A 54087-nucleotide genomic window follows, 5' to 3' on the forward strand; every position below is an offset into this window, starting at 1 on the left:
AGGCGTCTCCGCCGTCGGCGAGGCGATGGGCGTCCCGCTCGTCACCGGCTCCACCCTCCGCATCGGCGGGGACATGGTGCTCGGCTCCCGGATGACCGGGTGCGTCGGCGCCGTCGGTGTCGCGAACCACCTCACCGCGAGGAAGCAGATCGCCCCCGGCGACGTCCTCCTCATGACCGAGGGGGCAGGCGGCGGGACGATCGCCACCGCCGCGATCTACTCCGGGTTCCCCGAGGTCGTCGAGGAGACGATCAACCTTCACTTCCTCAAGGCCTGCGAGGCGCTGCTTGCGAGCAGTGTCCTCAATAGCATCCACGCCATGACCGACGTCACGAACGGCGGGCTCCGGGGCGACGCCTACGAGATGGCCGAGACCGCCGGCTGCCGGATCGTCGTCGTCGAGGACGACCTCCGTACCCTTGTCCGGCCGAAGGTGCTTGAGATGCTCGACGCGCTCGAGATCGACTACCTCGGTGTCTCGCTCGATGCCCTCCTGGTCGTCGCGCCGCCGGAGGTTGCGCCGGAGATCCGGCGGGTCGTCGAGTCCGCGGGCGTCGCGATGAAAGAGGTCGGCTACGTCGAGGAAGGAGCGCCCGAGTCCGTCCTCTCGGTCGGCGGCGAGATCCGGGACTTCACCCCCCGGTTCCGGGAGTCGGCATACACCCCGGTGAAGAAGGTCGTGGACGAAGACAAACGGGACTTCGAGGAGATGAAGGTCGGGGTCGAGCGGGCGGCGGAGGCGGCGCTCGCGAAGAAGGAGCGGATCCTCTCCCGGCTCCGGTCTTCGTGAGGAGGTCGGGAGGTCATCTCAAAAAGATCTCTGAATCTTCGGTATACCTGAATCGGAGCCCTAAATTCTCAGGTGTCCACCATTCTGAACAAGAAGGGTGAACGGCTTTCCATTGGATATCGCCGTTCGGGGGAGGGTCCGGGAGGGGGTGTCCCCCTCCCGGTAACAGCGTTTTGGGACAACTTCCCCCACAACGTTACGCATCTGAACGTGACTCCCGGTCTGCCGAAGAAAAGAAGATCCAGGTTTTTCGAGGACTTCGATCGTCTTGAAACCACTAACAACCGGGTGCCGCGGCAATGATCTCGGCCTTGAATTCGAAATTTGACAGGATCGGGCTCTCCTGTTCGGGTGTCTCTGATGTATACCTGGTTACAATGGTGATCCGTTCTCCCGCTTCGAGCTCTTCCGCGTAATGGAGCGACGTTGCTTCCAGGATATTGTTGATGAGGTCTCCGACGCTCTTACCCCGGGCATAGATGGCAATTTCAGGTGCATGTGCGCTGGCGCTCCACCATCCTTCGGCATACGTTACTTCAAATGCGACCAGCACGACGTTGCACCTCTGTATGACCGTGATGTTGGTTTTTCCAGAGATAAGATTAATGGGATACGGTTGTCGCACAACGGCATGCAACCTTCCTGCTATCGTCCACGCTAAAGTACGGTCTCAACGTGCGGCCGGGTCGCTATGCCCCCACCTCCAGTTGGAACGGGGGGACACCCCGGCTGCGGCAACTGGCCTGTTCGGGGGCCGGTCTGCCGCAGGGTAAGGCGTAACCTAATCTTTTGGTTTCTTCCCCGCCGCACAGACGTTATACGCCAGGTACGGCAGTTTCTCCTCGATGATCGGCTCCACCTTCCGTGCAAGGTTGAAGACCGGGTCGGCGAGGTTCAAGTGTGCAAACGAGCATCGGCCGACCGAGACATCCTCGAACCCGGCCTCGCGGAAGAGCGAGGCGATCTCGGCGTTGGTGTAGTAGTGCTCGTCGAAGTCCCCGACGCCCACCTTCTTCAGACCGACCTTCTCCCCCATCTGGTAGACGACGGGAACGATGCTCGTAAAGACCGTCCGTGAGAGGGTGCAGACAGCGATCCGACCACCGGGCTTCAGGACCCGGTAGCACTCCCGGAGCATCCCCTCCGGGTCGGGAACGTAACTGAAGGCGAGCAGGCTTGCAAGGGCGTCGAACGTGCCGTCCCGGAACGGGAGGACGTCGGCCGTACCGACGCAGAACCCGCTCTCCGGGCACCGCTGCCGCCCGTGCCTGACCATTCCCGGGCTGATATCGAGCCCCACCGCCCGGCCGCCCTCCTCGACGTAGCGTTGCACGAAGAGTCCGGTTCCGCATCCGACGTCGAGAAGGAACCCATCTTTCGGGAGCTCCCGCATCACGTGGTCGGAGATGTGCCCGTGATAATATTTCCCGCGGCTGCCGTCGTAACGCTCGTCGTAGATATCCGCGACCTCGTCATAATGCTGTTGTACTTTCTTCACTGAACACCTCCCGGGCGATCCGGGCAAGCAGTGCATTGATCTGCACGAAATCGTTTGCGTTGTGGGTGAGCCGGAGATCCGCATCGGCGAGCGCGACGGCAAGGGCCGGATGGTTGTACTCGCGCCTGACCGCCTGCCGGAGTTCGCCGACGACCTCCCGCGCCGAGAGACCGTACTCGATCATCAGCGACTCGGCGATCCGGCGGGCGGCGCCGAAGTTGCCGTCCCGGAGGGCGACGAACGCCGACGTAGCGACGTTCGCGGTCTCGGAACGCGAGATCTCCGCGAGGTCGAAGTCCTTCTCCGCTCTCGCGGCGATCTGCAGGTACATGATCGCACGCCGCAGGTCTCCCTGCGCGGTATACACGATCAGGTCGATGTCGTCGGCCGGAACCGCAGCCCCTTCCGCGGCCAGGATCTCATCGAGCCGGGCCCGGACGAGCGCGCTCTCGATCGGGGCGAAGAAGAGCGGCAGGCAGCGCGACGCGATGGCCGGGATGATCGTCGAGGGGCGGACGGTGACGAAGATGAACCGGCAAGTGGCGCTGTATCGCTCCATCGTCCGACGGAGCGCCTGCTGCGCCTCGAACGTCAGGCCGTGCGCGTCCTCAAAGACCATCAATTTGAAGTCGGCGTCGAGCGGGCGCATCGAGGCGTACCACTTCACGATCTGTTTGAAGTTGACGATCAGGCTCCGGTCCTTGCGGTAGACCATGCTGAACCGCTCGTCCGACTCGAGCGCGCTCCTCCCTCTCCCGAGAAGGTCGGTCGCGCTGAAGACGGTCGTGTTCGCCTTCCAGTTCTCGCCGTAGAGCCTTCGCGCAAGGCACTCGACGGCCGCGGTCTTCCCGGTGCCGTGCGGGCCGGAGATGAGCATGTGGGGCACGCTCCCCGAATCCGCGAACGCCGTTATGTGGCGAACGACCTCGTCCTGTCCGATGATATCGTCGCACCGCTTCGGGCGGTAGACCTCACTCCAGAGCATGGGCCAGTCTCTCTCTCATCTCATCTATTGCCGCCCGAAGGAGATAGGTATTGTCCAGTGAGGCGATCAGTCGTTCGGCCTCGCCGGGCTCGAGGGAGGCGCACGCCGCGGTGATCGCGGGGAGGGCGCGGGTCACCTCGTCGACGATCGTCAGCGTCGCCGTGCGGGAGGTCCGGGAGAGCGGGTTCAAGTCGATCGTGATGACCGCCTTCCCCATCTCCCGGAGCGCGGCGCACCGGTCCCCGTCCTCGAGCGGCACGAGTACCACGTCGGCGTCCCCGATACCCTCCGGGAGCGAGAGCGCCCGGTCGTGGGAGAGCGGGACGATCCGCTCCGGCGTTCCCGTGAGGACACGGGCGCCGTGCTCCGTAAGGAGCCGATTGATCCGCTCGATCCGCTCCTCTGTCCGGTGGAAGAGGTTCACCTCGACGTCCGCGCCGCTCGCCCGCTGGAGCGCTGCGATCTCCGCCGCCGCAAGCGCCGCGGTGTTGCCGTTCACCGATATCACCGCGTGCCGGGCGGAGAGCAGCATCGCCGCAGCCGTCCGGGCGGCGAGGGCGGCGCTTTCGATCGTCTTCTCGCCGATCAGGTAGTCGAACGCTTCTCCGCGCCCGTGGGCGGCGAGCCCTTCCGGTGCGACGATACCCTCGCGGGCGCACCGGGCAATCCGTTCGCGGGCGACAAGAGAACGGTAGCGTGGATGGTCTTTCGGAATCATGGTTTCACCTCGATCAGGTATGCGCCGTTGCGGGCGACGCGGAGGGTGTAGACCTCCCCGAACGGAGAGAGCACCTGCTCCGCAGTCTCACCGCAGGCAAAGACGCCGTTCCCGAGCATTGTCATGCTCGCCGGGACCCTCTCGGCGTCGCAGGCGTCGAGCACCCGCCGGACCTCCGGCGCAATAAGCCCGCTCTTCTCGGCGAACCCCCGCGAGAGGTGGCAGAAGTCGGGGAGGTCACGGGGGCAGCGGTCCGGGTATGCGGCGGCTATCCGTGCCATCGCCCCGGGAGACGAGAGGACCGAAGCGGTCGGGAGCGGACCGAGGCTCACGGCATAGAGGGGCTCTTGTGGGTAGATGCGGGTGATCTCCGCGTGGATCCCCGGCCCCTTCCGGCAGACGACCCCGCCGGATCTGCTCGCGGCGACATCCCCGAGCCCGGTGCGGTGGAGAACCTCGGCCTCGTGCGCCCGTGCGGCCACCTCGTTCTCGGAGAGGTCGAGGTCGAAGAGATGGTTTACGGCCGTGAGCGTCGCAAGCAGCGCCGCCGCCGAGAGGCCGAACCCGGCGCCGATGGGGAGCCGGCACTCCGTCGTGACGCGGGCTGCGACCCCCAGCCGTTCGAGGGCGTACTCGACCGGCGGCGACCCGGCGCTCGCGTGACCCTGCCGGATGACCCGGACGCTTGTTTCGCGGGCGGGTTCGACCGTCGAGCGCACCCCTTCACTGATGACCACGCCGGCCCCGACGCTCCCGGTCTTCTCCGGGCCGGCCCCCTCGACGCGCTTGAAGTAGCCGGATATATGCCCGGGTGAGAACGCTATAGCAGTCCGGACCATATCGCCCTGGCGACCTCCTCTTTGCTCCCGGAGACGTCGGTGACGCTATCTGCCGTCACGATCCGGAACGATCCCTCCTCCGCGCCCATCGTCGGGGGAGCGTTCACGACGACCATCCGCACACCCCCTTCAAGCATCGCTCTCGCCCGCTCCTCCTCATCCCAGCCCAGTTTGAACGCCACCGTCACGGGGCTGCATGCCGCCATCACCTCGTCGATGACCTTCGGGAGGGGCTCGAGCCGGACGGTCAGGGGCGAACCGCTCGGGATCTTCCCTTCGTGCCGTTCAGGGGCGAAGTCCGATATCGCGGCCGCGCTGACGTAGATGTCGACTCCGGTGTCGCGGCAGACCGAGAGAACAGCACCCCGCATCTCCGCGGCGGTCGTCGCACGGATGTTTCGGACGCAGGGGATCGACCCCGCGTGCACCACCGTCACCTCCGCCCCGAGCCGGAAGGCCTCGAGTGCGAGCGCTCTTCCCATCCGCCCGGTCGAGCGGGTGGTGAGAACCCGGACGTCGTCGAGGGGCTCCGCGCACGCCCCGCTCGTGACGAGCACCCGTCTCCCCGCGAGCGGCCGGCCCGAGACCGCCCGTTCGGCGTGGAGAACGATCGTATCGGTATCGGCGATCTTCGCCTTCCCTTCCTCGATCCGGGGGTCGACGACGTCGATCTCCCAGGAGCGGAGTCGCTGGAGGTTCTCCGCAACCCCCGGGTGGCGGTACATGCTCTCGTGCATCGCCGGCACGACTACCACCGGCATCCCCCGACCGAGCGCCGTCGTCGCGAAGGTGGTCACCGGAGTATCGTCGATCCCGCAGGCGATCTTGCCGATGGTGTTCGCCGTAGCGGGCGCAATGAGAAGGAGATCCGCCTCTCCGCCCTCCCCGCAGTAGAGGACGTGCTCCACCATACCGGTGATCGCCGTGATCGCCGGCCGCCCCGTTGCGTAGGTCAGGGCGTCGGGGTGGACGATCCCGGCCGCCGCCCCCGTCATCACCGCCTGCACCGTCGCGCCCCGGCGGCGCAGGGCGTGGGCGAGTTTCACTGTCTCGACGGCTGCGATGCTCCCCGTCACGGCAAGCACCACCGTCTTTCCCGAAAGCGTCTTCACGATATCGTCACATCCTGCACCATATGCCACGCGTGCGGGCCGTACTTCTTCACCCGGCGAGAGGTCACCGCCGCCGAAAAGCCGGCTTCGTCCACCCGTTCCCGGATCGTCTCGCCCGCGTCCCCGATGCTGTGGACGTGGAGCACGCTTCCCGCCCGGACGTGGGCGAGGGCGTCGGCGAGCATCGAGGGGGCGTCGAAATGCCCCATCAGGACCCGGTCGTAGACCCCGGAGAGGAGTTCCCGGCAGTCGCCGAGTTCGCCCGAGGCTCTGTCCGCGACGTGGTTTGCCATAATGTTACGTTGCAGGTATTCAAAGGCTATTGGGTTGATCTCCATCGCGTGGACCCGTCCACCGCTCATGGCCGCCGGTATGGTGAAGTAGCCGATCCCGGCAAACATATCGGCGATCCGCTCGCCGGGCCGGACGAGAGCGGCGATCCTCGCCTTCTCGTCGCGGTTTCCCTGCGAAAACATCACCTTCGTCGGGTCGAGGAAGAACGTGCAGCCCTGCTCGCGGTGCCGCACCTCGCCTGCGCTCCCGTAGAGGATCTCAGTCTCCGGGACGCGCATCTCACTCAAAAATCCCTTCACCCGGACGACGCCCCGGGGACGGCAGTGCTCCACGATCGCCCTGAGTTCCTCCTCCGTCGGCGCGTCGCCGTGGAGCACCGCGACGTCGCCGATGAGGTGGTAGCCCCGGCCCCGGTAGGTCTCCCGCTCGGGAAGATCCGTATCGGCAGAATAGCCCTCCCTGACCGGAACCCAGGCGATGCCGCCCTCGACATACGGCCGGCGGGAGGTGTCCACCCACTCCGCGTCCGCGATATCGGCAAGGGCGGCCGCCGGCACCTTCCGTGCACGCATGGCAGGACTCACCCGACGATGACCAGCCGGTCCTGCTCCTCGTCGCGAAGCACCCGGATCGGCTGCCCCTCCACCGGGAACGTCCAGGGGACCGTATTGAGTTCCCGTGTCCGGTAGGTTCTCGGGTCCATCAGCCCCACGACGCCCGGCTGCGTGAAGACGACGAGCGCGGACTCGGCCTCGCGCACGTTCCCGATGAGGCGCTCGACCTCGGCCTCGGTGAGCGTCCGGGCAACGCCGGCCGCGAGATCGAAGACCCGGAGGCGCTGTCCGTCGATCTCGCGCACCTCGAAGTAGTTGCCGCGGGATACCACCACGTCGCCTTTCTGGTAGAACGGCAGCCGGATGGAGTAGGTGACCCGATAGAGCGCTTTTCCGTCCTTCTCGCCGACCAGTTTCGGGTGGGTCGTGAACCGCCCGCCGAGCGCCCCCGTGATCGCCCTCGCGATATCCTGGCCGAGGTGCTGCGTCCCGACGGTGATATCGACGCCGTCCTTTGCGTCCTCGAGATCCGATATGAACGAGAATCGGTCGCCCGACTGCTGGAGCGACTCTTCGGCCTGCTGTGCAAGGCTCGCGGCGACCTCGCGCTCGTAGGCGTTGATCTTCCTGCCCGTAGCCCGCACCTGGACGATCCCCTCGTAGTAGCCCCCGGAGATGCGGCTGCACCGGTCGCAGGACTCCTTCTGCCAGCGGATCTCGGTTTCGCAGGTCTCCCGGACCGGGACACCATAGAGAGCAGCCTCCACTTCGACGGTGCAGGCCGTCCTGTTCGACGCGATATCTTCGGACCGGACGGCGATCCGGATATCCTTCGCATCCTCGTGGATGCTGACCGCCGATACAGCCAGTTCGGTGACGAGGTCAACGTGGGGCATCTGCAGGTCGGACCAGGTCTTGCCGCGTTTCTGCGACTCGCAGACCGGACAGTAGACGGTGGTCACGTAAGGCTCGCAGGTCAGCAGCCGCACATCCGCCGCCCGGCACTCCGGGCAGACTCCTTCCTCGCTCGGCTTCCCGCAGCGGGGACAGATGCTCGTCTGGATGGTCATGGTTCAGATCCTGAATATCTGGGCGTGCGGCACGTCGCCGATCATGATGCAGTCTTCCTCGGCGATGAGGCCCATGGCGACGGCGAGGGCTACGACGCGCTTCCCGATGATATTAACGTTCTCTGCAGTCGCGAGAGCACCCCGGACGTCTTCTTCGCCGGTACGCTCTGTACCGTAAAATCCTCCGGTGATGCAGACCTCGACGTCGCCGTGCATCAGGGTGGCGTCCATGAGTTCAGCGTCACAGGCAGCCACCACCTCACCGGCGCCCGGTATGCGGTGCACTTTTAAGTACATCACATACCGTTTGACGCGAGCCGTCAAAAAGGTGCGCAGTTCCGTTAAGGAAGCGCGATATCCACGCCGTAGGTGCGCGACGGTGTCTCCACATGGATGCGCCAGGCGTCCTCTTCGGTGATGAGCCCTTCTTCCAGGTACCGGCGCGTGAACCGCGGCACCGACTTCGGCCCGATGACCGCGCCGGGCCGGGAGTTCTCGTCCATGTAGTCGCTCTCCATCGTGAACAGGCGGCCCGACCGGGCAAGCGCGGGGATCTCCTCGTGCCGCGCGATGAATGAGGGCGTGAGGGGTGTGTCGGGCGTCGCGAAGTGCTTCACGACCCGCTCGACCGGGATGCCCGCCCGCCGTGCCATATCGACGACGTCGGTACAGGGACCGCTCTCGGCGTGGAGCTGGACGGCGCAGCCGCAGTCGGCCCCGAGTTCGAGCGCGTGGTAGAGGACGGCGTTCGAGGCCGCGAACACCTCCGGCGCGACCTCGTAGTGGGGACGGCCGCTCTTGAGGGCGACGGCCCTGCCTTCTTTGACGTAGCAGGCGGCGAGGTCGAGCCCGGCCGTCATCACGCCGGCGGCCTCGTCCAGGGTCATCCGTGCGGTAAGACGGTTCATCTCCGCCGGGTGGACGCCGAGGACCGGGTAGACGACGAGCCCGGTCTCCCGGACCATCTCCGCCACATGGAGTGTTCTATCAAAGACCTCCCGGTAGTCTTCTCCAGCGGACGGCTCGACCCCGAACGACCAGGAGGGTTTCGCGACCAGGAAGATATGCGTCCCTCCGCTGCGGCGAAAGTCCTTCGCGGCCTCGATCCCCCGGCCGTTGTTCGGGTCGATGTGGATATGGTCGTCAGTGATCGGTATCGCGGGGAGCTTCATGGAACTCGACGATCTCCATCATGGGGTAGTCGTCCTCGAGGCGCAGCCGGGCGCGGCAGACGGCCGTCCCGACCTCGGTCGTGATCTCGGCGTCGAACATCTTCCCGGCAAGTTCCGAGTAGCCGAACCGGTTCGAGACCATCATGTCGCGGTTCAGCCGGACAGTGATCTCCGTCACGTAGGGCTGGAGGCCGACGGCCTGCTCGATGGCGGTCTCAACGGCGCCGGCGGTCTCGCGCGCGATGGGGGTCCCGACGAACTGGTGGTAGAGGGCGCCGAGTTTGATCCCGGCCTCAAACGCCGCTCTCTCGCGGTCGGTGATCATGGTTAGTAGGTTTGGGGGTATGGGAGTAAGAAGGTGCGCCCCCGGGGGAGGTGAGAAAGAAGAGGTTCTGTTTTACACGCGCTCATAAACACGCAGGAACTCTTCTCGAGAGATACCTGCCTGCGTGCAATGGTTCGGAGGGTCGGGCCTTTGAGTTTGGGGTGGTTCGGCATCGTGAGCGGCGTCGTTGTGCCGTCCGGATTGCTGCGGATAAGCGCGATATGGTTGCCCGTCCTGACGACCTGAAAACCGAGCGCTTCCAGCGTTTTCAGCACCTTCCGCTGGGGCGCGTCGTGCGGGAACTTCATCTATACGGCAACTTCGGCGACGATGGTCTCCATAATATCGTTGTTCTCGAACGCATCGTTCCCGAAGGTCTCTATGTGGAACTGTATGGCAGATTTCACCTCGGCAAGCGCCTCTTCGTAGGTATCCCCCTCTGCAACGACGACACCCTTCAGACCCAGGGGGTAGGCGACATAGCCGTCAGGATGTTTCTCGACGATGATTTTTAAGGTCTTCATGGGCTCATCTCTCCTCTATTCGATCAGAATGGGGGCGGTCAGTGGGGTATTCGACCTGTCCAGCGATATACTTTAGCAAACGATCGACCGCGCCACCCGGATCAACTCTTCGCGGTCGAGCGACCCGCGCACTTGATACGTAGCGTTCCCGGCCGCTGTCCAGACGATCAGGTGTTCCTCTTTGGTCTCGTAGATCCGTCCCGCATATCCCCTGATATCAACGGGTTTTGGTTCGCTGTTAACAATCTGATCTTTTGCATAGGGGTTGTACCCGTAGTTGCTCCAGGTGATTTCGAGCAGCGTCATATCGGTAGTCCACGATGCGTTCTGCATCGTATCGTTACGTGCGTAGCGCAGGGTCTCGCCGATCGTCGTGTAGTGGCCGTAGGACTCGTTCCAGGCGGTGGATATCAGGAGGCCGTAGAGGGTATACTCTCCGGGGATGTATGACGGCGGGGAGAAACTCGTGTATTCGGCGGGGTCCTCCCACGCCTCGATCCTGATGAAGGCTGAATCTCTGAGTGACGGTGCATTATCGGGGGGAAGTTCGGTTATGGGCGACGGCGTAACCTCTGCGGGATCGACAGTCACGGGCTCGATGCACCCCGCGGTGAGGAGAATAAACGAGAGTATGACCATGATATAATGGGGCTTCACGTGATTTTTCCTCCTACAACACCCCTCCCGAGGCAAACGAGGTTCAACCTTATGTACGTGGAATGCGAACCATGCTCTCGCCTTCGGACAGTGGGGGATTCATCCGGCCGTGGAGGGATGGATGAACCTTCGCCGTTCTGCGAGCGCGTTTTGGGCATCCGCACAAGGAGATAGACGCAGATCTATATAGCATTTCTCTCACAATCATCTACACGTCCGGGGGCTGTTCGTGAAAGTGAGCCGGCGGATCCCCCCTGGGGCGGAGAGTGGAGGAGACGGGCTGTTCTCACGGCGAGGCAGGCTATGCGGGTTATGATAGCCTTCGGCAGACAATCCGAATCGTCGGGACAGGTCATTAACATCCTGCCTGGAAGCCTATGACCTGCCACCCGCGATGTGCCCGTACGGGTTATCTGTAACCGACCGCCGAGCCCGTTCTCACGAACTCCGTATGCCGCATCCTGGTTACATAACATACTCAGTAGAGTACAATAAGTAATCAATAGATTACTTTTTATAATCAACCGGCGACACTCTTCCTGTATGCTCGAGGCTCTCATATCCTCAGAGACGAGAGTGAAGGTACTCACCCTGTTCCTCTTAAACCCCGATAAGGAGTATTACATCCGCCAGGTCGAGCGGCTGGTCGGGAAGAACTACGCTCTTGTCCGAAAGGAACTCGCGCACCTCGAAGAGTTCGGCCTGCTGAGATCGGAGACAAAGGGGAATCAGACATACTACACTGCCGACCAAAATTTTTTCCTCTACCCCGAGTTGCAGAGACTGGTTCTTAAGACAGAAGGCGTCGCCCGGGTTCTCAAAGAGCAACTTGACGAACTCGGCGATCTCGAGTGCATATTCATCTACGGTTCGTTCGCCTCCGGAACGGCAGGCGCAAAGAGCGACATTGATCTCTTCATCGTCGGGGAGGTCGATGAGAGCCGCCTGATCCCTCTGATAAACGAGAGCGAGAGAACCCTGCAAAGGGAGATCAATTATACGCTGGTGAAGAAAGAAGAATTACGGGAACGCATCGACAGGGCCGATCCGTTCGTCACCAATGTTCTGAGTAAACCAAAAGTCATGATCCTGGGTGAGGGTTGCTGTGGTCAAACGCCTGGAGATGGAAGGGAAGATTGAGAGGATACCCATCGATCAGAGCACCGTCAGGGAGGCGATCGATATTGCGGAACGGGATCTCCATGCCGCCGAGATGAACCTTGAGATCAGCAACGAATGGGCGTATAACATCTCCTACAACGCCGCCCTCTCGGCGGGAAGGGCACTGATCTTCTCCAGGGGTTATCGGCCGAAGGGCGGCGAAGGGCACGTTTCAGTAAAGGAGTTCCTGAAGTTCTACCTCACCCCGGATGAGGTTGCCGCCTTTGACCGGATGCGGAGGAAACGGCATGCGGCCACGTACGATCACAGTTCTGTCGTCACCCGTACCGATGCAGAAGGCGCCCTTGCCACGGCAAGATTTCTGGTGAGCAAGATAAAAAAGATCCTTACAGATGATGGTTTTGTCTCTTAACTCCAGAAAAATCCGGCGTATTCCCCTGAAGACAGGGTAGCCGCGACTTCCCGCCCCTCCCGCGTGGGGATACCTACTCGAAAGCCGTGCCGGGAATCTAACGCGAGAAACCCGGTCTGCCCTTCGCGAGAAAATGGGCAGCCCTCTCCCCTCACCCGATCAACTTCACCAGCCCGTGCCGGGGCTCGAGCACCTCGCCGCCGCGTTTCAGCTGCTCGAGGGTGTGCTCGATCTTGTCGCGGGAGAAACCCTGCTGCACCAGGATCTCGATCACCTCGTCGACCCTCGCCTGGCCGCCGGAGTCGCCGGAGACGTTGCGGATCGTCTCCTTCACCGACCGGATGATGTCGCGCTGCGACTTCGTGACCCCGGTCACGAGCTTGTCGATGTCGAAACTCCCGCTCTCTGCGTCGTAGGCCACCTGCCGGAGACAGGCATCCACGATCTTTAATATCCGGTCGGTGTCCTCCGTATCGACGGTGTTCGAGAGCCGCATCCTCGCGCTCGCCTCCGCAAGCCGGACCAGCGCCTCGAGCTGCCGGGCGGTGACCGGGACGGGCTTGTTTCCGCTCGCGAGGTTCCGCAGGCGCATGTAGTAGGCGATCAGCGCCTCCTTCGCCCCGTCGGAGAGGATGGGGAAGCACGTCCGTTTCGCGTAGGCGATATACTTCCGTAAGAGTGTCGGGTCGATGTCGGGGATGACCGGCGCAAGCGCCCGCTCGATGTACTCGTCGTCGACGTCGGGCAGCGGCTCGTACGCGTGCTGCTTGATGAGCTCGCCCACACTGTGAGTCTTGATGATGTGTTGCGCAATCGCCCCGTCGCGCTCGGCCTCCGGCTGATCGGTCATCACGAAGATGAGGTCGAACCGGGAGAGGAGCGATGGCGGCATGTTGATCTGCTCGCCGATCGGAACGAACTGGTCGAACCGCCCGAGTTTCGGGTTCGCCGCGCCGAGGAGGGCGCACCGGGACTTCAGGGTCGCGGTGATGCCGGCTTTTGCGACCGAGATCGAGTTGCCGCACCAGACCGGGATGCCGCTACGCCGGACATAGAGGATGTGGTTTGGGACTTCGAGACAGTAGATCGTGCCTTTATACGGCCGCTTCTCGATCTGCCGCTGCCCGTTGGAATTGACGTTCGGCTCGTTCTGGCCGTCGCGGATGCAGGTCACCTGGAAGATATCGTGAGTAATTACTGAAGTCCCTCCCCGCGGGTTGGGTATGACCTCCCCGGCCTCCCGCCTGAGGTGGACGTTCCCCGACCACCCTTTCTTCAGCAGGAGTTCGGTGACGTCGTCGGCCAGTCTCTTCGAGGAGGTCGTGTATATCGAGACCCCGGTCGTCTTGTTGACGTATCCGTCACCGAGCATGAGCGCATCGAGGAGTATCCCGATCTGCTCCGGGGGGAGGCTCTTCGCGTAGTCGGGGACGTACTTCTCGTAGCATTTCCCGAACGGCGCGAGGTGTTCGGCGAGCTGCTTTGCGTTGATCGAGAAGTTCTTGCCGTCGTAGGAGAACCGGAACGGCAGCCGTTCAAGACACTCCCGGATCTTCTCGGCCGACTCCGGGTTCGTCTGAGATATTATTGTGCGGTAGGGCACCCCGGTCTTAGAGTGCCGCTGGACGGACCCCTCGGAGAGGAAGTAGCCCAGGAACTCAAGCCAGTCGTCCATCCCGACGGTGACGGGATCGGTGAGTTTTCCTTCGGCGTTCTGGTTCGCGAACTTGACGACGGGCGGGATCTCGTAGGTCTCCTGCCGCTCTCCGGTCCATACGGCGTTCTTCTTGAACCGCATCCGCTTGTGGATGGGGATCTCGTCCATGCGGACGAGCCGGAACCCTTCCCACTCATCGGCGCGCCGGTTCAGGTTGACATACATCCGGTGGTTCGGCGTGACCGCGAGGTCGACCTGTCGGGATCTGACGTAGTACATCTCGGCGTCGTACTCCGATGCCACGAAGTTGGACGGGGTTGCGTACTCGAGCCTGCCGTCGGAAGAGAGGGTCGCGACGCGGTCTTCGGCGGTGACGTCGCAAAAGAACTTCCACCCACTCTCCGTGAGGACCTCGGTCTCGTCGTCGTAGCACTGCTGCTCCATCGCCTCATGGAGCGCGCTCCGGTCCTCCTTTGCCATCTTGTCCATCTCGTCGACCGCGGCGATCCCCATATCCGCGAGTACCAGCGCACCGGCCTCGAGCGTCCACCGCCCGTCGCCGAACTCGTCCTTGACCGCCGTCGCCGTCAACCCGGCGGAGGTCGACGACTTGCCGCTCGTGTAGATCCCGCGGGGCGAGAGTTTCACGACGTACCGCAGGATCTGACTCTTTGCGATACCCGGGTCGCCGACCAGGAGGACGTGGACGTCGCCGCGGAGGCGGGAGCCGTCCGGCATATCCTTCGCGATCCCGCCGAAGAGCTGGAGCGCGATTGCCTCCTTCACGTCGTCGGTGCCGTAGATCGTCGGCGCGATCGACCGGGCGATCTTCTTGTAGACCATCGGGTCGCGGGCGAGCGCCATGATCTTCGCCTCGTCCTCCTCGGTGATCGAGACCTCCTCGAACTCCTTCTCGGCAACCTCGATCGAGTTGCACTCGAGATAGATGTCAAAGAGCGTGCTCTTCTGGCCGTAGTTGATCCTCTGCACCGACCGCAGGATGCCGTTCACCACCACCCGGTCGCCCGGCGAGACCATCCCGGTCAGGTCGTCGGTGACGTCGATATCGAGCGTCTGGGGCTGTTCCCCGCCCCGGAGGCCTTCCGGAGACTCCTGGATCCGGAGTTTCTGGGCATCGACGAACCGGCACCGGTTCATGACGAGATCGAGACGGGTCTTCCTCTCGCAATTTGGGCAGAAGTCGGGCTCGTCGAACCGCCCGTAGCCCTGGGGTACCGGGTCGGTGTACTTGTCGCAGGAGCGGCACCGGAAGACCGCGGTGACGATCCGGGGGCGGACCTCCGTGGTCTTTCGGAGGATCCCCTCGATGGCGACGAAGGTGTTGATCTGGTCCGCCCGGATGTCGCGGACGTCGGTCTTCTGCGGCAGGTTCGTGAACCGGATGTTGACGAGATCCGGATCCTGGCCGTCCTTCAGCTTGAGGAGTTTGTTCTGGACGATCGCGTCCTTGATATCCCCGATGACCTTCCCCGGGCTCCTCAGGAGTTCAAATGCCAACCTGTTGTTCAGGATCTTGCGGTAGTCGATGATGAGTGAGTGGTTGTGCGGGTACTCGCGGGAGAGTTCGGCAAGCTCGCGCTTGTACTGTTTCTTCAGAAACTTCGTCCACTCGCCGACGTTATCGGTGACTTCGACGGTTATCTCTTCGGTCAAGACGGAGTCCTCAACGGTACTGCTCTGCGGCGAGGACGAACCGTGCGAGCAGCGCCTCCATCTGGATGTCGCTGCTCGCCCCTTCCGAGAGGCGGAAATCGGTCTCGCCGAGGGCGTCGATCAGTTTCACTTTGAGCGTCCGGTCAATATCGCGCTGGACCAGCGCCCGGTAGCACTGGTTGATCAGCTCGTTCGGGGCGATGCCGCGGCCGCGGGTCAGGTCGGAGAGCGCCTGCTCCGCCTCGTCGAACTTCCCCGCTATCGAGAGGTCGAGGAGTTCGTCGATCTCGTCCGGGCGGGCGGTCGCGGTGATCGCGTAGACCGTCTCCTCGTCGATATCCTTCCGGACGATCGCGGCACCCTGCAGGGCGTTGATCGCCTTCCTCATATCCCCCGAGGCGACGTAGACGATGGCGTCGAGCGCACCCTGTGTGACCGTAAGGCCTTCGACCGCGGCGATCCTCCTGGTCTCCTCGATGACCGCCTCCCGGTCAAGCGGCCTGAACCGGTAGATGGCGCACCGGCTCTGGATGGGGTCGATGATCTTCGAGGAGTAGTTGCACGAGAGGATGAACCGGCAGGTTCGGGCGTAGGTCTCCATCGTCCGCCGGAGAGCCGCCTGCGCGTCCGTGGTGAGCGCGTCCGCCTCATCCAGGAAGAGGATCTTGAACGTCGCGCCGGCAAGCGGCGACGTCCGGGCAAACTCCTTGATCTGGTTCCGGACGACGTCGATTCCCCGCTCGTCGGAGGCGTTCATCTCCCGGAAGTTCATCTGCCAGGAGTCGCCGAAGAACTCCCGGGCGAGCGCCACGGCGGCGGTGGTCTTGCCGATCCCTGCGCTGCCCGTAAAAAGGAGGTGCGGCAGGTTTCCGGTCTTCACGTAGGACTGGAGGCGTACCACGATCTCCTTCTGCCCGACCATCTCGTCGAGCCTTTTGGGCCGATACTTCTCTATCCAGATGGTGTGGTTGCCGTCCATTTGCATAGGTGTTGGTGCTCGTCCATCGTAAAAGGATCGTCATCCGTTCCGGTGATCCTTTTTAGAGGGTTGAGGGCGAACAGGTAGGTACCGAAACGCTATGGAACTGCCGGTGGTTCGTGTGGAGAGTCGCAAGGTTCTCCCGCACCGGCATATCCGCACCCCCTTCCTCGAACGGACGGATGTATGGAACCTGTAGAGCGGGTATTTGCGCAGGACTTCTCCGCCGCCCGGCACACGGCGGACTCCGGCGACGGCCGGGGCGGCTCGTACGTGGTGACGCCGGGTGCCGCCTGGTGCCGCCGCCTCTTCATCGTCGGCGCCCTTACCGAGAAGAGGGGAAGCGGCGACGTCATGCAGGCCCGGCTTGCCGATCCGACCGGCGCGTTCCAGGTCTCGGTCGACTGGCAGAGCCCCGACGCGGTCGAGACGCTCGGCTACATCGAACCGCCCGCGTTCGTCGCCGTCACCGGCCGGGCGACGTTGACCGGAACCGGTGAGCGAGCGTGCGCGACGGTGGAGGCCGAGGCGCTCTCGGTGGTGAACCGCACCGCCCGCGATCTCTGGATGCTATCGACCGCCGGAGCGACGCTTGACCGGCTCGAAGCGCTCCTCGACGGCAGGGACGAACGGGCCTCGGCCGCCCGCCGCCTCTACGGGACCACGGACGAGGATATCCGCGGGATGGCCGCGATGGTGCGCACGGCGCTTGCAACCGTCCGCCCGGATATCGCCGTCGGCGAGATCGCACCCCTCGCCGCCCGCGACCTCCTCCTCGATGCCCTCGAAGGGGAGGGCGGCGCTCGGGGCGTCGAATTTGAAGACGCCGTCGCCGCCGGGGTGCGGGCGGGACTCTCCGCCCGGGATGCCCGCGCCGCGCTCGAGGAACTCCTCGCCGCAGGGGAGTGTTACCAGCCCGCATCGGGCATGATAAAACTGATCTGACACGATAATGCACCTTCATTTCATCGAGAACGGCCCGGCCCTCCTGGTCGAGAGCGACCGGCGGGTGCTGGTCGTCGCCGACCTGCACATGGGCATTGAATCGGGCCTCGAACGTCACGGCGTGCACATCGCGAGCCGGAGCGCCGCCCGGGCCGACCGGGTGGTCGCCTGCATCGAGGAGGCAGAGCCCGACCTCCTCCTCCTCCTCGGGGACGTCAAACACAACGTCCCGGTGACGAGCAGGCAGGAGTACCGGGAACTTCCCGGCATCCTCCAGTCGTTTCGGGACCGGGTGCCGATAGCCGTCGCCCCGGGCAACCACGACGGAGGTATCGGGCGGTTCCTCGAGCCCGGCGAACTCCTGCCCGCCGAGGGCACGCTCATCGACGGCGTCGGTTACCTCCACGGTCACACCCGCCCAGCCCCCGAACTTCCCGGCCACCTCATCGTCCTCGGCCACCACCACCCGGTCGTCTCGCTCGTCGACGCCGTCGGGTGCGCCGCACGCGCCCGGCCGGCCTACCTCTACTCGATGTTTGAGGAGCCGTCCGGGGAGCGCACCCGGCTCCTCTTCGTCCCGGCCTTCAACGAGTTCGCGGGCGGGATCGACGTCGGACGGCTGCGCGAGAGCGGGCTCGGCCCCCTCTCCCGGTGCATCGACCCCAATTCCGCGGAGGTGTTCTTAGCAGATGGCACGTACGTCGGCTCCCCGGCCACGCTCTGCCCCGCAGACGACTGCTGACCTCCTCGACCCGCGGGTGCTGGAGGTCGTTCGGAAGCGCGGGTTCACCGAGTTCTCGGAGGCACAGGAGCAGGCCATCCCGCGGCTTCTTTCGGGGGAGAACCTGGTCCTGGTGGCGCCGACCGGGACGGGGAAGACCGAGAGCGCGATGCTCCCGGTCTTCGACCGGCTCCTCGAGACCACCGGCGCGGGGTTCAAGGCGCTCTACATCACCCCGCTCCGGTCCCTGAACCGGGATATCCTCAACCGGATGGAGTGGTGGTGCCGGGAGCTCGGCCTCTCGGTCGGTGTCCGGCACGGGGACACGCCGCAGAACGAGCGGCGGAAGCAGGCGCTGAACGCCCCCGACCTCCTCATCACCACCCCGGAGTCGCTCCAGGCGCTCTTCATGGGCAAACGCCTCAGGGAGCACTTGAAGAACGTCAGGTACGTCGTCATCGACGAGATCCACGAACTCGCCGACAGCAAGCGGGGAGCGCAGCTCGCGGTGGCGCTCGAACGCCTGGCCGAATACGCGGGGGAGTTCCAGCGGATCGGCCTCTCGGCGACCGTCGGGAACCCCGACGATATCGGCCGGTTCCTCTGCGGGGCAAGGCCGTTCTCGCTCGTCGAGGTGCCGGTCGCGAGCGGCCTTGAGATCGGCGTCCGGTTTGCCGGGGAGGACTTCGGCACTCAGGCGCGTGCCGTCGGGAAGTGCCTGGACGCGCCGGGCTCCACCCTCGTCTTCGTCAATACCCGGGTGACCGCCGAGGCGCTCGGCCACCACCTCTACTCCCGCGGCGACGTCGAGGTCCATCACGGCTCGCTCTCGCGGGACGTCAGGGTCGACGCCGAGGAGCGGTTCAGGAAGGGCGAGATCCGGACGCTGATCGCCACGTCCTCGATGGAACTCGGGATCGACATAGGGCACATCGAGCACGTCGTCCAGTTCGGCTCCCCTCGGCAGGTCTCGCGCCTGGTGCAGCGGGTCGGCCGGGCCGGTCACCGTCTCGACGCCGTCTCGCGCGGGACCGTCCTCGCGACGGGGTTTGACGACCTCTTAGAGTCGCTCGTGATCGCGCGGCGGGCGAAGGCGAACGAGTGCGAGCGGATCGTCCCGCCCGCCGGCGCCGCCGACGTCCTCGCGAACCAGGTTGCGGCGATCGCGGTCGAGTACGGCGAGATCGAGATCTCCCGCGTCCGGAAGATGATCGAACGGTCGAACATCTTTGCGGGGTCTGGATCGCTCCTCGACGACGTCTGCCGCCAGATGGCCGAGCACCGGCTGATCCGGCTTGACGGGACCCGGATCGTCCGGACGGGCCGGGCGCGGCGCTACCTCGTCGAGAACCTCTCGATGATCCACGACGAGCGGAAGATGGAGATCTTCGATATCGTCTCGCGCCGCACCGTCGGGACGCTCGACGAGTCGTTCGTCCTCGGGTGGATGCACACCGGCGCGGTCTTCATCACGAAGGGCCAGCTCTGGCGGGCGCTCGAGATCGAGGGGACCCGGATCACGGTCGAACCGGCCACCCGGGCGAAGGGCGAGGTCCCGTCGTGGGAGGGCGAGCAGATCCCGGTGCCGTTCCCGGTCGCCATGGAGGTCGGGGCGCTCCGGCGGACCCGGGCGTTCTCCCGCTACTCGGACATCCCCGGTGTGATCGCCTACGCGGAGCGGTTCATCGACCGGATGGACGAGGGGCGCTACCCGATTCCCTCGGACACCCTCATCACCCTCGAGAACGCGGACGAAGGCGTGGTCTGCAACGTCTGCGGCGGACACAAGGCGAACGAGGCGCTGGCCCGGGCGCTCTCGGTCCTCCTCTCCGCCCGATACGGGACGACCGTCGGGATCGAGGTCGGAGCCTACCGGTTCCTCCTGCGGCTGCCCTCCCATGTCCGGGCACTGGAGGTGCAGGAGACCCTTGCGGCGCTCGAGCCCGAACACCTCCCCGGGATCCTGAGGCTCGCCCTGAAACGGACGGCGCTCTTCAAGTGGAAACTCGTGCAGGTGGCGAAAAAGTTCGGCGCCATCGACGCGGACGCCGACTACGAGCGGTTCAGCATCCACCGGCTCATCGACCTCTTCGACGGCACGGTCATCGCGGCCGAGGCCTACCGCGAGCTCTTCAGCACCTCCATGGACACGGAGGCGGCGCAGGAGATCCTCACCGCCGTCCATGACGGCCGCATTGCCGTCGTCACAGGAAGGCTGAGCCCGCTCGGGAGCGACGTGCTCTCGTCGTCCCGGGACATGATCCCGCCGCCGATGATCGACCAGGCGGTGATCGGGACGCTGATGCGGCGCCTCGAGAAGGAGGACGTCGTCCTCTTCTGCATGAACTGCCGGAAGTGGAAGAGCCGGACGGTCATCGAGCGCGTCCCCGATAGGCCGCAGTGCCCCCTCTGCAGCGCCCGCCTCATCGCGGCGCTGAAACCCTGGGACGAGGACCTCATCCCGGCGGTGAAGAAGAAGACCAAGTCCGAGGAGGAGCGGGCGATCGAGATCAGGTTCCTCCGGAACGCTAACATCGTTCTATCGAGCGGAAAGAAGGCGGTGACCGCCCTCGCGGCCAGAGGCGTCGGGCCGGAGGCGGCCTCACGGATCCTCGCGACCCTCTCCGAAGGGGACGCCTTCTACCGGGAGATTTTGAAGGCCGAGCGGAACTATGTGAAGACGCATAGGTATTGGTGAGAGGGTTGGAGTTTGCCGGCACCTAGGGCCACCTGATAGTGGCTTTTGAGTATAGCCTGTGACTGGGGGTGGCGGCGGAAACTAGGAAAAAGCCCGGTATAGTGGACTGTGGGAGTATCGCCATGCACTGCCCCCGCCCCGCAGGAAGGGGGAGGAGGCCGGAGGCCGGGTGGGGTGGGGGTTATGGGTATCCCATTAATGGGGTAGAGACAGGGGAGGGGGGCACGCCCCCTCCCCGCGAGCCGCCACCCCCAATGGCGATATCCCTATGAAAGCCGTGCATGTGAACTGCGACGCAAGAACAGCACTCTTGAGTAAGATCGACGGCATACGCTTGATGCACGAGTCCCCTCAGATGCGGCCACCAAAATGACCTACTTCAGGCCCGGACACTCTCCCGTCACGTATCGGCAGAACGCCCGGAGTGACAGATCATACCCGGCCAAAAAAACAGGAGCCCCCTCTCCCAATCAGAAAAACGCAACCAAAAACCGTTTCACATGATATTTTCGAGCCGCTGCTCCAGGAAATCCAGTCCTCTCTTGATATCTTCAATATTCTTCCCGCCGGTCAAGATGATCTTGCCGGAACTGAAGAGAAGGGCGACGATCTTCGGGTCCTCGATGCGGTAGACAAGCCCCGGGAACTGCTCGGGCTCATACTCGATGTTCTCGAGGTTGAGGGTGATGACCACCTTGTTCAGGTTGATGTACCTCCCCATGTCATACGAGCAGACCATGTTCGTGATCGCGACCTGCGGCACATCGTAGGTATCCACCCCGGCGTCCCGTAGCGACTGCATGATGATCTCCAGGCCCGGCCGGAGGTCGGATTTCTTCCTGATTCCGGTAAGCACCACTTTTCCCGAGGAGAATATCAGGGATGCGATCTTGGGGTTCTCGATGCGGTAGACCGCCCCGGGGAACCTCTTCGTATTCAATTCGCAGTTTTTTATTTTTTCAGATACGTTTTCGAGGTCGATTGTGTCGGCAATCACCCCAGAGGCAACGATGTTCTCAATTTTCAGTGACTCGTATCCCTTCTCAGCCATCGATATGAGTATCATTTTTTGAACCATAATACTAATGGGTAATCTTTATGCCTATTCCGGATACGGAGCCCGTTTCAGCTTCGTGAATACTTTAAACCATAAACGCGCAACTTTTAAGGGACCGCGTTATGGGAGATGAAGAGCAAAAACCACCGTCCTACGAGGACCTGTGCGCCGAATTCAAGATAGACGTCCCTGAATACTATAACTTCGGCTTCGACGTGATCGACGCATGGGCAAAGAAGGACCGGAACAAACTGGCGATGATCTGGGTTGACCAGAAAGGAAACGAGAAGAAATACACCTTCTTCGACCTCATGCGCCTCTCGAATCAGGCCGTCAACATCTGCCTGAAGTACGGCATCAAGAAAGGCGACCGGGTGATGCTGATGCTCCCCCGGACGCCTGAATGGTGGGTCTTCGTCATCGCGCTCATCAAACTCGGCGCAGTCTACTGCCCCGCGACGACGATGCTGACCCCCAAGGACCTGAAGTACCGCATCCAGGCGGCCGATATCCGGATGATCATCACCATGGCCGAGCACGCGGACAAGGTCGAGGAGATCCGCGAAGAGTGCCCCACACTTGCCGTCCGGCTCATGATCGACGGCGTGCGGGACGGGTGGGTCAGCTACCCCGTCGAGCTCGACTACCCCGCGCCCTGCTCGCACAAACTGGTGAACCTCCCCGGCATGCACCGGACGAAAGCAATCGACCCGCTGCTGATCTTCTTCACCTCCGGCACCACCGGCGAGCCGAAGATGGTGGTCCACAACCACTCCTACCCGCTCGGGCACCTCGTCACCGCGCAGTTGTGGCACGACCTGCACTCGAACGACCTGCACCTCACCATCTCCGATACCGGCTGGGGAAAGAGCGCGTGGGGGAAACTCTTCGGTCAGTGGATCGTCGGCGCCTGCATCTTCGTCTACGATATCCGGGGCCGGTTCCACGCCACCGAGATCCTGCCGCTGCTGGAGAAGTACGGGGTCACGACGTTCTGCTGCCCTCCGACCATCTACCGGATGCTGATCCTCGCCGACCTCGACAAGTTCGATCTCGCCGACATGCGCCACTGCTGCAGTGCCGGCGAAGCACTCAACCCCGAGGTGATCCGGGCATGGGAAGAAGGGACCGGGAGGACAATCTACGAAGGTTACGGCCAGACCGAGACGGTGCTCTGCATCGGGACGCTTCCCGGCATGAAGCCCAAGCCCGGTTCGATGGGAAGGCCGATGCCGGGCTGGCATATCGAGCTCCACGACGACGACGGCAACCCGGTCGGCGTCGGGGAGGAAGGGCGGATCGCGATCAACGTCGAGCCCCGGCCGGTCGGGCTCTTCTCCGGTTACCTGAACAATAGCGAAGAGAACCGCAAGGTCTTCTCGGGCGGGTTCTACTACACCGGCGACAAGGCCTATATGGACGAGGACGGCTACTTCTGGTTCATCGGGCGCGACGACGACGTCATCAAGTCCTCCGGCTACCGGATCGGGCCGTTCGAGGTCGAGAGCGCCATCATGGAGCACCCGGCCGTCCAGGAGGCGGCGGTCGTCGGGTCGCCCGACGTGCTTCGCGGGCTGGTCGTCAAGGCCTTCATCGTCTTAAAGCCCGGGTACCGGCCCACGGAGTCGCTGGTCAAAGACATCCAGAAGCAGGTCAAGCGGGTGACGGCGCCGTACAAGTATCCCCGCCTGATCGAGTTCGTGGAGTCGCTCCCGAAGACCATCTCCGGTAAGATCAAGCGGCACGAACTGCGCGAACTGGAGATGCGGCGGTTTATGGACAACAACTCCCGGGACTCTCCCGGCATCGGAGAGGGCGGGGAGTGATTACCTTTATTTTGTTGGAGATGCTACAGTATTGGGCGCGAAGAACGCCGGGACACGCCAACGGCTGAGGTTCGCCAACATTCGCGCGAGAGTTGCCAAGCCAGGTCAAAGGCGCCAGGTTCAGGGCCTGGTCTCGTAGGAGTTCGCCGGTTCGAATCCGGCCTCTCGCATGCGCTTTTTCAGGATTACTCCGATCACGGGATACGTTTAGCGCCGTCGTCCGGGGAGTTTGAAAACGCCGGAGACGGGAGCGGTCGGCTGCGCCCGGCCGCTCAGTAAACGATCGTATTGTCCGGTTTCGGCTCGTCCTTTTCTTGCTTCCGCGTGATGATGAGATCGTCTGCACCCCAGCAGAACCTGTCCGCGGGGTTAGGCATCTTCTTCTCCGTCTCGTCTGCCATGTCGATTAATCCTCCTCTCGGGGTCTCCCCATTGGGGCATTAGGCGGTTCTTCTTTATATTCCCATGGAAAACCGCCTCATAACATCTCCGCTCCCGCTCCTGCAGCAGGGAGGGGAGGCGATTCGGGCGGTGCCGCAACCCTGCCACGGGGCAGACTCGAACCCCTTTTATCCTCCTGCTCCAACCCTGAACCAGGGAGAGGCATCGTTATGGATACGCGCACCTTCACCGTAAAACCGGTCGGCATCGTGCATGCCGACGATGAATCGTTCTCGATCGAGGTTGCCGGGCCGTTCCGGCCCGCGCTCCAGGAACTGGAGGGGTTCAGCCATATCGTCGTGCTCTGGTGGAGCGACCGGGTCGATACGCCGGAGTGCCGGAGCGAGACGGTCTGCAAAAAACCGTACACGAGGGGGCCGGAAACGGTCGGGATCTTCGCCACCCGGTCACCCGTCCGGCCGAACCCGATCGCGCTCTCGGTGGTTCCGGTCGTGGATATCGATACTGCATCGGGCATCATCAGGGTCGCGTATATCGATGCCGACGACGCGACGCCGGTGCTGGACATCAAGCCCTATCTCCCGGCCACCGAACGGGTTCGGGAAGTGGGTGTGCCTGCCTGGTCGTCTCACTGGCCGCAGTGGTACGAAGAGAACCCGGGGTTCGACTGGGCGGCGGAGTTCACCTTCGAGGAATAAGGGATACAAAGAATCGCGACTGACGCCGCGGTGCAAAAAATATGTGGGGTTATTTAACCCTGCCGAACTCCCGGCTCACGTCTGCTGCGGACTGGAAAGACTTGTCCTGGAACATCTCGAGGACCTGGATCACCGCGTCGGGTGCGTTGTTCTTCCGTGCGTGGCTGATCAGGTCCTGCTTACCGGCGGGGTAGTCCATACCGCTGAGGAACTTCTGGAATGCGGATGCACTCAGTTCCTGGACGGAGGAAGCCTGTGCTGCAGAGGCCATTCCGCCTTTAACTGAAGGTCTCTCTTCTGCCATAGTTCTCACCACCTCATTTACCTGCATCCCGCATCGCGAGACACAGGCCGCCACCATAGCTCCGATCAAATAAAAACGTTGCTGTCGCGTTTGGAGAAAATACCTGCAATACGACGAGAGGGAGTTTCGGGCTGGGGGTGGTGGCGGCTGCACCGGGCGGGCAGGTCACCCATCCTGCCGCACAATCGCACGGGAGATAGCCTCATGACGGGAGAGCCAGCATTCCGGATCCGTACCCGGTCACGTCGGAACGCCTGCAACGACAGGAACCGGGAACGGAACCGTCCATACCGGACAATCAGAGGTGAGGTTCGCATGAACCCCGACTCTTCAAAAATGTGAGATATTCGGAATACTGTTCTTCGGGGATATGCCTAGTACCGCCTGAAGTCGCTTCTCGGTCTCGGGGGCCGAGCTTCGTCGATCTTCATGGTACGGCCTTCGAATACGGTGTTGTTCAGGGCTTCCTTTGCTGCCTCAGCCTCTTCGGGGCTGGACATCTCGACAAACCCGAACCCTTTGCGCTCGATGACTCTGACGTCGTTCACCGTCCCGTACTGGCTGAACAGTTCTTTCAGTTGCTCTTCATTTACCGAGTAGGTGAGGTTACCGACGTACAGCTTGTTGCTTTCCATTCAAAGATCCTCTTCACACATGTACGCTCAAACCTTAATTATTCTTCGGAAGAAAAACCGGAGAGCGGTTTGGAGTCAACTCTCCCGGCAGGTGGCCGCACTCGCTGCCGGCATCATGCCTCTAAACCGGAAGGCCGTCCACTCTGTGGTCGCGGTTGTGCGGATCTTCCCCGGGACAGATACCTTAATGGTGGCCCGGGTCATTGATATACACTCCCAGGAAAATATTGGGCGGGCCGCACCGCCGCCTGTTAGGGAGTTGATTAACTGACAAATACACGAGGGACACAGAATAACGAAGGCAACGAGATCATTCGCGTACGGTTGCCGAAGAAACGGAATCGCGAGATCTTCGGCCGAGCCGACCTGATGCTCGGAGCAAACCACATCCGCGTCCGCTGCGAGGACGGCGTCACGCGCACGGGAAGAATAAAGGGCAAGATCAAGAAGCGGCTCTGGATACGCGAAGGCGACCTCCTGATTGTCGTCCCCTGGAGTTTCCAGGATGAGAAGTGCGATATCGTCTACCGGTACATCAGGCCCCAGGTAGACTGGCTCAAAAAGCACAACTATCTCAGTCAATAACCCCCGCATTTTGCGCGCCGGGGCTTGAGGCATCGTCGCCTGTCTCCGGCAGGGCTCCGTACCTGATCGGGGGCGAACTCAATCCGGGTTTTGTCCTTTTCGGGAATCGTTAGCGATAGCCCCCGAGATATCCGCCGCGATATCGGTATGCACCAGTACGAACGTTCTGCTCACCGACGCCGTTACGCTTGCCGCTATCTGCATGGTGAGCATGATGAGACGCAGGGCATCCTGGATCGTTCCCCCTTCCCACATCCCCCGGATGCACTGGTTGGCAACCTCTTTCGTGATATCGTTTCCCAGCACCACGAAGTTGCTCGCTCTCCCCCTCTGCGTCACCCGCAGCCGTGAATCGACGACATCGGCGATCGCGTACCTCCCCTTCGTAGCATAGAGCCTCCTTCTTGAGGTCTTCACCCCCTCCGTCTCGGTCACCTCGCCGACGAGCACCCCGTCCCGCTGCGAGACCTTGGCTTTGTCGTCCCGGACCCGGACCGTCACCCCGATCGCGTCCGCCCGCTCCGCGAGGTCTCTGTCGGAGGCGATCGAACCGCCGTAGAGTTCGCGCTCCAGCTCTTCGATGAGGGAATCGTCCCCTCCGAACGCGATCTCTCGCATATCTCCCGCCATCACGGCGCCCTGTTCTCCGATGAAAGCAATCACAAGCGTCATACCACGAACCCTCAACCCCCGCCACGGTGCGGGAGGCTGCGCTCATCCCAACTCCTCCGTACCCGTATCAATCTGTCGATGCCCCTCTGGACAGCCGTTTCACGCCGGGCGTTCTGCAGTCCGGAGAACGCCTCCCGGGCAAGATGCCCGGCAGGCCCGGGCGTGAAAAACATTCGCAGATTGCAGCGGGAGTAGAAACGATCTTCATACGTACGTATATACTGAAATTCAAGGACACTGTGATATCCGGGAATTCCGGATATTATGTTCAAAGGTACATAAAAATGCCTGAAATCGCTGACTGCCTATTTAGATCTATTAAAATCTGATATATTGACTCTACATCATTTTTTGGTAATGAATAAATTAATATACTAAAATGGGGAAATACTCTCTCATGGCTGATACCTTCTCGCAGGAGATCGGGGTGTTCCAGGACGGCCTCACTATCCAGATCCCGATCTTCTACAAACTTATGGCGAGCATGCTCACCGTTGCGGTCATCCCCATCTTCCTGCTGGGAATCGTCTCGGCGGGGGACACCGGGAGCGTCATCGCCACGCTCGGCCTGCAGAACAGCATCATCATCATGACCCTGCTCACGGTCTTCGTGGTCTTTATGTGGAGTTTCTTCCTTGCAAAGAGCATCACGAACCCCATCGAGCAGCTATCGAAGGCCGCGACCAGTGCAAGCCAGGGCGATCTCACAAACGTCGAGATCACGGTGACGAGCAACGATGAGATCGGCGAACTCGCAGTCGCGTTCAACCGCCTGATCAACTCCTACATGATCCTCGACACCCTTGCCAAGGACGACGCCGAGTAGGGGAAACGGGCGGTGAAGACGCTTGTTTTCGACAGATTGGATGCGGTCGGGCAGGGTTACGAATGACGGATAATTTGCCGGACGGAACGGCCATCGGAGAGATGCAGGCGCCGCTCCGATGGATCTTCTCCCACACGACCCGTTTTTCCGGAGTGGTACGGATCAGGATGCAGGACGGAGAGGGGTTTATGCTGGTGCGGAAGGGAGAACCTCTCGCCGCACAGTTCATGCACCCGCTGAAGTCCCTGAGCGGGCCGTCGGCGTTGAAGTACTTCGGCAGTCAGCCGATCCTCGACTTCGGCCTCTACCGGTACGAGCCCGGGGAGATGCAAGCGGCTCTCGCTGTATCGGCAGAGATGCAGGCCCTCCTGCAGCCCGGCAACGGCTCTCCCGTGACAGGCCAGTCCGCGGAGAACGACGGGCAAGAAGATGTCGTGGCCGAAACTGTGGAGAACGAGAGGCAGGAAGATACCGGGGCCGGGGCCGCGGAGCACGAAGTCGCTGCATCTTCCGGGGATGAACCCGATCCGTTCGGGGCGCTGCTCCGGCATCCCGGGGTGACCGCCGTTGCCTGTTTTGCCGACGGCCTCTGCACCTCATCGGTCGGGAAGATCGATGCCGACTATACCGTCGCCGTTGCCGAAGACCTGCTCCGGTGGGCGTTCCGCCTGGAATCGATTGCACCGTCACACGGGGAATTCGTACAGATGACAATCTTTTATCGCGACGGAAACATCATTGTCGCTCCCTACGGCAATGAATATCTCTGTATCATTACCCGGCCGGAGGTGCAGTTCGGTCGGATACGGCGGATGATCAGGGAGATGCAGGGCAGGGTCTGAACATCTCCCGCACTGAACCTCTGAAATACCCATCCGTTTCAGTGGACTGTCCTGTCCGAATCAGCAGTATTTTGCTGTTCCAGCAGCAGAATAACCATTTTATAATAGTTGTTCCATTCACCCGCCCCTCATGGCAAGACGGATGGCGGCAGGATGGAGCGGAGATACCCCTGCCCGGCAGCGGATGCACGGGGTGCCCGATGACCCGGACGACCCGGGGGGTTGGCTATGACCGGCAAGAAGCGACGGACAAAACGCGGTCTTGCATTGGCAGACGAAGCGACCCGGCAGCGGGTCGCGAAGATCGGCGGGATGGCGCCGCACACCGAACGGGGTCTTCGGGCGGCAAGCATTGAGACCCGGCAGCGGGTCGCGAGCGCCGGGGGCAGGGCACCGCACACCGAGCGGGGTCTTCAGGCCGCCGACGAAGAGACACGGAAGCGTGTTGCACGGGCCGGCGGCAGAACACCGCATGGGGAGCGGGGCACCGGGGAGGGGCGAAGGAGGGGGGCCCGTAAGGGCAACCGCTCCGGGATCGCCCCGGAGGTCTCCCTATAGGAGGGCCCGGCGTCTCACGTGCTCACGGGGAGAAGAGATCGTCAGCTTCCTTCCCCTGCACCTGCGGGTTCCAGACCGGCGATTGCCGGGGTTTCGCCGTCGCCGGGTTTGGGGCGTATGCCGTCCCCGCGGCCTTCAGGAGCGACGGGTAGTACCGGGCGACGTACTCCTTCACCATCCGGCGGGATGAGAACCGGGGGCCGTTGCTCTTGATCGCCTCTTTCATCATCGTTACCCAGCCGTGGGGGGTACCGTCGATGGAACGGTCGTAGTAGAGCGGGACGACCTCGTTCTCCAGGAGGTCGTAGATCGCCCCGGCGTCGACGGCGTCTCTCGCCTCGCAGTCGGCTGCCGCTTCCCCGAACGCCCATCCGTTTCTGCCGTTGTAGCCTTCGATCCACCACCCGTCCATGATGGAGAGGTTCAGCACCCCGTTGAGCGACGCCTTCATCCCGCTCGTGCCGCTTGCCTCCATCGGGGGCAGGGGGTTGTTCAGCCAGACGTCGACGCCGTGCACCAGGTACCGGGCCACCTGGTCGTTGTAGTCCTCGATGAACGCGACCCGCCCTCCAAACTCCGCGTCCTGCGTGTAGCGGTAGATCTGCCGGAGCACTTCCTTGCCCTCGTTGTCGGCCGGGTGGGCTTTACCGGCGAAGATGATCTGGACGGGGCGCCAGGGGTTGTTCAGGATGCGTTTCAACCGGTCGAGATCCTCGAAAATGAGGTATGCACGCTTGTAGGTCGAGAACCGCCGGGCAAACCCGATCGTCAGGACGGAGGGGTTGAGGAACCCGCCTCCCGCTGCCGGGTTCGGCGCCCCGCCGGAGCGCGCCGTCCATCGGAGCCGTTCGCGCTCCCGGAGCCGGTTGATGAGTTTCGTCTTCAGCCGGAGATGCAGTTCCCAGAGTTCGGCGTCCGGGATCTCGTCGACGAGTTCCCATATCGCCGGGTCGTCGTGCTCCGGGAGCCAGTCGGGAGACGTCGGCCCGATATACCGGTCGTAGAGCGCCTTCATCCGGGGGTTCAGCCAGGTCGGCACGTGGACGCCGTTCGTGACGTAGTCGATGGGCGCCGCCGATTCCGTTGTCCCGGGCCAGAGGCATTGCCACATATCGGAGGCGACGGCCCCGTTTGCGCGCGAGACCCCATTATGATGCGCCGACGCGCGCAGGGCGAACGCGGTCATGTTGAATCCCGAGGCGGGGCTCTCCGGGTGGACGCCGAGCTGCAGGAACCTCGTCCGGTCGATGCCGAGCGCCGCGTAGTAGGGCGCGAAGTAGCGGTCGATGAGGTCGACGGAGAAGACGTCGTGGCCTGCAGGAACGGGCGTATGCGTGGTGAAGACGGAGGTCGCCCGCACCTCGCGGAGCGCCCCCTCAAACTCCATCCCCCGCTCGACCCGCTCGCGGATCCGTTCGAGCAGCGCGAACGCCGGGTGGCCTTCGTTCAGGTGCACCGCCGCGTACTCGATGCCGAGGGCGTGGAGCACCTTCCTCCCGCCGATGCCGAGGACGATCTCCTGCCGGAGCCGCTGCTCCCGGTCGCCGGCATAAAGACGGGACGATATGCCCCGGTTCTCGGGGTCGTTACAGGGGATATCCGTATCGAGGAGGTAGAGCGGGATCCTGCCGACCTGCACCTTCCGGGCGGCGACGTAGATGGGCGGGTCGATGTGGGGAACCCGGACCACCAGGTCTTCGCCGTCGGCATCGAGCACGGGGGTGACGGGCGCCGCATCGCGGTCGAAGGGTTCGGTGACGTCCTCCTGCCAGCCGTCGGAGTTGACCTGCTGGTGCAGGTAGCCCTGCGAGTAGAGGAACCCGACGGCGACCATCGGGAATCCGAGGTCGCTTGCCTCCTTCAGGTGGTCTCCGGCGAGGAACCCGAGCCCCCCTGCGTAGATGGGAAGCGAGTGATGGAGCCCGTACTCCGCCGAGAAGTAGGCGACGGGAAGCGGGGATCGGTCGCCGTACTCTTCAGCAAACCAGGTTCCGGCGGCGCTCATGTACGTCCTGAACCGGTGCATGACGATCTCGTAGCGGTGGCAGTAGGCGGGGTCCGCCGCCGCCCGGTTCAGGAGCTCGACCGGGATCTCGCGCAGCATCCTGACCGGGTTGTGGGCGCTTGCTTTCCACGCCTGGTTGTTCAGTTACTTGAAGAGTGTCCGGGCTTCCGCGTTCCAGCTCCACCAGAGGTTGTATGCGAGGTCGACGAGTCCGGAGAGCCGCTCCGGGACGTGATCGAACTGATCGTGTATGGAGTATTCCATGAATCCTGTCCCCTTTTGGTTGGTGTACTGTCCCTGTTTATTATTATATATGTTTTCATATTTTCTCAAAATAGTGAGAAAATAAAAAATAGGTGTTAATATGGTGCTTGTTGAGAGGCGTCAGGATCTGAGCGGCGATCCTGGTGAATGGTGCGCCGGGCGTCTGCGGGATGGATGAAGGGAAGGGGCTGGGGGTGCAAGGGGTTGCTCGGCCACTTCCTGTTGTGATTCTCCCACGGGGCGATACGGTGACGATGTAGGGCGGGTTTAACTCCTCTGTTGGTTGCTTCGTTCTTACCTGTTGCATATGGTGTGCACGGATTCCCACTGGATATCGCCACTAGGGGTGGGGCTGACGGGGAGGGGGGAGCATCCCCCCTCCCCTGTCTCCACGTTGTAATGAATCTCTGTAACCCTCAACACCCCCCCTCACCCCCTCCCATAAATCCCCGTCGCCTCGGCAAACTCCCGCATCCCCTCTTCACCCATCTGGTCCGGCCGGAGCCGCCACTCCCAGTTCGCCTCCGTCGTGCCCGGCCGATTCATCCGCGCCTCCTCCCCGAGGCCGAGGATGTCCTGCATCGGGACGATGACGGTATCGGCAGGGGAGAGCATCGCGAGACGGATGAGGATCCGGTACACCTCATCGCCGCTCACCGATCCGCCGATGTAGCGGAAGAGGAGGTTCTTCTGCTCCTCGGAGGTCTCGTGTTCGAACCACCCCCGGACGGTGTTGTTGTCGTGCGTTCCGGTGTAGGCGACACAGCCCTTTGCGAAGTTGTGCGGCGCGTGCGGGTTTTGCGCGACGTCGCCGGAGAAGCCGAAGGTCATGATCTTCATCCCCGGGAACCCGAAGTAGGCCATCATCTCGTGGACGTCGGGGGTGATGTGGCCGAGGTCTTCGGCGATGATGGGAAGGCACGGCCTGCTCCGGGCAAGCAGGGTGAAGAGGTCCCGGCCGGGGGCATCGACCCAGCGCCCGTTCCGGGCGGTCTCATCGCCGGCAGGCACCTCCCAGTACTGCACGAACCCCCGGAAGTGGTCGAGGCGCAGCCGGTCGACGAGAGCGAGGGTGCGGTCGATCCGGCTCTCCCACCACGCGAACCCCTGCTCCCGGTGCGCATCCCAGTTGTAGACCGGGTTCCCCCAGAGTTGCCCGGTATCGCTGAACGCATCCGGGGGCACGCCCGATACGGCCGCCGGTTTCTTCTGCTCGTCAAGTTTGAAGAGCCCCGGGTTCGCCCAGAGATCGACGCTGTCGTAGGTGACGTATATGGGGACATCCCCGATGATCTGGAGGTGGCGTGCGCGGCAATGGACTTTCAGCGCCTGCCACTGCCGGTCGAAGACGTACTGGAGGAACTTCTCCCGCAAGATCCGGTCGGCAAGTTCGGTGCCGCGTTTTCGGAGCGCTTCCTCGCGCCGGTCCCGAATTCCGGTCGGCCAGTCGCTCCACACCTTTCCCGGGAACTCACCCTTGAGGGCAACGAAGATAGCGTAGTCGTTGAGCCATGACGTGTTTCCGGCCGCAAAATCCTCGTAGCGAAAATCGCAGCCTTGCTGCTTGAACCGCTCGAACGCCGTATCGAAGAGACCGTTCTTGTAGTCGAGAACCGCATGATAATCAATCCGGTCTCCGGAAAAACCGGGTGGGTCTGAGATATCCTCCGGGGCAAGGAAGCCGTCCGCGACCATCTGCTCGGGGCTGATGAGCCAGGTGTTCCCGGCGAACGCCGAGGTGCTCTGGTAGGGCGAGTTGGCGAACTCCGGGCACGTCGGGTTGAGCGGGAGGATCTGCCAGTAGCGCTGCCCGATACTGCTGAGGAGATCCACGAACCGGTATGCCGCGGGCCCGAGATCGCCGATCCCGTATGCCGACGGCAGCGACGTTATATGCAGGAGAACCCCGCTGCTCCGCCTGTTCATGTCCGATCCGCCCTCACGTCACCCGCACGCCGAGGCATGCCGCCGCTCTCCTGAAGGCTTCTGTCCATCGTTTTGCACCCCCGTCACCCCTGCCGGCACGCTCCCGCATCTCCGCGTAGTTCCCGCGCATCCCGACGCAGATCTTCCGGCTCGCCCATAGACTGAGCGGCAACGGAAATACCTTTGCACACCCGACGATGCGGGAGATCGCTTCGAGCGGGGCCGGATCATCCGGCCGGGCCGCCGCTTCCCGGAGAGCGAGCGTGATCCGCCTGCTCGCCGCCGCCCCGAGGGCCGCGAGATCGGGCTCGGTGATATCCTCCCGCACCTCCTCCACGAGCGCGAAGAATCGCCCGGGGTCGGGGCATCCCTCTCCGATCATCGCGAGCAGCCGCTCGGTGCGGGCATGCGCCAGAAGACGGGCGGCGGCTCCCGGTATGGGGATCCCGAGGTCTTCGAGCACCCTGATTGTCGCCGCCGAATCACGATAGACCTGGGAGACCGCTTCTCCGATAACCGGCGCGATCTCGCGGGCGATCGTCCACCGCTCCTCTTCGGAGAGGTCGGACGCGGTGTAGACGCGGGAGAAGGTTCCGGATATCGCTCCGGCCGGGTCGGAACTCTCCCACACCGTCCTGAGCGCCTCATCGCCCCCGGGTTCGCGCACGCCGATGACAACCCGGTCAAGCCCGCCGAAGAACGCGGCTGCATCGAAGAACGCCTCTTCCCCCGTCGCCCGCGACCGCACCCGGACGGTCCCGAGGATACGATCTCCGGCGGCCGGGCGGTACGGCCAGTCTCCATGAACGGCGTACATCCCCGATGCAGCCGCAGGGTGCTCGAGACCGAAGAGCGCGTAGAGAGCGGCCCCGGCTGCGATCCGGGGAAGATCGACCGCTGCCGGCCGGACAAGGGCATCGTAGACCTCCGCGCCGGTCGCGTACCCCGGATCGTTCACCGGAGCACGGCGGAGGATCTCGACGAACGCCGCTTCGATGTCGAGGTCGAGAACCTGCCGGGCAAGATCCATCGCCCGTTTCGCGTGCCGCATCACCTGGACGCTCCCCGGCTCCGTGATGTCGTCGAAGAACCAGCCGCAACTTGTCTGCATCAGCATCGCCTGCCGCTCAATTTCAAGGAGGAAGAGCACCCGCCGCCGGTCATCGGGAGAGAGGCCGCCGGACGCGTGCCGGGAGAAGAACGCCGAAACGCTCTCATCCGACCACCGGTCGAGGACGAGATCGACGGCGTCGTCGCGGACACCGGCCGCGATCGCCTCCTCCGTCCGGGGAGCGAGAGCGTCCCTGACCATGGCGATCGCCTCCCGGAGCGGGCACCGCCACGCCTGCGACCAACCGGGATGCGTCCCGCTATGGCACCCGCACGCCCCCCGCCACCGCTCGACACCGTGGGCGCAGCTCCACGACGTCCCTTCGCGGACGAGCGCCTCGTGCGTGGGCGGGTGGGCCTCGAGGTACTCGCCGTAGACCGTGAGGCGGACGTCGCGGTGCGCCTCGATGACGCGAAGGCAGCGGGCGAGCGCCATCTCCCCGAACGTGCGGTGATGGCCGTAGGTCTCGGCATCGGTTGCGATATGCACGAGTTCGGGGCGGTCCTGTTCCCGGGAGAAAGCATCCAGCAATCGCCCGGCGAACCGTCCCCCGTCGGAGAGCAGGTCGCCGAACGCGACATCGCGGGCTATTGCCCCGTTGTAGAAGAAGACCGCGATGCTCCGCCCGGAGGGGAGACGGCAGAGATAGGGCATCCTTGTCTCGACCCCTCCGCCGGAGACGTCCGTCCAGCCTTCCTCCCCGATCTCCCGCACGCCTGCGGCCTGGTGCGGGGCGAGGATGGTAAACCGGATCCCTGCTGCCGCCAGCAGATCCAGGGACTCGATATCGACCGCAGTCTCCGGAAGCCACATCCCTTCGGGCATTCGGCCGAACCGTGCCGTGAAATCGCGCACACCCCAGGCGACCTGGATCTGTTTATCCCTCCGGGTCGAGATGGGCATGATGGCGTGGTTGTAGCAGCAGGCGATCGCAGACCCGTGGCCGCCGTAGCGTTCCCGGCTCTCGCGGTCGGCGTCGAGGATCGCATCGTACACCTCTGGGTGGTGCCGCTCGAGCCAGGCAAAAAGCGTTGGTGCGGCCGTGAAACTGATCCGTGCGTAGTTGTTCACGAGATCCTCGATCAACCCGTCGGCGTCGAGGATGCGTGCGGCGGTGTTCGGGGCGTAGCACTCCGCGGTCACCCGCTCGTTCCAGTCGTGGTACGGCGCGGCGGAACGCTGCACTTCGACCTCTCCGAGCCAGGGGTTCTCACGCGCGGGCTGGTAGAAGTGACCGTGGATGCAGACGGCACGCATCGTTCGTCACGCCCCCTCGGGAAGGAAGACGACCGCCCCGAGCGGGGGCAGGGTGAGCGAAAGCGAGCACGGCCGGCCGTGTGCCGGAATCCGCTCCGCCTCCACCCCGCCGAGATTCCCGACGCTGCTCCCGCCGTACTCGATCGCATCGCTGTTGAGCACCTCCTTCCAGAACCCGCCGAACGGGACGCCGACCCGGTAGCCATAGCGCGGCACCGGCGTGAAGTTGCAGACGACCAGGGCGACGTCGTCGGCCGACCGCCCCCGCCGCAGGTAACTGACGACGCTCTTCTCGACGTCCGAGAAGTCGACCCACTCGAACCCCGCCGGATCGGCGTCCCGCTCGTGGAGGGCGGGCTCCCGCCGGTAGAGGCGGTTCAAGTCGGCGACCCAGCGGAGGATCCCCTGGTGCGGCGCGTACTCCAGGAGGTGCCACTCAAGCCCCGTCTCGTGGCCCCACTCCGACCACTGCCCGAACTCACCGCCCATGAAGAGGAGTTTCTTGCCCGGGTGCGTGAACATATACCCATATAGGAGACGGAGATTCGCCCGTTTCCGCCACTCGTCACCGGGCATCTTCCCGATCAACGAACTTTTTTCGTGAACGACCTCGTCGTGCGAGAGAGGGAGAACGTAGCGCTCGGAGAACGCATACCATATGCTGAACGTCAGGAGATCGGGGCGGTACTTCCGAAAGACCGGGTCGAGCGTGAAGTAGTCCAGGGTATCGTGCATCCAGCCCATGTTCCACTTCAGGTCGAACCCGAGCCCCCCGGTCGCGGTCGGGGCGGTCACCCCCGGCCAGGCGGTCGCCTCCTCGGCGATGACGAGCACGTCCGGGAAGTTCGCGTGGACGGTGTCGTTCACCTTCCGCAGAAACGTCATTGCCTCGAGGTTCTCCCGCCCGCCGTAGACGTTCGGCGTCCACTCCCCGACGCTCCGGGCGTAGTCGAGGTAGAGCATCGAGGAGACCGCGTCGACCCGGAGACCGTCCGCGTGGTAGCGTTCGAGCCAGAAGACGGCGCTGCTGATGAGAAACGACCTGACCTCGTTCCTCGCGAGGTTGAAGACGTAACTCTTCCATTCCGGGTGGTAGCGCCGGCCGGGGAGGGCGTGCTCGTAGAGGTAGGTGCCGTCGAAGTAGGAGAGGCCGTAGCCGTCGGAGGGGAAATGGGACGGCACCCAGTCAAGGATCACCCCGATCCCGCGCAGGTGAAGGTGCTCGACGAGGTGCATGAACTCCTGCGGGGTGCCGTACCTGCTCGTGGGGGCGAAGTAGCCGAGCGTCTGGTAGCCCCAGGAGGCGTAGAGCGGGTGCTCCATAACCGGGAGGAACTCGACGTGCGTGAACCCCGCCTCGAGCAGGTAGTCGGCGAGTTCGGTTGCAATCTTCTGGTAATTCGTGCATCGCCCCTCCTGCATCCGCCACGAACCGAGATGAACCTCATAGACGGATACCGGAGCGTCCGGGGTGTTCGCCTCCTCCCGGCAGCGCATCCACGCCCGGTCGCGCCAGGCGTAGGAGAGATCCCAGACGGCGGACGCGGTCTTCGGCGGAACCTCCCAGAAGCGGGCGAACGGATCCCCCTTCTCCACGCGGTAATCGCGGTACCTGCTCCGGATGTGGTACTTGTAGAGCGTCCCGTGGCCGAGTTCCGGGACGAACCCCTCCCAGATGCCTGAGTTGTCGCCCCGTGCCGCGAGCGGGTTTTCGCCTGCCTTCCACCCGTTGAAGTCCCCGATGACCGAGACCTCCGCGGCGTTCGGCGCCCAGACGGAGAAGAACGTCCCCTGCACACCGTCGGCGACGGCGAGATGCGCCCCCAGCTTCTCGTAGAGACGCGAGTGGTTCCCCTGCCGGAAGAGGTAGACGTCGTAGTCGGTGATGAGGCTCCCGGTCTTCGTGATCTCGGGCAACGCCTGCTGCACGCTCTCACCCGTCCCTGAGGTCTTCATCGCCGCCCGCCCGGGGGATGTCCCGGTAGACGCCGAGCATCCGTTCCGTGACGACGCTCCACCTGAACTTGTCCATCACCTTCCTCCTGCCGGCTTTCCCGAGCCTCTGCATGTAGGCTGGGTCGTCGATGAGGTGGCAGACCCCCCAGGCGATCGAGTCCGGCCGGACAGGCACCTTGATCCCGTTCCTGAAGTTATCGATGTTCTCGGCGAGCCCCCCGACCTCCGTCGCGACGACGCAACGCTCCGCGCTCCAGGCCTCCGTGAGGACGAGGCCGAACGGCTCGTTCCTGCTCGGGATGGCGACGAGATCGCAGGCGTTCAGGAGCCGGATGTGCTCCTCATCAGAGACGTAGCCGAGGAACTGCACGGGAAGACCGTTCGCCGTTCCCTCCAGGTAGCCGCGCATATCCCCGGTGCCGGCAAAGAGGAACTGCACGTCCCAGCGTTTGGTGAGGATCTCGGGTATGGCCTGCATCAGGAGGTCGGGCCCCTTCTGGTAGGTGAGACGGCCGACGAAGAGAACGACGGGCGCGAGCGGGTGGATGCCGTAGCGTTTCTTCACCTCGCCCGGGTCGACCGGGGTGCGGTAGGCGTCGGGATCGATCCCGTTCGGGATGACGGCGATCTTCCACTCGGGGATGTTGTAGAGCCACATCACCTCGGTCTTCGTCGAGTTGGAGACGGTCGTGACCGACTTCGCGATGTAGCCCCCGTACCACTCCTTGCCCGATATCTCCTGGAACTCCCACCAGCCGCCGAAGTTCCCCCCGTGCCGGCCGTACTCGGTTGAATGGAAGGAGAGGACGGTGTTCCGGTCGCGGAGAACGTGCAGCGCCTCCACGACGTGCCAGTCGTGGAAGTGGAGGATGTCGAACGGCGGCGTGTCGTGAGCGCGGAACGCGTCCACGAGCATGTTGCTCATCGTCCTGCAGTACTCGATGACGTTGTCGCCGTACGGCAGGCAATAGTGGTAGTGGACGCCGTTGATCGCCGCATCATTCCCTTCCCCCCGCGTGAAGAAGTGAACCTCGTGCCCTTTCAGGGCGAGGCGCTCGGCGAGGTGGGTCGCCGCCGGGGCAAGGCCGCCCACCTTGAAGGTGGAATGGAGTGACTCCCAGCAGAAGAAGGCTATTTTAAACGATTCCATAGTCTCTCAATCCTCTTTCGGACTGTCGACCGGAGTTCGGCACGGTCGGCGACGCCCGAGACCTTCTTCGCCAGGTTCTCGTCGCCGATGACGAGGTCGATCCAGCGGGAGAAGTCTTCGCGCTCCACGTGGTAGCGGATGACGTCGTCGGGAGCAAATTCGAGCATGTTCAGGAGTTCCTGCAGGCTGTGGGCGGCGTAGCCGGCCGGCCGTTCGTGCGACGAGAAGTAGAATGCCTTCTCCGGCGGGACGCAGCGGAGCGAGAGGACGGCTTTGCGCGACCGTGCGCCGGCTGCCGACCGTTCTTCGAAGTCGGAGAGCACCCGCATGCAGGAGGCGAAGTGGTCGTGGGCCGCCTGGTGGCTGACGGCGTGGAGCGGTCTTCCGCACGAGGCCGAGCGCATGGCCATCCGGCGGATATGGTCGGTATCGAGAAGACACCGCCAGATGTTCCCGTCCGCGACAAGATCCCGGGCCTCCTCGAGCGCGTGGAGAGCGGAGTGCTGCAGGATGGTCATCTGCAGGTTCTTCGGTTCGGTTGCCTCCCCGATCTCCCCGTGGGCCGGGAATGTTGCGGCCACCGAGGGGTGCACGCTCTCTATCCCCTCCCCTGCGAGGGCGGACGGGAGCGCCCGCAGGAACTCGAGGATGCCCGTCTCGGCCCCGATGGCATCCCCGAAGACGCGGTAGTCGAGGAAGAGCGTGACGCAGTCGCCGGGGGATACGGAGAGCCATTCCGCGTACCGGTCGGCCATGAGCGGCCATTTGTCCCACCCGCGCCAGGGGAACCGCACGGCGATATCGTCGGCGAGATCGCAGTGGGTGACGATGACGGGAAGATCGCGGTAGGTGTATGTGTAGTTCGGGTCTCTCTCAAGAGCGGGCCCCTCGCCCCCCTCGATGACCGCCGCCCGGATTCCGGCCTCCTTGAGCACCTTCGCGGTGGCGGGGGTGATGGGGTAGTCGGCATGGGCGAACGCGGTCGGCGCCACGGAGAAGAGTTCCTTCATCAGGTCGCGGTGCATGAGGAGTTCGGCCTCGAACTCCGTGAGATCGGCGAACTGTCCGGCGACGCTGTGATAGTAGGTCTGGGCGAGGAGTTCGACGTTAGGGTGGGTGGCCGCACGGGAGAGGAGGTCGAGCGTCTCCGGGTACCACTCCTCGAGATGCTCCACGACCGTCCCGGAGATGCTGAGGGCGCAGGCAAACCCGCCGTCCAGGATGTCGAGGAGGATCTCCGTTGCCGGCCGAAAGGAACGGTCGATGACGTCTCCCAGGTCTTCCTTTATATTCGGACTAAAGTACCTGTCTTTCGCATCTCTTGTTCTCTTTACCGTATCTGGCCGAAATCCGGGATTGAGGTAACAGGGATAGTGAATATCGAATCCCAGACAGACCTTTGGTGAATTTGACCCCTCGCCTGTCATCGGGGGTAGATGTCCGTTTCCGTATATAAATGTCGTCGGTTCCGGGGCCACATCGATCCTCTCCGTCTCTCCAGGCTCCGATGCAACGGCGGCGTGCGGGTGTTCTTCCGGCAGGAGATCGAGAGAGCCTCATCCCGTTATCTTACGGACGGCTCAAGTGCAGGGACGATCCACCGCATAGTGAGGAACATCGTGAGCAGCGATGGATTTCGTGTGAGGACGATGGACCGGCGGGAGGTCGAGATCGCCGTCGACCGGGCGGGGCAGGAGGGGTGGAACCCGGGGGTTCACGACGCGGAGGCCTTCTACGCCGTCGATCCCGGGGGTTCTTCGTCGGGGAACTGACGGCGAGACGTTCGCCTTCGCCGGGCTGTACATCCACGGGATGTCGTCCGCCTTCGAGACGGGGCGGATCCACACAAAGGCCGTCCTCGATCTCCCTATCCGTGAGATCTTCGGCGTGACGTCGTTCGAGCCCGGGTGAGGGATTCTCAGACAATCCCCCACCCGCGAGAGACAGGGGCAGCCCCCTCTCCTGTCTCTACCCTATAAGACTGTCCTATAGCCCCCATCCCACCCGGCCTTCGGCCTCCTCCCCCGCCCAAAGGGCGGGGGCAGTGCGTGGCGATACTCATGGAAAGCCGTATCCTCCAGAGCGAGTCGGGACACCACCCCTTCTCCCGCATCTCCCCGTGCAGTGGACCGCGGGGTATCGCCATTGGGGGCGGGGCTGACGGGGAGGGGGGCTGCTCCCCCCTCCCCTGTCTCTATCGTACAAAACTCCTCCTGAAGCCCCACCCACGAGGGGCGGGGGCAGTGCGTGGCGATACCCACACGAAAGCCGCGCATGGGGCTTCTTCGGGATCTCCCCATACAGTGAGCCGTGGTGGACATCACCATGGAAATAGGGACGGGAGTAGAGTCCCCCTCACAGAGCACCGCCTTCCATCCTCTCATCCCCCCATAGCAAGATACCCCTCCATCCCCCACCTGGGCCAAAAGATTCTAAAGCGACCCCTTCCGATCACTCTTCAGGGAGTGTGGCTGCATGGATTACCTGGAGGAGTTTCCCGTTCTCGTCATCGACGACGAACTGCACTCGGATACCGCGGAAGGACGGGCTTCGCGCGAGATCGTGAAGGAACTGAAACGCGAGAACTTCCCCGTCATCGAGGCACTGACTGCCCGTGACGGGGTTCACGCATTCCTCTCGCACCCCCACGCGAGCTGCATCGTCATCGACTGGGAACTCTCCCCCGAGACCACAAACGGCACGCTCACCGTTGCGGACCTCATCACCCTCATCCGGGAGAGGAACCCGAAGATCCCGATATTCTTAAACACCGAGAAACTGGCGATCTCCGCGATACCCCTCTCGGTCATATCCCGGATCGACGGCTACATCTGGAAACTCGAAGATACCCCCGGCTTCATCGCCGGCCACATCAAACGGGCGGCAACGAACTACCTCGCCGACGTCCTCCCGCCGTTCTTCCGGGGGCTGATGGACTACGTCGAGGAGTACCGCTACTCTTGGCACACGCCGGGGCACATGGGCGGCGTCGCGTTCCTCAAAAGCGCCCCGGGCCGGATCTTCTACAACTTCTTCGGGGAGAACGCTCTGCGGGCGGACCTCTCGGCCTCGGTACAGGAACTCGGCTCGCTCCTCGATCATTCCGGCGTCGTGGGGGAGGCGGAGCGGAAGGCCGCGGAGGTCTTCGGGGCCGACCGGACCTACTTCGTCACCGGCGGCACGTCGGCCGCGAACAAGATCGTCTGGCTTGGAACCGTCACCAGCGGCGACGTCGTCCTCGTGGACCGGAACTGTCACGCGTCGGTGATGCACGCGATCGTCATGACCGGCGCCGTCCCGATCTATCTCATCCCGGCCCGGAACGAGTACGGGATCATCGGCCCCGTCCGGAGCAGCGAGTTCCGTCCCGAAGTCATCGCAGAGAAGATCAGGAACTGCCCCCTCATCGACGATCCCGCGTCGCAGACGGTCAGGATGGCCGTGATCACGAACTCCACCTACGACGGGATCTGCTACAGCGCGGAGAGGATCGAGGAGCAGTTGCGCGACACCGTCCCCTACATCCACTACGACGAGGCGTGGTCGGGCTACGCCCGGTTCCACCCCCTCTACGCCGGGAGGTTCGGGATGCATAAGACGGATGCGGTCGGCCCGACGGTCTTTGCCACCCAGTCGACCCATAAGGTCCTCGCCGCCTTCTCGCAGGGCTCGATGCTCCACGTCAGGCAGGGCCGGGGCCCCGTCGACCACCCGCGGTTCAACGAGGCGTTCATGATGCTCACCTCGACCTCCCCCCAGTACACCATCATTGCGTCGCTCGACGTCGCCACTAAGATGATGGCCGGGCACTCGGGGAGGTTCCTCGTCGAGGAGACGATCGAGGAGGCGATCGTCTTTCGAAAGAAGATGGTGACGGTGGCCGAAGAGATCCGGGCAGGGAACCAGACCGGGGAGGACTACTGGTGGTTCACCGTCTGGCAGCCCGACTGCATCATGGACGAGGAGACGGAGAGGCCACTTTCTGAGGCGGATGATATCCTCCTCAGAAATCACGCCGGCTGCTGGCTCCTGAATCCGCACGATGCCTGGCACGGTTTCGACGGCGTTGAGGAGGGCTACGCCATGCTCGATCCCGTTAAGGTGACGATCCTCACCCCGGGGATCGGGCCGGGCGGCAGGATGGAGGAGTGGGGGATACCGGCGGCCGTCGTCACGAAGTACCTCCGGGGGAGCGGGATCGTCGTCGAGAAGACCGGGTACTACTCGTTCCTGGTCCTCTTCACGCTCGGGATCACCAAGGGCAAGTCCGGGACGCTGCTTGCGGAACTCTTCCGATTCAAGGCGCTCTACGATGGGAACAGCCCGATCGAGGAGGTCTTCCCCGATCTCGTGCGCCGCTACCCGGCCCGGTACGCCGGGCGGGGCCTCGCCGACCTCTGCCGGGAGATGCACGGCTACCTGCGTGACGAGTCGATCGCCGGGACGCTCAGGAACGTCTACGCGACGCTGCCTGAGGCGGCGATGACGCCGGCGGAGGCCTACCGCCGCCTGGTGCGGGGCGAGGTGACGCCGGTGCCCGCGAGCGAACTCGAAGGGAGGACGGTTGCGGTGATGGTCGTCCCCTACCCGCCCGGCATCCCGGTCATCATGCCGGGGGAGCGGTGTACCCCGGCCACGCGGGCGATCGTCGACTACCTCACGGCGTCGCAGGAGTTTGATTCTCGCTTCCCGGGGTTCGAGAACGAGGTGCACGGGGTGGACATCGTGGCGGAGGACGGGCAGAGGGTCTACTACGTCTACTGTGTTGCGGAGTGATTGGAGTAATATGATCGCGTGAGTTAGTGGTGTTCCCAAAAGAGTGTTCGCAGGGTGGGGCACACCCTGAATGACGTCTGAGAGGATGGGACCGCTCCGCCACCATGCAATGACGATGTGGATCCCGGCCGGTGAACCGGGACCCCCCGACGTCAGGCCTGTGGGAGGGCCTTACTCTCCCTTCAGCATCGCGTCGATCGCCGCCGCCGCCTTCTTCGCCGAGCCCATCGCCTCGATCACCGTCGCGGCGCCGGTGGCGATATCCCCGCCGGCGTAGACGTGGGGGATGGACGTCCGGCCGTTCTTGTCGACGACGACGTTGCCCCTCCGGCCGCGCTCGAGCCCCGGGATCAGGGAGACGAGGAGCGGGTTCGGGCTCGTCCCGATCGCCTGGATCACCATGTCCACGTCGAGGGTGAACTCGCTCCCCTCGATCGGCTCCGGAGATCGGCGGCCGCTCGCATCGATGCCGCAGAGGGACATCTTCACGCACTCGACGCCGGTGACGGACTGCTCGCCGAGGATCCGGGTCGGGTTCGCGCAGGTGTAGAACTCGATTTCCTCCTCCTTTGCATGGACGACCTCGGCCCGCCGTGCCGGCATCTCCTCCTCGCCCCGGCGGTAGATCAACGAGACCTTCGCGCCCAAGCGGCGAGCCACCCTCGCCGCGTCCATCGCGACGTTTCCGCCACCGATCACCGCGACGCGGGCGGCGTGCAGGACCGGCGTGTCGGACTCGGGGAACGCATCGGCGTGCATCAGGTTCACCCTCGTCAGGAACTCGTTTGCCGAGTAGACCCCGTTTAAGTTCTCTCCCGGGATGCACATGAACGCAGGAAGCCCAGCCCCGGTTCCGAGGAAGACCGCGTCGTAGCCGAGGAGTTCGTCCGTGCTGACGCTCCTCCCCACGAGGTGGTTCTTCTTCAGGCGGGCACCGAGGGCGAGCACCTGGTCGATCTCCGCTCTGACGACGTCCTTCGGGAGCCGGAATGCGGGGATGCCGTAGGTCAGGACGCCGCCGGCCTCGTGGAGCGATTCATAGATCGTGACGGCGTGGCCGGCGCGGGCGAGTTCGGCCGCGGCCGTCAGCCCGGCGGGGCCGGAGCCCACGACCGCCACGCGCTTCCCGGTCGGCTTTGCCGTCTCGGGGAGTTCGGCGCCGCTCTCCCGCTCCCGGTCGGCCACGAACCGCTCGAGCGCGCCGATCCGGATCGGGGTATCCTTGTTGCCGAGGATGCAGACCCCCTCGCACTGGGTCTCCTGCGGGCAGACCCGGCCGCAGATGGCGGGGAGCATGTTCTGCTCCTTGAGCGCCCGTGCGGCCGCGGGGAAGTTCCCTTCCGCGACGTGCCCGATGAACGCGGGGATGTCGATGCAGACGGGGCAGCCCTTCACGCAGAGCGGCTTCTTGCACTGCAGGCAGCGCTCCGCCTCGGCGATCGCCTCGTCGGCGGAGAGGCCGCCATCGACCTCCTTGAAGTCCTTGATCCGGACGTCGGCAGGCCGGTCACTCATGGTGGTGGCCTCCTTCGCCGCACCGGCACCGGTGCTCCGCAAACCGCTCGAGCGAGGCCTTCTCCTGCCCGGTGTAGATTCGCTGCCGCTGCATCAGTTCAGCAAAGTCGACCTGGTGCGCGTCGAACTCGGGGCCGTCGACGCAGGCAAACTTCGTCTCTCCCCCGACGGTCACCCGGCAGGAGCCGCACATCCCTGTCCCGTCGACCATGATCGGGTTGAGGCTCACGTAGGTCTTCACGCCGTAGGGAACCGTCGCGCCGGCGGTGACCTTCATCATGATGGCGGGGCCGATGATCCAGACCCGGTCGATCTTCCTCTCCGCGAGCAGTTTCTTCAGGACGTCGGCCGCAAACCCGTGAACGCCCTTGCTCCCGTCGTCGGTCGTGATGTGGAGTTCGTCGCAGATCTCGCGCATCTCGTCCTCGAGGATGAGGAGATCGGCGCTCCTCGCCCCGATGATCCCGATGACGTGGTTGCCGGCACTTTTCAGTTCCTTCGCGATGAGGGGGGTGCTTGCGATCCCGACACCGCCGCCGATGACGCAGCAGGTGCCGTAGTTGCCGATCTCGCTCGGTTTTCCGAGCGGCCCCACGACGTCGCTGATGCTGTCGCCCGCGCCGAGGGTCGCAAGCTCCTCAGTCGTCTTGCCGACGGTCATAAAGATCACCCGGACGGTGTCCCCCCTGATCGCGGAGATGGTGAGCGGTATCCGCTCGCCCGCCTCGTGCAGGCGGAGGATGATAAACTGACCCGCCCGTGCGTGCTGCGCCACCTGCGGCGCACGTATCCAGTATTCGTAAACCCGGTCGGCGAGTTTTGTCGCCGCATCTATCTTATACAACTGATTCACTCCTGATGACGTTGGTCGATCTTGGCGTCAAGATATACCTGAACATTTCGTACATATTGTAACTTCAGCCTCTTTACTGCAGCTCTTCCGTCTTGAACCATACGCCATGACCGGCCTGAGCGAAGATGAATGCGGAGTAAAAAACGCGAACGGTTATCCGTTGATCCGTCACAGAAGATGGATATGCGGAACCAGGTAATCTGGGGGATTGCCCTGACCGCCATCGGCGCGGCGATCGCAATCATCGCGGTCCTGGGGCTCCCGTTCCTCCTCATCTACAGCATCCCGCTCATCGTGATCGGCCTCGCGCTGATCGTATGGCGGGGGCGCGAGGAGACCATCGAAGCGATCAAAGAGTGAGTGACGCATGATACTGACGACGACTGCAGAGGTACCGGGCTACGCTGTGGGAGAGATCCTCGGCGTGGTCTTCGGCAACACCGTACGGACGAAGAATATAGGGAAGGATATCACTGCGGGCTTAAAAAGCCTCGTCGGCGGCGAGCTCCAGGAATACACCGATATGCTCGCCGACGCCCGGACGGAGTCATACAACCGGATGGTCAATTCCGCGCGCGATCTCGGCGCCGATGCGGTGGTGAACGTCCGGTTCACGACGTCCCAGACGATGGCGACGGCAGCCGAACTCCTCGCCTACGGGACGGCGGTGAAGCTCGTTCCGAGGAAGTAAGGGCTTTCAGGGCAGGGGATCCTGTCTTTTTTTTTAGTTGGGATTTGCGGCACGAGTTTGACCTTCTGGCGGGGGTTAAAGTTCTTGCTACTCGCACGTGTTTGTAACACGGATTTCAAGGGGGTATCGCCATGACTGCCCCCGCCCCTCAGGGGCGGGGGAGGAGGCCGAAGGCCGGGCGGGGTGGGGGTTACAGATGTCCGCATACAAGGTAGAGACAGGGGAGGGGGGCTGCACCCCCCTCCCCGTCAGCCCCACCCCCAATGGCGATACCCCCACGGTCCACTGCATGGGGAGAGCCCGAAAAAAAACTGAAGCCCAACTCGCTCCCGGGACACGGCTTTCCATCGGCTATCGTCACGCACTGCCCCCGCCCCCGGGGCGGGGAACGACTGCTGGAACAGCAGGAGTTTAAGCACCGCAGGTGCGAATGAGGAGGCTGGAGGCCGGGCGGGGTGGGGGCTATTGGATGAGTTCTATATGATAAAGGCGGGGGCGGGCCACCCTCACTCCCCGATCTTCTTCACCTTCCGCACCCGCACCGCGACCCCGCGCTTCGACCGCAGCATCTCGTCCGCGCCCATCATCGCCCGTCCGGTGGCGATAGCGAGCGGCCCTTCCACGAGCACCTCGTCGCCCTCTCGAATCCGGGGGTCGCAGTCCGTGATCCCCGGGGCAAGGACATCGCCCTGCGGCACGAACTCATCGATCCTGATCCGGTAGCCCTCCGGGATCAGGTCCCAGCCCTCAAACGTCGGGCGGAAGAGCCCGGTCCCGGGGTCGATGCTGAAGAGTTGCTGCTTTCCGCGGAGCACCGCCATCTGCATGCTCTTCCCCCGGATCTGGAGGCCCTTTGTGTTGATATCGGTCGCGAACTGCCAGGAGACCGTGCCGCGGATGATGTCGGTCTGCATCCGCCGTTCGCCTTCGAGGGCGGCATTCAGGGCGCGAAGAGACTCCGGCGCCGTCGGGTGACCCGTGCAGGTCACCTCGAGGTCGAACCCGCAGGCGTCCGCCGCCATCTCCGCAACGGTAAGCGCTCCGCCCTCGAGGTGGGCGATCACCCTCCGGTAGGGGTGGGCGGCGAAGTAGCGGGCGAGGATATCGGCGATGAAGGCGCATTCCTCGCGGTCCCAGTAGCCGGTCACCGGCACGTCGTAGTGGCCGGCGGGGTAGACCCGCTCGAGTTCTCGCGGCACGAGGCCGAGGGGCGAGGTGACGATCAGTTCGTGCGCCCGCCGGTCCACGGTGCTCATGAAGAGTTTGTGGCTCCGGGAGAGCGAGTAGGGCTTCCTCGCCGAGCAGGGGAGGAGGACCGCGACGTCCGTTCTGGTCGGGACAAACCGCTCGATCACCCGGTCGGCGAACCGCCGGACTTCCGCCCGGTTCTGCGACTCGGCGGTGTTTGCCCGCATCGGCACCGACCGCACCACCGGGAGGGAACGCTCCATAAATGCGTAGTTGCGGTCGAGGAACCGGAGGATGCCGACCTGCGCGGCGTCCGTGCGGCACCGGGCCTCCATCAGTTCCCGGAGCCGTCCAGACTCGATGTAGTGGCGCACAAGGGCGAGTTCGCGGTCGAGCGCGAGACGGTTGTGCCGCAGAAGGTCGCCCTCCCGGCAGCCCTCGCACCCGCAGACCCCGGTTTCCATCATCGATGCGGGGAACTCGCCTTCGGGGAGGCAGAACTTCTTCTGCGCGGAGGCGAGGTCGACCCCCCGGTAGTCGAAGAGGTCGAAGCCCGAGTAGACGAGGAGGCAGGCGGTCGAGGGGAGCGCCGCGGCCGGGGCATACCACGCAGTATCCGGTGGGAGTTTCTCTTTTAAGGCAGCAAGCCATCCCGCGTAGTTCCGGGGGTTCTTCTCCGCGGTATGCCAGTTCGCCACCATGACGCAGTCGCCGGACTCCGCCGAGGCGGCGAGCGGGTGGACGGTCGCCGGCTGCCCCTCGCCGGGGCTGAAGTAGTTCTCCACGAACGCCGGGTCGATGGCGAGCGGGACGTTCGAGAGAATACGGTCACGGAGCGTGGGGAAGAGGGCGTCCGTATCGAGGGCGGCGGGGAGGGATACGCTCGCCTCTTCGTGCTCGAAGGTTCCTATCCGGGCGAGGCCGTCGCGTTTTTGCGCCTCATACCTGCTCATAGAGCACCTCCGCACCGGGCACCTCTTCAAGCACGAGACGCGCCCACTCCTCGCCGCACCGGACAGCAAACCGGCTCTCCGGGTGCGCCTCCATCAGCGAGCGGATGCCCGCGCATCCCGACCTGACCATATCGTCGTCCCATTCCGGGACCTCGCTCTGCCCTACCGGGAAGGTCTCCGCGAGTTCCACCGGATACGGCCCGAAGGGTGGTTTGAAGTTCAGGACGGTATCGAACCCGGGAACTGCTTTCCCATCGAATGAGACGAGTACCCGCTCACTGACGGAGATCCGGCCGATAACCTCATGGAACCGGAGCACCTCCGTTCTCCGGCAGGTCTCCGAGCCCCGGTAGAAGAACCTCCGCTTGGAGACGGGGTCGTCGCGTTCGAGTTCCGCAGTGTGAGCGAGGAGTTCCCGGTAGCCGTCGAGCAGGCGCGGGTGGCTCCGGCACCGCTCGTCGACCAGCTCCCAGAGCGTCCCGTCCTGGATCGCCTGCCGGATGCGGGCGATCTCCGCAAGGGTGACGTGCAGGTTGTGGAGGGCGAGCAGCCGCTCCCGGTCGTCGGACTTCCGGAGCTCGTCGGCGGTCATCGAGCGGCAGACCCGGCAGGCGCAGGGGAGTTCCGCGAGCTCGTCGATCTTGAAGCTCCCGTGCGGGGTGATGTAGCGCCCTTCCCGCGCGAAGAGGGCGTATGCGGCCGAGTCGAAGAGGTCGCAGCCCATCGCGACGGCGAGGGCGAACATCGACGGGTGGCCTGCGCCGAAGAGGTGGACCGCGGTCGCCGGGGAGAGGCCGCGTTTCGCCGCAAGGACGACCTGCACGAGTTCTTTGTAGCGGTAACTCTCCATCAGCGGCACCACGGCCCCGACGGGAGCAAACGTGAAGCCGAGGTCACGGACGGCCCGGCCCGCCTCCTCGCGGAGGTCGGTGAAGATGCCGCCCTGCACCGGCCCGGCAAGGTTCGCGTCGGGGAAGAGGGCCTGTGCCTCCCGGATCCGCTCCATCGTGACCCCGAGTTCTCGTGCCGCCCTCTCCCTCCCCGCGTCCGGCGGGGTGGGGATGTCCAGGGGGACGACGATATCGCTTCCGATTGCCTGCTGGAACTCGAGCGTCTCCTGGTTGCTCACCTCGACCTCCCCGTAGACGGAGAGCTGGAACGAGCCCGAGTCGGTCATGATGACGCCGTCGAAGTCGAGGACGCCGTGAAGCCCTTCCGCGATCGCCCGATCGCGGTACTCCGTGCTCCGCCTGAAGATGTAGGCGTTCGTGATCAGCGCTTCGACGCCCATCTCCCGCATCTCGCGGGGGGTGACCAGGGGGAGGTGGGGATTGACGACGGGGAGGAGCGCGGGCGTCCGGACTGTTTTATCGTTCACCCTGAGTTTGCCGACCCTTCCCGCGATATCTTTGTGTATGACTTCAAACGTAATTGCCATTAGGGTTAAACCGCCTTTTCTTCGAATATCTGCCCCTCGAACGTCTGCACGGCGACATCGGCGCGCTTCCAGCACCCGGGCGGGAGCCCGGCCTTGACGCAGGTCTGGTCGAGGAACTCTCTGCTGCTCCAGCCGTACTCGGTCGGGACCTGCGGGAGGAGGAGACCTCCTCTCCCGAGGCCGCTGACGATCAGGCCGTGCTTCCCGACCTCGACATGGTCGGGGCGCTCCTGTGGCGGGCAGTCGAGCGTCCGGGGAAGCGTGAGCACCGTCACCTCGAGATCGAGGTCGCCGAGTTCCGACCGCGATACCGGGGGAAACCGGGGGTCCTCGAGAGCCGCCGATGCTGCCGCCTCGACGATCGCGTCACCGAGCGGTTTTACCGGGTAGGGGAGGCCGATGCATCCTCGGAGTTGTCCTTGCCGCTTGATCGTGACGAAGACGCCGCGCTTATCCCTGAAGACCTCAGGGGGATCGGGCAGCACCATTCGTTCGCCGTCGACGGCGTTCTCGATGGCGCTCCGTGCCAGTCGAACTGCCGTTCTGCCTTCTTCCGGGGTCAGCATTTCCATCAAAATGGGTTGTATGATATTGAATACTTTTAGTCTTTCTCGGGAGAAGAGGAAGCGGGAGCCCCGGGCGAAGAGGTGATGGAGCAGGGCGCGTTGCCCTCGGGCCGCACCAGAACGGTCAGAGTCTCGCCCGCGGGAATCGGCCGGTCGAGGCAGAGGTGGATCACGCACTCTTCCCCGGCACCAAGGAGGTTGTCGCCCCCGGGCGTTGCCGCCGACCACGTCCCCGGTTGAGGGAGGACGTCTCCGGACGGGGCGAGGATCTCGAGGTAGGTCCCTGCCATGACCGTCACGGTGGCCCGGGCAAGGTCGACCGGATCGCCTTCCCCGGTATGGGCGACGCGGACGGCGACGGTATCGACGTAGATCCCGGATAGCCCCGGAATCGACGAGGAGCCGGTGACTTCTCCAACCTGTTCGAGGTACGGTTCGCCTGCGGCGAAGGCGGGATACATATCCGGATCCGGTTCTGAGCCGCCGTTCATGCCGCCCGCTCCGGACGAGACGAGCGAGAAGAGTGTCGTGACGGCGACGAACGCCGCAAAGATTGCCGCAAGCTCCAGGTGTGTATGAACTTCGCTTCCCCCCATGGTAACGCCAATGGTAAGACCCGGGAGCCGGTATAAAAACTTATCTGCGTCTCTGGTATGCGCGGCCGATCCGGAAACGCCCGCAGATTGGTTCTATTTCCGGCGGTTGGGAATGAACCCGGGCGGAGCACCCGCACGGGTATATATTCCCGGGGTGAAATAGTATATGGGAGAGGGAGAGTGCGGCCGACGGTGGCACATGTTTGTGCCGCTGAGGAAAGTCCTCCCACCGGCCAGACACGCAGCCGCATGCAAGTGCGGGTGGCGAGAGTCACGGCAATGACACAGAAACGACACGGCCCGCCGTCAGTGATGAAACGATCGAGCCCCCGTCCGGGGGCGAGCGGCGCGGGTTTCCGCGCAACTCGTTGAACGTAGCGGCGGGAAACGATGAAACGGTGAATCCCTGCGGGTGCAAGCCAGAATCGGGCTTATGGATCGTCTGGTATCCGCCCAGGTATGGCGCGTAGCTGAATGCCGCACCGAACAGAAGGAGGCTTACTCCTCCCACTCTTCACAATCGCGAGCTCTTTTCGATGAAACCGTTATGGAGCTTCAGCCGCCCCGCGGTTTCAGGTCGATCTCCTCAAACGTCACGACGTGTGAGTCGACGATCTCGTCCCGGTCGTTCATGGATATATGGACGAAGATCTCGGCGGGCGCGTTCTCCATGGATACGACGTCGCCGTGCTCCGCCCTGACCTCGAACCCGAGGGATTCCAATTCGCTCCGGACGGCGTCCCGGGTATGGATGGTCGAGAGGATATCCCTGACCTTCGCGAGGACGGCCTGTTGTTCTTCCTCCGTTACGGCCATACTCTCTCATGCGCCCGGGGGTATATTAACCTCTCCAGTGCCTACAGGCAAATATATATGTAAAAAAATTACCTATAGTAATAAGATGGAGATACCAACCCCGGCGGAACTGCGGGAAAAACGGCTCCGAATGGGCTTAAAACAGGCTGATGTAGCCCGTATGGCCGGAATCAGCCAGTCCATGGTCGCGCGGATCGAGGCGGGGAGCGTGGACCCGAGGGTGAGCACGCTCGCCAAGATCGTGGAAGTCCTGCGCGCAGCGGAGCACTCAGCAATCACGGCGGCCGACGTGATGCACACCCCCGTGCTCTCCGTCGGCCTGGACGAACCCGTTGGCCGCGCCGTCGAGATCATGGGCAAGAACGGTATCTCCCAGCTGCCGGTGCTTGAGAACGGGGTGCCCGTCGGGTGTATATCCGAGTCGGCGATCATGAACGCCATGGAGGAGGGAGGGCTCCACCAGACGCACCGGAAACTGGTGCGGGACTATCTGGAGCCCGGGTTCCCGACGGTTCCCCCGACGGCGCCGATCGATACGGTCGTCCACCTCCTGCACCACAACCACGCGGTCATCGTCATCGAGAAGGGGAAGGTGCGGGGTGTGATCACCAAGCACGACCTGATATCGTTGATTACGTGACACTTGTTTCGGTTCTTCGTGGCTTCGCGTGAGATAGTTTACGGGGACAGCGACGAGGTCTCACGCGAAAGACGCGAAGCCGCGAAGAGGAGTTGCTCATAGCCAAATCGGGTCTTCGCGTGAGACTCTGCCGTTGCTTCTATCCTCTACCTCGCGCACCTCACACGAAGGATGTGGAGTCCGATTCGGAAGCCCTTAACCGTGAAGAACCTTCTAGAGCAGCGAGACCAGGTCCCGGAGAACCGCCTCGGGATCTTCGGCCTTGACGACGCTTGAGGCGAGGAGGACGCCGCACGTCCCGAGGTCGATGGCGATCTTGACGCACTCGCCCGACTGGATGCCCGCTCCTGTCAGGACTTTTACATTCGGGTTCACCGCCCGGACGGCGTTGACCGACCGCTCGATGACCCCGGGGTCGGCCTTCGAGACAGAGACCCCGCTCCCGATCAGTTCCGGGGGCTCGACCGCCACGTAGTCGGGCTTGAGGGCGGCGGCGGCGGCGCTCGTCGCGTCGTTGTTCGTGCAGACGACCGATTCAAGGTTGAGCCTCCGGGCGGCCTGGACACAGGCGTCGATATCGGCCAGGGTGAGGCGGCGCTCGGAGTGGTTGATCAGGGTGCCGCTTGCGCCCGCCGACCTGACCGCTTCGGGGAGGATATGGCCGGTATGGGCGCCAGTGGCGATCGCATCGATATGCTGGGCGTAGACCGGGATCGCATGGTGCTGGCTCAGCGGGCGGATCTCGGTGAAGATCGGCGCGATGCCGATCACGGCTCCGCTCTCTCTCGCCACGGTCTCGGCCGCAACGGCGATCCGGCGGGCGTTGTGGCCCATACCTTCCTGATAGGTCTTGAGATTGACCAGAACAAATGGTTTAACCATAATCTATTACCTCCCGATTGACAGATACATACCACACATCGTTATTATCCGTCTTGAGTGGTTTGTTTATGTATACTGTGGTTTTATTAATAGCGCTGTATGATGTAGCATGAGACGTTTGTAGGCGCTATTAGATAGAGGTCATCCCAATACTCTCGCAATCATGACGCTGCATGCCAGGTGAATCAGTCCCATGAATGAGTGCTCATACCGCTCGTATCGTGGGACAATCTTCTTAAACGCTTCAATCCAGCTGAAGAACCGCTCTACCGCACTGCGCTTCTTGTAGAGTTCTGTATCGAACCAGAATGGCCTCCCTCGTTTCGGATATTTCCGGGATCTCCGGTTGACCA

52 protein-coding genes, 1 tRNA gene, 1 other RNA gene and 2 pseudogenes (1 of these 56 running past the window's edge) are annotated in these 54087 nt (G+C 63.6%); 20 read left to right on the plus strand and 36 right to left on the minus strand.

Features of this window, described 5'->3' with window-relative positions:
• On the plus strand, nt 1–790 hold the 3' portion of the coding sequence (locus tag L21_RS10260) for an AIR synthase-related protein (RefSeq protein ID WP_074370377.1). The gene continues 539 nt to the left of window position 1, outside the view; the window shows 790 of its 1329 coding nt (coding positions 540–1329); the start codon falls outside the window, past its left edge; the stop codon is at nt 788–790.
• A gap of 277 nt (nt 791–1067) precedes the next feature.
• On the opposite strand, the gene L21_RS14185 is transcribed toward L21_RS10260, so the two are convergent.
• The 14 genes from L21_RS14185 to L21_RS10330 all read right to left on the minus strand — a co-directional run bounded on the left by L21_RS14185 (nt 1068) and on the right by L21_RS10330 (nt 10538).
• Nucleotides 1068–1343, minus strand: coding sequence for a hypothetical protein (locus L21_RS14185; protein WP_074370378.1), 276 nt, complete (start codon nt 1341–1343; stop codon nt 1068–1070).
• 228 nt (nt 1344–1571) lie between these two features.
• Complete coding sequence (locus L21_RS10270) at nt 1572–2288, minus strand: class I SAM-dependent methyltransferase (protein ID WP_074370379.1); 717 nt, start codon at nt 2286–2288, stop codon at nt 1572–1574.
• Nucleotides 2263–3273 (minus strand): AAA family ATPase, encoded by a 1011-nt coding sequence (locus tag L21_RS10275; RefSeq protein ID WP_074370380.1) that lies wholly within the window; start codon nt 3271–3273, stop codon nt 2263–2265. The genes L21_RS10270 and L21_RS10275 overlap by 26 nt, the downstream gene beginning before the upstream one ends.
• Entirely contained in the window at nt 3260–3991 is a 732-nt protein-coding gene (locus L21_RS10280; RefSeq protein ID WP_074370381.1) for a 4-phosphopantoate--beta-alanine ligase, read from the minus strand. The genes L21_RS10275 and L21_RS10280 overlap by 14 nt, the downstream gene beginning before the upstream one ends.
• The gene (locus tag L21_RS10285) at nt 3988–4830 is read right to left on the minus strand and encodes a pantoate kinase (RefSeq protein ID WP_074370382.1); all 843 of its coding nucleotides are present in this window, start codon (nt 4828–4830) and stop codon (nt 3988–3990) included. The genes L21_RS10280 and L21_RS10285 overlap by 4 nt, the downstream gene beginning before the upstream one ends.
• The gene (gene coaBC, locus L21_RS10290) at nt 4812–5942 is read right to left on the minus strand and encodes a bifunctional phosphopantothenoylcysteine decarboxylase/phosphopantothenate--cysteine ligase CoaBC (RefSeq protein WP_074370383.1); all 1131 of its coding nucleotides are present in this window, start codon (nt 5940–5942) and stop codon (nt 4812–4814) included. The genes L21_RS10285 and coaBC overlap by 19 nt, the downstream gene beginning before the upstream one ends.
• Nucleotides 5939–6808, minus strand: coding sequence for a class I SAM-dependent methyltransferase (locus L21_RS10295; RefSeq protein ID WP_074370384.1), 870 nt, complete (start codon nt 6806–6808; stop codon nt 5939–5941). The genes coaBC and L21_RS10295 overlap by 4 nt, the downstream gene beginning before the upstream one ends.
• 8 nt (nt 6809–6816) lie before the next feature.
• Nucleotides 6817–7860 carry a 60S ribosomal export protein NMD3 gene (locus L21_RS10300; RefSeq protein WP_074370385.1) on the minus strand — a complete coding sequence of 348 codons (1044 nt, stop codon included), beginning with the start codon at nt 7858–7860 and terminating at the stop codon, nt 6817–6819.
• Between the two features lie 3 nt (nt 7861–7863).
• Nucleotides 7864–8157: a DUF424 domain-containing protein gene (locus L21_RS10305; protein WP_074370386.1), complete on the minus strand. Its 294-nt coding sequence runs from the start codon at nt 8155–8157 to the stop codon at nt 7864–7866.
• A 44-nt stretch (nt 8158–8201) separates the two neighbouring features.
• Complete coding sequence (locus L21_RS10310; RefSeq protein ID WP_074370387.1) at nt 8202–9032, minus strand: TatD family hydrolase; 831 nt, start codon at nt 9030–9032, stop codon at nt 8202–8204.
• Nucleotides 9004–9357, minus strand: a complete 354-nt coding sequence (locus tag L21_RS10315) for a dihydroneopterin aldolase family protein (RefSeq protein WP_074370388.1) — start codon at nt 9355–9357, stop codon at nt 9004–9006. The genes L21_RS10310 and L21_RS10315 overlap by 29 nt, the downstream gene beginning before the upstream one ends.
• 2 nt (nt 9358–9359) lie before the next feature.
• Nucleotides 9360–9665 (minus strand): type II toxin-antitoxin system HicA family toxin, encoded by a 306-nt coding sequence (locus L21_RS10320; protein ID WP_256713013.1) that lies wholly within the window; start codon nt 9663–9665, stop codon nt 9360–9362.
• Nucleotides 9666–9881, minus strand: coding sequence for a type II toxin-antitoxin system HicB family antitoxin (locus L21_RS10325; RefSeq protein WP_074370389.1), 216 nt, complete (start codon nt 9879–9881; stop codon nt 9666–9668).
• Between the two features lie 72 nt (nt 9882–9953).
• Entirely contained in the window at nt 9954–10538 is a 585-nt protein-coding gene (locus L21_RS10330) for a DUF4367 domain-containing protein (RefSeq protein ID WP_143727275.1), read from the minus strand.
• Between the two features lie 543 nt (nt 10539–11081).
• On the opposite strand from L21_RS10330, the gene L21_RS10335 reads away from it, so the two are divergent.
• Together L21_RS10335 and L21_RS10340 are read left to right on the plus strand one after the other, a co-directional pair.
• Complete coding sequence (locus L21_RS10335) at nt 11082–11678, plus strand: nucleotidyltransferase domain-containing protein (protein ID WP_074370391.1); 597 nt, start codon at nt 11082–11084, stop codon at nt 11676–11678.
• A complete protein-coding gene (locus tag L21_RS10340; RefSeq protein ID WP_143727276.1) occupies nt 11644–12072 on the plus strand; it encodes a HEPN domain-containing protein in 429 nt (142 codons plus the stop codon). Before L21_RS10335 ends, L21_RS10340 begins: the two co-directional genes overlap by 35 nt.
• 151 nt (nt 12073–12223) lie before the next feature.
• Here the strand turns inward: L21_RS10340 and L21_RS10345 are convergent, their stop codons facing one another.
• Together L21_RS10345 and L21_RS10350 are read right to left on the minus strand one after the other, a co-directional pair.
• Nucleotides 12224–15403, minus strand: coding sequence for an LAGLIDADG family homing endonuclease (locus tag L21_RS10345; RefSeq protein WP_074370393.1), 3180 nt, complete (start codon nt 15401–15403; stop codon nt 12224–12226).
• Nucleotides 15404–15413: 10 nt separating this feature from the next.
• On the minus strand, nt 15414–16382 hold the full coding sequence (locus L21_RS10350; RefSeq protein ID WP_074370394.1) for a replication factor C small subunit: 969 nt from the start codon (nt 16380–16382) through the stop codon (nt 15414–15416).
• Between the two features lie 186 nt (nt 16383–16568).
• On the opposite strand from L21_RS10350, the gene L21_RS10355 reads away from it, so the two are divergent.
• The 3 genes from L21_RS10355 to L21_RS10365 are packed head-to-tail and all read left to right on the plus strand — an operon-like array spanning nt 16569 to nt 20746.
• Nucleotides 16569–17327, plus strand: coding sequence for a hypothetical protein (locus L21_RS10355; protein WP_074370395.1), 759 nt, complete (start codon nt 16569–16571; stop codon nt 17325–17327).
• 7 nt (nt 17328–17334) lie between these two features.
• Nucleotides 17335–18069 carry a metallophosphoesterase gene (locus L21_RS10360; RefSeq protein WP_074370396.1) on the plus strand — a complete coding sequence of 245 codons (735 nt, stop codon included), beginning with the start codon at nt 17335–17337 and terminating at the stop codon, nt 18067–18069.
• Nucleotides 18017–20746, plus strand: coding sequence for a DEAD/DEAH box helicase (locus tag L21_RS10365; RefSeq protein ID WP_074370397.1), 2730 nt, complete (start codon nt 18017–18019; stop codon nt 20744–20746). The genes L21_RS10360 and L21_RS10365 overlap by 53 nt, the downstream gene beginning before the upstream one ends.
• Nucleotides 20747–21242: 496 nt before the next feature.
• On the opposite strand, the gene L21_RS10370 is transcribed toward L21_RS10365, so the two are convergent.
• Complete coding sequence (locus tag L21_RS10370) at nt 21243–21797, minus strand: TATA-box-binding protein (protein ID WP_178377718.1); 555 nt, start codon at nt 21795–21797, stop codon at nt 21243–21245.
• 128 nt (nt 21798–21925) lie between these two features.
• Between L21_RS10370 and L21_RS10375 the strand changes: the two genes are divergently transcribed.
• Nucleotides 21926–23629 carry an AMP-binding protein gene (locus tag L21_RS10375; RefSeq protein ID WP_074370399.1) on the plus strand — a complete coding sequence of 568 codons (1704 nt, stop codon included), beginning with the start codon at nt 21926–21928 and terminating at the stop codon, nt 23627–23629.
• A gap of 85 nt (nt 23630–23714) precedes the next feature.
• Nucleotides 23715–23799: transfer RNA gene (locus L21_RS10380), tRNA-Leu, on the plus strand.
• A gap of 102 nt (nt 23800–23901) precedes the next feature.
• Here L21_RS10380 and L21_RS14465 read toward each other — a convergent pair.
• Complete coding sequence (locus L21_RS14465; RefSeq protein WP_256713020.1) at nt 23902–24030, minus strand: hypothetical protein; 129 nt, start codon at nt 24028–24030, stop codon at nt 23902–23904.
• 210 nt (nt 24031–24240) lie between these two features.
• Between L21_RS14465 and L21_RS10385 the strand changes: the two genes are divergently transcribed.
• Nucleotides 24241–24729 (plus strand): SAM-dependent methyltransferase, encoded by a 489-nt coding sequence (locus L21_RS10385; RefSeq protein WP_074370400.1) that lies wholly within the window; start codon nt 24241–24243, stop codon nt 24727–24729.
• Nucleotides 24730–24778: 49 nt separating this feature from the next.
• On the opposite strand, the gene L21_RS10390 is transcribed toward L21_RS10385, so the two are convergent.
• Both L21_RS10390 and L21_RS10395 read right to left on the minus strand, forming a co-directional pair.
• Nucleotides 24779–25033: a DUF2795 domain-containing protein gene (locus L21_RS10390; protein WP_178377719.1), complete on the minus strand. Its 255-nt coding sequence runs from the start codon at nt 25031–25033 to the stop codon at nt 24779–24781.
• 374 nt (nt 25034–25407) lie between these two features.
• Nucleotides 25408–25668 (minus strand): RNA recognition motif domain-containing protein, encoded by a 261-nt coding sequence (locus L21_RS10395; RefSeq protein WP_048184174.1) that lies wholly within the window; start codon nt 25666–25668, stop codon nt 25408–25410.
• Between the two features lie 267 nt (nt 25669–25935).
• On the opposite strand from L21_RS10395, the gene eif1A reads away from it, so the two are divergent.
• Entirely contained in the window at nt 25936–26253 is a 318-nt protein-coding gene (gene eif1A, locus L21_RS10405; protein WP_074370402.1) for a translation initiation factor eIF-1A, read from the plus strand.
• Between the two features lie 78 nt (nt 26254–26331).
• Here eif1A and L21_RS10410 read toward each other — a convergent pair whose 3' ends face one another.
• Nucleotides 26332–26925, minus strand: a complete 594-nt coding sequence (locus L21_RS10410) for an MJ0548 connectase family domain-containing protein (RefSeq protein WP_074370403.1) — start codon at nt 26923–26925, stop codon at nt 26332–26334.
• Nucleotides 26926–26951: 26 nt separating this feature from the next.
• Between L21_RS10410 and L21_RS13910 the strand changes: the two genes are divergently transcribed.
• The 4 genes from L21_RS13910 (at nt 26952) to L21_RS10425 (ending at nt 29151) form a co-directional block, all read left to right on the plus strand.
• Entirely contained in the window at nt 26952–27254 is a 303-nt protein-coding gene (locus tag L21_RS13910) for a hypothetical protein (RefSeq protein WP_143727277.1), read from the plus strand.
• A 68-nt stretch (nt 27255–27322) separates the two neighbouring features.
• Nucleotides 27323–27751: a HAMP domain-containing protein gene (locus L21_RS10415; protein WP_178377720.1), complete on the plus strand. Its 429-nt coding sequence runs from the start codon at nt 27323–27325 to the stop codon at nt 27749–27751.
• A gap of 62 nt (nt 27752–27813) precedes the next feature.
• Complete coding sequence (locus L21_RS10420) at nt 27814–28593, plus strand: roadblock/LC7 domain-containing protein (RefSeq protein WP_074370405.1); 780 nt, start codon at nt 27814–27816, stop codon at nt 28591–28593.
• A gap of 228 nt (nt 28594–28821) precedes the next feature.
• Complete coding sequence (locus L21_RS10425; protein WP_074370406.1) at nt 28822–29151, plus strand: hypothetical protein; 330 nt, start codon at nt 28822–28824, stop codon at nt 29149–29151.
• Nucleotides 29152–29173: 22 nt separating this feature from the next.
• Here the strand turns inward: L21_RS10425 and glgP are convergent.
• From glgP to L21_RS10455, 6 genes and pseudogenes are all read right to left on the minus strand, one after another.
• Nucleotides 29174–31420: pseudogene (glgP, locus tag L21_RS10430) on the minus strand (alpha-glucan family phosphorylase).
• 429 nt (nt 31421–31849) lie between these two features.
• Entirely contained in the window at nt 31850–33346 is a 1497-nt protein-coding gene (gene malQ, locus L21_RS10435; RefSeq protein ID WP_074370407.1) for a 4-alpha-glucanotransferase, read from the minus strand.
• Between the two features lie 13 nt (nt 33347–33359).
• The gene (locus tag L21_RS10440) at nt 33360–35714 is read right to left on the minus strand and encodes a DUF3536 domain-containing protein (protein ID WP_074370408.1); all 2355 of its coding nucleotides are present in this window, start codon (nt 35712–35714) and stop codon (nt 33360–33362) included.
• A gap of 6 nt (nt 35715–35720) precedes the next feature.
• Nucleotides 35721–37670, minus strand: coding sequence for a 1,4-alpha-glucan branching protein GlgB (gene glgB / locus L21_RS10445; protein ID WP_256713026.1), 1950 nt, complete (start codon nt 37668–37670; stop codon nt 35721–35723).
• Nucleotides 37648–38820, minus strand: a complete 1173-nt coding sequence (locus tag L21_RS10450) for a glycosyltransferase family 4 protein (protein ID WP_074370409.1) — start codon at nt 38818–38820, stop codon at nt 37648–37650. Before L21_RS10450 ends, glgB begins: the two co-directional genes overlap by 23 nt.
• Nucleotides 38802–40247, minus strand: coding sequence for a glycoside hydrolase family 57 protein (locus tag L21_RS10455; protein ID WP_074370410.1), 1446 nt, complete (start codon nt 40245–40247; stop codon nt 38802–38804). The genes L21_RS10450 and L21_RS10455 overlap by 19 nt, the downstream gene beginning before the upstream one ends.
• Nucleotides 40248–40460: 213 nt before the next feature.
• On the opposite strand from L21_RS10455, the gene L21_RS14470 reads away from it, so the two are divergent.
• Together L21_RS14470 and L21_RS10465 are read left to right on the plus strand one after the other, a co-directional pair.
• A complete protein-coding gene (locus L21_RS14470) occupies nt 40461–40592 on the plus strand; it encodes a hypothetical protein (RefSeq protein ID WP_256713029.1) in 132 nt (43 codons plus the stop codon).
• A gap of 703 nt (nt 40593–41295) precedes the next feature.
• Nucleotides 41296–43596: an Orn/Lys/Arg family decarboxylase gene (locus L21_RS10465; protein ID WP_074370412.1), complete on the plus strand. Its 2301-nt coding sequence runs from the start codon at nt 41296–41298 to the stop codon at nt 43594–43596.
• Between the two features lie 171 nt (nt 43597–43767).
• On the opposite strand, the gene gltA is transcribed toward L21_RS10465, so the two are convergent.
• Together gltA and L21_RS10475 are read right to left on the minus strand one after the other, a co-directional pair.
• Complete coding sequence (gene gltA, locus L21_RS10470) at nt 43768–45111, minus strand: NADPH-dependent glutamate synthase (RefSeq protein ID WP_074370434.1); 1344 nt, start codon at nt 45109–45111, stop codon at nt 43768–43770.
• Nucleotides 45104–45964 carry a sulfide/dihydroorotate dehydrogenase-like FAD/NAD-binding protein gene (locus L21_RS10475; protein WP_083608948.1) on the minus strand — a complete coding sequence of 287 codons (861 nt, stop codon included), beginning with the start codon at nt 45962–45964 and terminating at the stop codon, nt 45104–45106. Before L21_RS10475 ends, gltA begins: the two co-directional genes overlap by 8 nt.
• A gap of 183 nt (nt 45965–46147) precedes the next feature.
• Between L21_RS10475 and L21_RS14190 the strand changes: the two genes are divergently transcribed.
• The gene (locus L21_RS14190) at nt 46148–46324 is read left to right on the plus strand and encodes a hypothetical protein (protein ID WP_178377721.1); all 177 of its coding nucleotides are present in this window, start codon (nt 46148–46150) and stop codon (nt 46322–46324) included.
• Nucleotides 46325–46331: 7 nt separating this feature from the next.
• Nucleotides 46332–46655: a YbjQ family protein gene (locus L21_RS10485; protein WP_074370414.1), complete on the plus strand. Its 324-nt coding sequence runs from the start codon at nt 46332–46334 to the stop codon at nt 46653–46655.
• 506 nt (nt 46656–47161) lie between these two features.
• On the opposite strand, the gene arcS is transcribed toward L21_RS10485, so the two are convergent.
• From arcS to L21_RS10505, 4 genes are read right to left on the minus strand one after another with little or no spacing between them, the layout of a single operon-like run.
• Nucleotides 47162–48796 carry an archaeosine synthase subunit alpha gene (gene arcS, locus L21_RS10490; RefSeq protein ID WP_074370415.1) on the minus strand — a complete coding sequence of 545 codons (1635 nt, stop codon included), beginning with the start codon at nt 48794–48796 and terminating at the stop codon, nt 47162–47164.
• Nucleotides 48783–50234, minus strand: coding sequence for a tRNA guanosine(15) transglycosylase TgtA (gene tgtA / locus L21_RS10495; RefSeq protein ID WP_074370416.1), 1452 nt, complete (start codon nt 50232–50234; stop codon nt 48783–48785). Before tgtA ends, arcS begins: the two co-directional genes overlap by 14 nt.
• Before the next feature lie 5 nt (nt 50235–50239).
• Nucleotides 50240–50806 carry a TIGR00296 family protein gene (locus L21_RS10500; protein WP_074370417.1) on the minus strand — a complete coding sequence of 189 codons (567 nt, stop codon included), beginning with the start codon at nt 50804–50806 and terminating at the stop codon, nt 50240–50242.
• A gap of 29 nt (nt 50807–50835) precedes the next feature.
• The gene (locus L21_RS10505) at nt 50836–51396 is read right to left on the minus strand and encodes a hypothetical protein (protein ID WP_074370418.1); all 561 of its coding nucleotides are present in this window, start codon (nt 51394–51396) and stop codon (nt 50836–50838) included.
• Nucleotides 51397–51566: 170 nt separating this feature from the next.
• On the opposite strand from L21_RS10505, the gene rnpB reads away from it, so the two are divergent.
• An RNA gene (rnpB, locus tag L21_RS10510) (RNase P RNA component) lies at nt 51567–51909 on the plus strand.
• A gap of 42 nt (nt 51910–51951) precedes the next feature.
• Here rnpB and L21_RS10515 read toward each other — a convergent pair.
• Nucleotides 51952–52212: a hypothetical protein gene (locus L21_RS10515; protein WP_074370419.1), complete on the minus strand. Its 261-nt coding sequence runs from the start codon at nt 52210–52212 to the stop codon at nt 51952–51954.
• Between the two features lie 85 nt (nt 52213–52297).
• Here L21_RS10515 and L21_RS10520 point away from each other — a divergent pair, with 85 nt between their 5' ends.
• Nucleotides 52298–52852: a CBS domain-containing protein gene (locus tag L21_RS10520; protein ID WP_074370420.1), complete on the plus strand. Its 555-nt coding sequence runs from the start codon at nt 52298–52300 to the stop codon at nt 52850–52852.
• A 213-nt stretch (nt 52853–53065) separates the two neighbouring features.
• On the opposite strand, the gene tpiA is transcribed toward L21_RS10520, so the two are convergent.
• Complete coding sequence (gene tpiA / locus L21_RS10525) at nt 53066–53734, minus strand: triose-phosphate isomerase (RefSeq protein WP_074370421.1); 669 nt, start codon at nt 53732–53734, stop codon at nt 53066–53068.
• A gap of 141 nt (nt 53735–53875) precedes the next feature.
• Nucleotides 53876–54087, minus strand: a pseudogene (locus tag L21_RS10530) (IS5-like element ISMt1 family transposase); the annotation flags it as partial.

Origin of the sequence: Methanoculleus chikugoensis, assembly GCF_900095385.1 — an archaeon.
GTDB lineage: Archaea > Halobacteriota > Methanomicrobia > Methanomicrobiales > Methanoculleaceae > Methanoculleus > Methanoculleus chikugoensis_A.

What these genes read in the sequence shown, in the direction of transcription:
- L21_RS10275 (WP_074370380.1), bottom strand. Translation starts at nt 3,273, where the DNA reads ATGCTCTGGAGTGAGGTCTACCGCCCGAAGCGGTGCGACGATATCATC.
- L21_RS10280 (WP_074370381.1), bottom strand. Translation starts at nt 3,991, where the DNA reads ATGATTCCGAAAGACCATCCACGCTACCGTTCTCTTGTCGCCCGCGAA.
- L21_RS10285 (WP_074370382.1), bottom strand. Translation starts at nt 4,830, where the DNA reads ATGGTCCGGACTGCTATAGCGTTCTCACCCGGGCATATATCCGGCTAC.
- L21_RS10295 (WP_074370384.1), bottom strand. Translation starts at nt 6,808, where the DNA reads ATGCGTGCACGGAAGGTGCCGGCGGCCGCCCTTGCCGATATCGCGGAC.
- L21_RS10300 (WP_074370385.1), bottom strand. Translation starts at nt 7,860, where the DNA reads ATGACCATCCAGACGAGCATCTGTCCCCGCTGCGGGAAGCCGAGCGAG.
- L21_RS10305 (WP_074370386.1), bottom strand. Translation starts at nt 8,157, where the DNA reads ATGTACTTAAAAGTGCACCGCATACCGGGCGCCGGTGAGGTGGTGGCT.
- L21_RS10310 (WP_074370387.1), bottom strand. Translation starts at nt 9,032, where the DNA reads ATGAAGCTCCCCGCGATACCGATCACTGACGACCATATCCACATCGAC.
- L21_RS10315 (WP_074370388.1), bottom strand. Translation starts at nt 9,357, where the DNA reads ATGATCACCGACCGCGAGAGAGCGGCGTTTGAGGCCGGGATCAAACTC.
- L21_RS10320 (WP_256713013.1), bottom strand. Translation starts at nt 9,665, where the DNA reads ATGAAGTTCCCGCACGACGCGCCCCAGCGGAAGGTGCTGAAAACGCTG.
- L21_RS10325 (WP_074370389.1), bottom strand. Translation starts at nt 9,881, where the DNA reads ATGAAGACCTTAAAAATCATCGTCGAGAAACATCCTGACGGCTATGTC.
- L21_RS10335 (WP_074370391.1), top strand. Translation starts at nt 11,082, where the DNA reads ATGCTCGAGGCTCTCATATCCTCAGAGACGAGAGTGAAGGTACTCACC.
- L21_RS10350 (WP_074370394.1), bottom strand. Translation starts at nt 16,382, where the DNA reads ATGGACGGCAACCACACCATCTGGATAGAGAAGTATCGGCCCAAAAGG.
- L21_RS10355 (WP_074370395.1), top strand. Translation starts at nt 16,569, where the DNA reads ATGGAACCTGTAGAGCGGGTATTTGCGCAGGACTTCTCCGCCGCCCGG.
- L21_RS10360 (WP_074370396.1), top strand. Translation starts at nt 17,335, where the DNA reads ATGCACCTTCATTTCATCGAGAACGGCCCGGCCCTCCTGGTCGAGAGC.
- L21_RS10365 (WP_074370397.1), top strand. Translation starts at nt 18,017, where the DNA reads ATGGCACGTACGTCGGCTCCCCGGCCACGCTCTGCCCCGCAGACGACT.
- L21_RS10370 (WP_178377718.1), bottom strand. Translation starts at nt 21,797, where the DNA reads ATGGCTGAGAAGGGATACGAGTCACTGAAAATTGAGAACATCGTTGCC.
- L21_RS10375 (WP_074370399.1), top strand. Translation starts at nt 21,926, where the DNA reads ATGGGAGATGAAGAGCAAAAACCACCGTCCTACGAGGACCTGTGCGCC.
- L21_RS14465 (WP_256713020.1), bottom strand. Translation starts at nt 24,030, where the DNA reads ATGGCAGACGAGACGGAGAAGAAGATGCCTAACCCCGCGGACAGGTTC.
- L21_RS10385 (WP_074370400.1), top strand. Translation starts at nt 24,241, where the DNA reads ATGGATACGCGCACCTTCACCGTAAAACCGGTCGGCATCGTGCATGCC.
- L21_RS10390 (WP_178377719.1), bottom strand. Translation starts at nt 25,033, where the DNA reads ATGGCAGAAGAGAGACCTTCAGTTAAAGGCGGAATGGCCTCTGCAGCA.
- L21_RS10395 (WP_048184174.1), bottom strand. Translation starts at nt 25,668, where the DNA reads ATGGAAAGCAACAAGCTGTACGTCGGTAACCTCACCTACTCGGTAAAT.
- L21_RS10410 (WP_074370403.1), bottom strand. Translation starts at nt 26,925, where the DNA reads ATGACGCTTGTGATTGCTTTCATCGGAGAACAGGGCGCCGTGATGGCG.
- L21_RS10415 (WP_178377720.1), top strand. Translation starts at nt 27,323, where the DNA reads ATGGCTGATACCTTCTCGCAGGAGATCGGGGTGTTCCAGGACGGCCTC.
- L21_RS10420 (WP_074370405.1), top strand. Translation starts at nt 27,814, where the DNA reads ATGACGGATAATTTGCCGGACGGAACGGCCATCGGAGAGATGCAGGCG.
- L21_RS10425 (WP_074370406.1), top strand. Translation starts at nt 28,822, where the DNA reads ATGACCGGCAAGAAGCGACGGACAAAACGCGGTCTTGCATTGGCAGAC.
- malQ (WP_074370407.1), bottom strand. Translation starts at nt 33,346, where the DNA reads ATGAACAGGCGGAGCAGCGGGGTTCTCCTGCATATAACGTCGCTGCCG.
- L21_RS10440 (WP_074370408.1), bottom strand. Translation starts at nt 35,714, where the DNA reads ATGCGTGCCGTCTGCATCCACGGTCACTTCTACCAGCCCGCGCGTGAG.
- glgB (WP_256713026.1), bottom strand. Translation starts at nt 37,670, where the DNA reads ATGAAGACCTCAGGGACGGGTGAGAGCGTGCAGCAGGCGTTGCCCGAG.
- L21_RS10450 (WP_074370409.1), bottom strand. Translation starts at nt 38,820, where the DNA reads ATGGAATCGTTTAAAATAGCCTTCTTCTGCTGGGAGTCACTCCATTCC.
- L21_RS10455 (WP_074370410.1), bottom strand. Translation starts at nt 40,247, where the DNA reads ATGACAGGCGAGGGGTCAAATTCACCAAAGGTCTGTCTGGGATTCGAT.
- L21_RS10465 (WP_074370412.1), top strand. Translation starts at nt 41,296, where the DNA reads ATGGATTACCTGGAGGAGTTTCCCGTTCTCGTCATCGACGACGAACTG.
- gltA (WP_074370434.1), bottom strand. Translation starts at nt 45,111, where the DNA reads ATGAGTGACCGGCCTGCCGACGTCCGGATCAAGGACTTCAAGGAGGTC.
- L21_RS14190 (WP_178377721.1), top strand. Translation starts at nt 46,148, where the DNA reads ATGCGGAACCAGGTAATCTGGGGGATTGCCCTGACCGCCATCGGCGCG.
- L21_RS10485 (WP_074370414.1), top strand. Translation starts at nt 46,332, where the DNA reads ATGATACTGACGACGACTGCAGAGGTACCGGGCTACGCTGTGGGAGAG.
- arcS (WP_074370415.1), bottom strand. Translation starts at nt 48,796, where the DNA reads ATGAGCAGGTATGAGGCGCAAAAACGCGACGGCCTCGCCCGGATAGGA.
- tgtA (WP_074370416.1), bottom strand. Translation starts at nt 50,234, where the DNA reads ATGGCAATTACGTTTGAAGTCATACACAAAGATATCGCGGGAAGGGTC.
- L21_RS10500 (WP_074370417.1), bottom strand. Translation starts at nt 50,806, where the DNA reads ATGGAAATGCTGACCCCGGAAGAAGGCAGAACGGCAGTTCGACTGGCA.
- L21_RS10505 (WP_074370418.1), bottom strand. Translation starts at nt 51,396, where the DNA reads ATGGGGGGAAGCGAAGTTCATACACACCTGGAGCTTGCGGCAATCTTT.
- L21_RS10515 (WP_074370419.1), bottom strand. Translation starts at nt 52,212, where the DNA reads ATGGCCGTAACGGAGGAAGAACAACAGGCCGTCCTCGCGAAGGTCAGG.
- L21_RS10520 (WP_074370420.1), top strand. Translation starts at nt 52,298, where the DNA reads ATGGAGATACCAACCCCGGCGGAACTGCGGGAAAAACGGCTCCGAATG.
- tpiA (WP_074370421.1), bottom strand. Translation starts at nt 53,734, where the DNA reads ATGGTTAAACCATTTGTTCTGGTCAATCTCAAGACCTATCAGGAAGGT.